Source organism: Ruegeria sp. CJ3, assembly GCF_056536725.1.
In genome coordinates, this window is the sequence record NZ_JBQFQE010000014.1 from 1 (window position 1) to 55,890 (window position 55,890).

Here is a 55,890-nt window from a genome sequence, read left to right on the forward strand (position 1 = left end):
AGTCCAAGATGTGATCATCGCCGTCACCAAGCGCATAACGATACGTGTCAGCACCCTCGCCACCGCGCAAATGATCATCACCAACTAGGCCTTCAATTGTGTTGGCCCCAGCATCACCATAAAGGAAGTCCGCATGGGCGGACCCAATGAGCCCCTCGATTTCGGTAAACGTTTCAAGGCCACCACTGATCTTGGCCTCACCAGTTGCCAATGATGCTATAACCCCAAGTGTCGAGTGCCGATACGAAGCAATGTCATGTCCGCTGCCACCATCAAAGGAATCGAAGCCACCGCCGCCATGAAGGACGTCATTGCCCGCTCCTCCAAACAACTGATCGTTACCTGAAACCGAAGTATCGGTAGACAAGTCACCATAGATAAAGTCGTCGCCGCCTTGCCCTCTGACGATATCATCACCAGCATGACCATAAAGAGCGTCGTCTTCATCCCCACCCTCAATTTCATTTTTATATATGTCGCCAATCAACTCGTCTGAAAAATTAGAGCCGCGAAGGTTCTCGATGTTCGTATAGCTATCTCCATCTGCATCTCCTGCAGACCCAGAACCCGCATGCAGATTTGCGGAAACCCCCCCGCCGGCGTGAGCAAACGTTGCCCAGTCGATACCTGAGCCACCATCTATTTCATCAGCACCATCACCACCTTCAATGACATCGTCGCCGGTACCTCCATTCAGATTGTCAGCACCCGCACCTCCATCAAGGTGGTCATCCCCGGATTCACCGTAAACTTCGTCGTTCCCAAGATACGTTTTGATAAGGTCGTTACCAGCGCCACCACGTACGGTGTCGTCACTTTCTGCTGTGTAGAATTCGTTGCTTATCTCATCCCCGACAAGGTCATAGGAATCCGAAAGTCCGAGCCTTTGAGCTTCAGCGATGGTTGCATACCATCCAGCGGCGAACGCGGAATCGGGGGCAACCGCCATGATCGCATTGATGGCTTCGGTGTTTTCCAAATAGGTGTGATAATCGTCAGCTATTTGTAGAGTTGATGCTATGAGCTGATACACCTCAAGCAGCGTCTTGCCATCAAATGTGCTGGAGTCACCATTGTTAGACTCGCGCTGAAGAAGTGCTTTGAGGTTTAAGTTTTCAAGAGCCCTAACCGCCGTCATTTTGCCATCGTTAAGCTTGGCGTTTGCCAGGTCCCTAACGTATGCATCCAGATAGATATCGTGAAAATCCGCGAATGTTCTGCCGTCGCGCCCGGCATTCTTGAGGGATTCCTCATAGTGCCCAAATGACCATTGGGCTAGTTCGCCATAGTTGTTTGATTGAGACATCAACGTGCTTACGAAGCCATTCATGGCGTCTACGTAGGCCTGAGCAATTGATTGCGACAGCTCTTCGTCGCCATCATCATCAGACCACGTTTCTCTCAATTCAAAAAAGCCTGTTTCGGCATTAAACCCTACGTTCGTCCAAGCTTGTGGGTCTTCATCAAAAATCAAATCAACTAGAAAGCCGACTGCCCAAGTTATCACCGCACCAACCGGACCTGCGAATGTACCAAGCGCTTGAAGAGCTCCAGTGACTTGAATAACCGCGCCTGCGATTGCAGACGCGATACTTCCTTCAATAGTTTCGAGTGGTGGCAAAACTTCCTTGATCACCGCTCCAAGTATCGAACTGGCCCACCCACCGGCACCCCAGAAACTATCTGGAAGTGTAGCAACTGCTACACTTTCGCTGACCTGTTCGTACAAGTCGCCTGCGCCCAGAAGATTTTCTACGAGATCGGTATCAATAAACCAATCTACACCATGAGTGACGATATTATTGACGCCGATACCAATGACGGATTCATAGATAGCGCCGGGAATTCCATCTGAGTCAATAAATTCAAAGATCTCGGCCATTATCAACTGGTTGATAACGTTCGTTACATTGTTAATCCCATTGACGATCAATTCACCGCCGAAATCTTCAAACACTCCAGTTGAAATAGTTTCGAAATGCTCGGCAAGGGAAAACGTGCCAAAATCGACATTCGCACGGTGTATTAGTGCGCCGAGCAGTTCACCGGTGTTTCCAAGTACCGTATCCAAAACAGTGTTTGTCGCGATAACTTCAAACTGGCTCGCATCTTCGTCTAGAATGGCTTGAGTTAGGAAAGGCGTGAGCGCCATTCCTATTGCCTGTCCTGTGAACTGTCCGGTCAAATAAATCGGTTGAGTGGGCTGCCCAATCGGATTTCCGTTTTCATCGACTTCTTGCCGCCAATAGAGAATGTGACCTTTGCCGTCCGAAGTCGTGACCTCTTCAATGGCCGTGTATTGACCATCTGTAACTCGAGCGGTTTTCTCGAATTCCGTGGTGCTACCACCTCTGCCGGAGACATGGACCACAGCGTAGTCCGGGAACCCGTCTCCATCCGTGTCTCGCGCATCGGTAATGAACGGTACCTCGGATGGATCAAGAAATGCGAAGATCGAGTCGTTGTGTACACGGATTCCGTCTGCGACGTAGTTATGATGTCCAGAGACTTCAAAGTTGTAAGTTTGCCAGCCAGTTTGAGCCGCCGCCAAGACATCTCCTACCGCATTCTGCTTGTGAACCAGCTCGAAGTCGTCAGCGGTAGATTCACTAAACCCGATCCGAGTGCCGGATACAGTGAGCACCTGGCCTGTTTCGGAGACAATTCGTGCATGGCCTCCACCCAAGCGCACCAGTCTTTCAATTTCAAGATAGTCGCCAGTTTCTGTTAAAAAACGATGGCCCGGCGTGACGTGGATAGGCGCACGATCATCCTCAAAATCAAGGCGCATCCACTCTTCCGTCGAATTGCGAAACAGGCGCGAGACAATGCCGGGTCTGCGGATGCCTTGTGCATCAAAAGAGAGAACAACATCAGAAGTACAAATGTCCTCAATCGCCTTTTGCGAACCATCCCACATCGAAATAGTGGTTCCAGCAGGGAAACACATTCTCGGATCGAGTGCGTATTTTTCTTGTGGTGAAATTTCATCACTAGAGGCGATAGCGGCGCGAAGGGTCTCTTCAAGAGTCTTGCCTTGATCCTCCGCGTGATAATCTAAAAGAGCGAGCAATTCCGAAATTTGACTTGGCTCGTATTTTGAAGCCTCCGCTGCTTCAAAGTTGCCAAGAGTACTAATGTAGTCCTTAACAATCTGTCCTAGTAGTAGACGTGTATCACTATCAAAGTTTTCAGCAATAACACTCGCCAATTCCTCCCATGCTGGCGGAGTGCTATCGTTTCGCCCGTTTATCCAACCCTTAATACCCTGTACGGACCCATTCAGGGTTTCAATGAATTCATTGTCAGAATATTGATCGGCGAACTCCAATGCCCCAAGAAGACCATCGATGTTATTGTAGAGATCATATGCACCCCAAAGGAGGCCAACGCCGAACAGTGACGCGACACCTTTTAGTGCGATGTCCAGAGCGATATCCCCTGCCAAGGATGCGAGGAAACCGTCTGGCAATTCCAAATTGGTATTGCTTAGGAATTCGATTGCTTGAGCGTTAGTATAGTCTTCGCCATATTCTTGTTTTAAGGCTGCGTCCGCTGCGCCAGTGAAGCCGACGGCCAACAACGCATATGCCCCACCTGTGACAATGCCGCCCTTTAATAGCTTCGCAGAAAGATCTGCAGCGTTTGTGACAATTGTAGCGTCAAAATATCCGAATTTTCCCGGTACTCTTAAGAAAGAGGATTCACCTTTCGCAAAGGACAACGCTTCATCTGTGTCAACGCCGTTATAAATTGCATTTACAGCATTTACGACATTGTTGCGCTGTAGACCCGAACCATCTACACCCTCAAGTCCGTTTACGATTGCGTCGGCGGCCTCATGAAGTTTTGCAACCCGGATTTCTTGATCCGCAACATCAACTTTATCAAACTCAAAACCATTTAATGGCGAATCTGAAGCCACTCGTATGTTCCAACCCTTGTCGTTCAACGAGGGAGATAATGACGAATTATATTCTGAACCCAGCTTATAAGCACTAGAGTTTTTGTAACTGTTATCGCCTTCTGTAGGCAGTAATTTCTCCAACTCGTCGAATACATCTACATCATGCCCGCCATTCAGTGTATTCAGCACACCGGGCGTCGCAAACTTGACTTTTAATTCATTTGTAAGACCGACTAAGTTGGCTGCTTTTTGACTAAGGCTTAAGTTGCTGTTGTAGATGTCGTCAAGCTGCTGTTCTATCCACTGAGAATATCCATTGTGCGGCCCGTTGTGTTGAGTAAAGATTCCATTCTCTACGGTGGGTAAACCCATAAGGTTTACGGCCTGATTGTCTTTTAAGAATCGGTCACCCAATTCTGCAATCAGTGAGTGCATTTCACCACCACCTTCCCCAAAAAATTGTTGCGGAATGATGTGATGACCTTGTAATGGGGTAGCCATTTTACAAATTTCTCAACTTTTTAGGGATTCTAGTGACGATCTTCGACGACGTCGCGGGGCCAAAAACTCCACTCGCTGATACCTATTTCCTCAAGTGCAATGCGACCCTCTTCGGTACACATCACTTCTCTGGTATACGCATCTCGCCAAATGGGTGTTTCCACGGCAGAACTGGCTTTGATTACTCGCCTACTACCGGAAGAAACATAACTTCCTTCAAACCTCTTCGCGCGATTTCGCCCTAGCACCAAATCAGACTTAGACAAATCAAATGACGGGCGCAGTGGCAGAAGAGTTGCAATAAAAAAATCACCTTCCCAAGGTGGGCAGTTTCGCCCCCGGTCCCAGACACGTTCGTGCCGTACGAAACTAAACAGACGATCATCAAACGAGTGCATTGCATCAACAAATGTTTGATCGACTACAGTGTCGATCCAAGGTTGGGTTTTGAGAACTCCAATCACGTGGGAACCACTAAGTGGCTCGCTGCTACCAGTACCAATCCAAAAGTCTTTTAGCTGGCCTTCGGTTTCCTTAGTCAAAGGGCCTGATGCTTGCCATGTGTTTGCGCCAACCGTGTAGTTAACGTCCTCCAAAGGTGCCCAACCTTCCCATGTATCATTCCTTTTCTGAATGTAAGGCCCTTCTCTCTCTGCCATCCAGCCGACCACTGAAGAAGTAGGACAACCGCTACTAACAATCCGGTAACACTTCATTCTGAATTCTCTGTTTTTGCAGCTAAGGATGCCCAAAACTGTTTAATAACTTCGTCGAGATCAGCAAACGGGGAAACGCATTCAACAATGACCAGGTTTTTTCCCGACCTCCACTCCTGTGGCTCCAACTTTCGATCGCCCGCCTCAAACCGCGCCTTGACCTCATCTGACACGGTGGCCCAACTCAGGAACGCGATCGGTTGCTTGCCCTTGGAATAGATTTTGAACTGCTGTAAAAAAATCGCTGGCGAGACCACTTCCTCAATGAAACTGATCTTCTTGTCCCGATGCTCTTTGCTAACCGTAAGCAGCCAAGCCGCTTGTCCCATTGCCGATGCAAATGTCGCGACATCGGGTAGTTTTTCTTTCATCTTAGTGCTGCCCCCTCACATTCACCAAGCGGCCTGCTAGCCTTTCTTTGAAACGCAACTTACTCTGAAAGTATTGATTTTCATCGGCTTAATCACACGACTACTGGAGCGACGATAACCTGAAGTTGATTTCTGTCAACACTTATTACACCATTTGATGTATCGAGCTTTTTCTTCTGAACAGCTAATTTGACTGCTATTGCTAGATGAGCCCGAACTCTATCAGTTTGATGACATCTTGAAACAGGTGGCACTAGTCCGGGGCTCTTCGTTGGCTTTCTCATCTTCCACTCCTCGGTGGTGACGATGAGCGACAAACACTCTCTTAGCAAATGACCCTATTTGGACCCATAAGGGCTGACGTCAGACAGAAGCTAAATACCACGAAACGACCGACACATTGCATCTTAGCTACGGGCGCCGGAATGGAGGGCCGAATTCTCGACGAGGTTCTTGACGGCGTCCAGACAAGGCATGCGTTGCTCAACCAACATCTCTACCCGCCAAAATCTCAAAACAACTCTTTCGACCCACGATCTCTTGGAGACAATGCTGAAACAGTTCAGATGATAACGCTTAGAGGTTTCTAAGCATGTTCATGTTTTCATGAACACATATCCGACGCCATGCACTGTCACCAGGATGGTCGGCGATTTGGGGTTTTGTTCAATCTTGTTGCGCAGCCGTCCGATCAGCACGTCGACCGTGCGATCATATGGTTGCCAGTCGCGGCCTGAGAGGCAGTCAAGAAGCTGATCACGCTGCAAAACCCGTTTGGGTCTCTGCGCCATAAAGTTGAGCAGTTCAAATTCACCGCGCGTCAAGTGCACATCGTTGCCATTAACATCCGCCAACCTGCGTGCGCCCCGGTCCAGGGACCAACCTTGGAACTCAATATTCTCCTCCTGACCCTGCTGCGGGACAGCCGGCATTGCGACGCGATGCAGTATATTTTTGGCGCGTACCAACAATTCCCGCAGGTTGATGGGCTTATGCAAATAGTCGTCAGCCCCGATTTCAAGCGCAACAATTCGGTCAACATCTTCTCCCCGTGCGCTGGCAACGATGACCGGCACGTCAGAATGGGTGCGCAGTTCACGTAGGAGGGTCAGGCCATCTTTTCCGGGTAGGCGGATATCCAACACCACCAGATCAATTACGTGGCGATTAAGCTCTCGCTCCATCTCATCACTGTCTTGAGCGCGGATGACCCGATATCCTTCAACTTCAAAGTAACCAGCCATAGCCTCAAGGCTGGTCGGATCGTCTTCGACGATCAGAATCTGCTTGGTGAGCATCTCAAGCCTCATCCCCAGTCGTTTACATAACGTTTACATAATTTTACCGACCGTTCAAAGCCCCAAAGAAAACCGTTTACAGGCCCCAACTAAAATCGAGTTCAGACGGAGGCTAAAAAGATGGTAAAACGACTTTGGCAGAAATTCTGGGGCCCGGCTGGAGCCGTGTCTTTTGGCTTCATCATGATCGGTGGCTTCTTTGCCGGGATCATCTTTTGGGGCGGTTTCAACACCGCGATGGAAGCGACAAATGAAATGGAGTTCTGCATTTCTTGTCACGAGATGCGGGACAACGTTTATGAAGAATACAAGGAATCCCCGCATTTTATGAATGCATCTGGCGTTGGCGCGGTGTGTTCCGACTGCCACGTCCCCAAGAAATGGGGGCCTAAGGTTCTTCGAAAGATCCAGGCATCACAGGAACTATACGGTCACTTTGTGACCAAGGTGATCGACACGCCCGAGAAGTTCGAGGCGCACCGCGCCGAGATGGCCCAAAGCGTCTGGTCCACGATGAAGGCAAACGATTCGCTGGAATGTCGCAACTGCCACGCGGTCGAACATATGGACTTTAAACTGCAGGATCCAAAAGCAGCCGAGTTGATGCAGGCTGGGTTCGAGCGAGGCGATACGTGCATCGACTGCCACAAAGGCATTGCGCACAAGCTACCTGACCTTTCTCAAGGATATCGTAAGAAGTTCGAAGACTTGAGTGCTGAAGCCGAGGATGGTGTGTCTGCGGACGACGTCTACCCGATCAAGACCGTTCCCTTGTATGAAACAGCTGCCGATGCCGCCGCTGGCGAAAACGCCATCGGTCAGGTTCTGGCCGCAACGCATATGCATGTGCAGGACCGCAGCAAAGGTATGCTGAACGTCCAGATCGAAGGTTGGCAGCAGGACGGTGTGGGGCAGGTTCTCTATGCCCTGCGCGGACAACGGATTTTCGAGGCAACTGTCAAAAAGGCAAAGGTCGATCTGGTGCAGGTACATGCAACCGAGACCGACCCTGATACCGACCTTGTTTGGCACGAAGTCAGCCTGAATGGCTGGGTTGCGCCGCAGGACCTGACCGATGATGTCGATGCGCTGTGGGACTATACATCCGAGATGTATACCGCCAGCTGCGGCACCTGCCATTCGAAACCTGACCCCGGTCACTCACTGGCGAACCAGTGGATTGGTTCTCTGAAGGCGATGAAGCGTTTCATCACGCTGGATAAGGAAGAATACCGCATCCTGCAGAAGTACCTTCAGCTGAACGCGAAGGATACCGGTGGGGCTGCCGAGCATGGCTGAGCAAGTTACACAGATGTCCAAGGGCACCGCATACCGCTGGCTGGCACAGTTTCTACTGTGTCCCCCGACCCGGGAAACGCTGGAAGCTTATCGGGCAGATGACGGGCAGCGCATTCTGGATCAACTTGAAGCACTGCCCGCCCTGGCCCCGGTTGCCGCATGGCTGCGGGACCAGGTGGCCGAGGGGCAGGACCTGGCGGATCTGCAGAAACGTATGACCCGCGCTTTCAGCCTGGCGTTTGAAATGGGCGGTCCGCGTGCTGTACCCCCGTATGCCTCGGTCTATCTCAGCGACTCGGGCCGTCTGTTTCAAAAGCCGACCCGCGACATGGTGGCGCTGCTGAACGAACTGGATATGGGTTTGCCTGCGGACGTCAACGAACCGGCCGACCATCTGGCCATTCAGCTACACATCTCGGCCGAACTGCTGGAGCGGGCGGAAGACGGACAAGAACTGCCACTGACCCCCTCAGACTTTCTGGACAGCCACGTTCTGACCTGGCTGCCGGACTTCGCCGAACGTTGCGAAAACCTGACCGAGCCCACCCCGATCGCGGATTTTGTCAAAGCTGCACTGGGGCTGTGCCGGGCTGAAATTGCGGCGGCCGACACATGAACTAGGCCAGTGTGGATGAGCTCGTTTACAGGGCGTTTACAAATAGTTACATCCGGTTAAACGTTCCCCAGAACTCCGTTCACATTGGTTTGTAAGACTCAAGACAATGGCAAAAGGACCACCCCTTTTGCGATGAATTTCAAAGCAATGGAGGAAGATGATGTCCATCCGCAATTCCAACACAATGACACGGCGCAGTCTGCTAAAGGGTGCAACAACCCTTGGCGCGTTCGGCGCATTTGCTCCGGCGCTGCTGCGGGCGGGTGCGGCCCATGCCGCAGGCGCGGGCGAAGTGTTGACCGGGTCGCACTGGGGCGCATTCCACGCCACCGTTGAAGACGGCGTCTGGACCCAGATTCGTCCCTGGGATCAAGACCCCCACCCCAGCGAGCAGCTGGAAGGTGTCTTGGACAGCGTCTACTCGCCCTCGCGCATCAAATACCCGATGGTCCGCAAGGCTTATCTGGAAGGCGGCCCCGGTGCCAAAACCGAAGATCGCGGCAACGAAGAATTCGTGCGCGTCAGCTGGGATGAAGCCCTTGAACTGGTCACCAACGAACTGAAGCGCGTCAGTGACACTTATGGCCCGACCGGCGTGTTCGCGGGCTCGTATGGCTGGAAAAGCTCGGGCAAGCTGCACAACTGTCAGAACCTGCTGCGCCGCGCCTTGAACGTGGGCCTAGAAGGTAAGTTCGTCAACAGCTCGGGCGACTATTCGACCGGCGCAAGCCAGATCATCATGCCACACGTAATGGGTACGCTTGAAGTCTACGAACAGCAGACCGTCTGGCCTGTCGTGGTCGAAAGCACCGACGTGCTGGTCTTCTGGGCGGCTGACCCGGTCAAAACCAACCAGATCGGCTGGACCGTGGCAGACCATGATGCCTATCCCTATTTCGAAGAGTTCCGGAAAACCGGTAAGAAGGTCATCGTGATCGACCCGATCCGGACCGAAACAGCCAAGTTCTTCGATGCCGAGTGGATCCCGATCCGCCCGCACACGGACGTCGCCATGATGCTGGGTATCGCACATGAACTCTATGCCCAGGGTATGCACGACCAGGACTTCCTGGACGAATACACCGCAGGCTTCGAAGACTTCCTGCCCTATCTGACCGGCGAAAGCGACGGTGTTGCCAAGACACCCGAATGGGCCGCCGAAATCTGCGAGGTTCCAGCCGATCAGATCAAGGAGCTGGCTAAGGTTTTCTCGGAAAACCGCACCATGCTGGGGTCCGGTTGGTCGATCCAGCGTCAGCACCACGGCGAGCAGTCGCACTGGATGTTGGTCACGCTGGCGTCGATGCTCGGTCAGATCGGCTTGCCGGGCGGTGGCTTCGGTCTCAGCTATCACTACGCCAACGGCGGTTCGCCCTCTGCGGACTCGGTCGTGTTGCCGGGTATCTCAGACGGTGGCGCAGCGGTCGAAGGCGCGGCATGGCTGACACAGGCAGGCGCAGCCTCGATCCCGGTCAGCCGGATCGTGGAAATGCTGGAACGTCCGGGCGAAGAGTTCGAGTTCAACGGCACCACAACTACTTTCCCCGAAGTGAAGATGGTCTACTGGACCGGCGGAAACCCGTTCTCACACCAGCAGGACCGGAACGCTATGGTTAAAGCCTGGCAGAATCTGGAAACGGTCGTTGTTCAGGACTTCCAATGGACTGCAACCGCACGGTTCGCCGACATCGTCCTGCCCGCCACTACATCCTATGAACGTAATGATATCGAACATATCGGGGACTACTCGCTCAAGGCGATCCTGGGCATGAAGAAGGTCATCGATCCGGTGTTTGAATCGCGCACCGACTTTGACATCTTCACCGATATTGCCACCCGCCTGGGTGCAGGTGACGCCTTCACCGAAGGCAAAGACGAGATGGCATGGATCGAAGGTTTCTATGAAGAAGCTGCCAAACAGGGCCCGGGCAAAGGCATCGAGGTGCCCAAGTTCGCTGACTTCTGGGAGACCGGTGTGGTTGTCTTCGACATCCCCGAAAGTGCCAAACAATTCGTGCGCTATGCCGACTACCGCGAAGACCCACTGCTTGAGCCGCTGGGTACCCCGACCGGTAAGATCGAAATCTTCTCGCGCAACATTGAGAAGATGGGATACGAGGATTGCGGCCCCCACCCCATGTGGATGGAACCTGAAGAACGCCTCGGTGGTAACGCGCCTTATCCGCTGCATATCGACTCGGGCCACCCCCAGTATCGCCTGCACTCGCAGCTGGCCGGTACCAAACTGCGTGAGAAATACACGGTTGGCGGACGCGAACCCTGCATGATCAACACGCAGGACGCGGCAGCACGCGGTATCGCCGACGGCGACATCGTGCGGGTGTTCAACGATCGCGGTCAGGTTCTGACCGGGGCGGTCGTGTCGGACGACATCCGTCCGAGCGTGATCCGCATCTTCGAGGGCGGCTGGTTTGATCCGGTCGGCGGCGGAGAAGCTGGTTCGCTGGATGCCTATGGCGACGTGAACTGCCTGACCGTCGGTCGCGGCACCTCGAGTCTGGCGCAGGGCAACTGCGGCCACACAGGCATGGCCGAGGTCGAGAAATACGCCGGCGATCTGCCCGAAGTGAACGTCTTTACCGCCCCGGCAGAGGGCTGATTCTGAGGCAACACCTGGCGCGCGCGGGCACCGCGCGCGCCTTTTTTCATGTTGGGTGCTGACATGCTGACAACTCGTCTTGTTCCAATACTTCTCATATTGGGCCTGCTGGACCCCGCCACAGCGCAAGAACAGCCTGACCAGCAATATCTTGACCAGATGAGCGAAATTCACGCCGCTCCGGACACCAAAGACCGCCCTGGTCGGGTTTTCGTGGCCACCCCCCTAACCGTTCTGGAACAGCGGGGGGATTGGGCGCAGGTATCTATCTCTGGCTGGACGCAGGCGGATGCCGAACGGGTCGTCTATGCCGCCCCGGGTATCCGGGTGATGACGGCAGCCTTGCCCAAAACCGCGGTGAAGGATTTGATATTCTCGGATCAGATCACCGATCCCGATACCGGCCAGGTCTGGACCCGGACAGAGTTGCGCGGCTGGTTGCATCAACCTGTCCTGCAGCCCGAACAGTCGCTGATCTGGGACCGGGCCGAGCCGCTATTCGCGAAACGATGCACCGCCTGCCATCAGCGCCGCATCCCGCATCACTACACCGCGAACCAGTGGACCAGCCACCTGAAGGTCATGGGGCCGCGCACTGGATTGCCTAAAGAGGATCAATTTCTGATCCGCACTTATCTACAACATCATGCCAAGGATAGCGACCGGCTGACTCAATCACCCTAAGCCTTCAGCGGACGTTGTTCCCGGGTTGGCTGAGTTCAGTTAACAAAAGACGCAAGGCATCGGTCACGCAAAGGCTTTCGGCCTCGACCTCCTGCATCTTTCGCCCGACCGCGTCGGCGTTGTCGGGCTGCTTGCTCAGCCGGTTCAGCTCTTTGGCCAGATCAACCAACCCCGCGGCGCCCACGAACCCGGCACCACCGGTCAACTGATGGGTCAGTTCGGCGACCTTTGGATAGTCCTTGGATGCCACTGACGCATTCATGGCCTCGATCAGCTCGGGGCAGCTGTTCAGAAACCGCTCGACAACCGCGCCTCCGCGTTCGGATCCCAGATCAGCAAACAACTGACGCACGTTTTCAGCAGCGATTGCGCTCTTGGCGGGTTTCGCTTCGGGCTGCGTGGGGGCCGTCGGCATCGAGTTGGACAGAACAGCACCCAGTTCGGATTTGGTGAAGGGTTTCTCCAAAAACCGGCTGATGCCGGATTTTCGCAGCATCTTCAGACTGTCCTGCGGCAGTGCCGCTGTCACCATCACAACGGGAATCCTGCGCCCTATGTGATCAGATATCTCGGCCACGCGGCGCGCGACATCAAGGCCGGTGTGAGTGCCCAGCTGAAAATCGGTGATGACGATGTCGAAATCGGGCTTTCCCAACGCGTCATTGGCCTGCGCGAAACTGTTTGCCACAACGACCTGATTGCCCAGTTCGCTGAGATACCCATCGATCACAGTTGCGTTCAGCGGGTCATCTTCGACCACCAGAATCCGGTGCCCGGTGGGTTTGCAGGGCTCTTTCCCTTCAAGTACGTCCATCGCAATGGCGAACCCGAAAATAGCGCCGCCTTGGGGGTTTGGCCTGTATGTCAGGCATCCGCCCAGAAAACTGACCAGTCGGTGGCTGATGGCCAGCCCCAGCCCCGTGCCGCCGGTGGATGCCTGCGCTTCGTTTTGCGCAATCTGCACAAATGGCTCGAACAGGGTTTCCACCGCCTCTTGGGGCACTCCGGGTCCGCCGTCGACAACGTCGAACTGGATGCGGGTCCGGGACGGCTTCTTTGCAGCCGTGCACGTGACATTCAGAGCAACCGGCGCGTCGCCCGCGTATTTGCGGGCGTTGGACAGAAGGTTCAGCAGAACCTGACGCAGCTTGTGCATGTCACCATGCAGATGGCGCGGAACGTCCTGCGCGATCCGAAGCTCAAAATGAACCGGATCCGAGGCATCGTCCAGCCAGACGATCTGAGCCACCGATTGACACAGCTCGTCCAGATCAAAGTCTTGATCAATCCGTTGCAAGGCCCCGTTTTCCGCTTTCGAAAGACCCAGCACATTCTCGATCAACGACGCCAGAACGGTGCCCGAGGTCTGGATGCTCTGAAGTTTTTCGTTGGCTTCGGCCCCCAATTCTTCTCCCAGCAGACGGGTCAGCCCTAGAATGCTGTTGATCGGGGTGCGTATCTCGTGACTGATCGTGTTCAGGAACAGGGTCTTTGCGCGATCTGCTTCGCGTGCGGCATCGATTGCTTTGAGATAATCGGTGATGTCCTGCATGATAATGACCCGACCGGCGAACTTTTCGCTGACATCCAGCATTTTCTGAACCGAGACATCAAAGCATCTTGTGCCATAAGGCGTATCCAGAACAACGGGCTTTAACGAAGTACCATCGGATTCCAATAGCTTTTTGATAACATCTGTCAGCGCTGTGGTTTGGATCTCGCTGTAATACCCCGCTCCCGACCGCATCTGCCCCAGCAATAGCCGGTTGGCCGCGACGTTGATATGCGTGGGATTGTTTCCGTTGTCCAAGAGGATTGCGGGTTCCGCGATGCTCTCAAATACGGTCAGGTATTTGTTCTTTTCGTTGCTAAGGGCTCGGTTGCGCGCCTGCAATTCTTCCAGACGGTCCGATGCTGTGGTGGCGTTCCAGACGTCCATCAGACCGGTTTCCATGGCATCGAATAGTTCAAGGATCAGCCCGCGCAGGTCTTCACGCTGATTATCGGGCGCAGATTTCTCGACCACTAGATCCAGGTAGGCGTTCCGGTACAGCTTCATCAGCCCAACGAAATCGACAACGCTAATTCCGCGGGATCGGTGTTTCAGACCCTGCTGAACACCAAACTCTGATGCATGCTTAAGCATGGTTTCATGCGAGAGACTGTCCGAATGCGCCGTTTCGATCAGATCAATCAGCGGTTCGCTGAGACCACAGATGGAAATCCGCCAGGCTTCTCGCAGAGTCGAGGAGAACTGCGTATAGTCTTTTTTCTGGGCGTAGTGGATCACACGGTCAGTCAGCCACTCTTCATGTGTTTTTATCAGGTTGGATACGTGCAGCATTGAAAGCCCCGATGGTCCTTTGGCTCTATTTTGTTGCCAAATCTACCGTCAAGCCTTTCAATTCACCATACGAAGGATGGTCACAGGGTTGTATCCGTTACTTCAAAGGGGGTGAGCTTGGTTGCTGCGCTTTGCAACGCTATGTGTGCCCCGACACCAAGCTAACCCTTTGCGGTGTTATTTTTCTTTTGTGATATCGTTTATCCACGTTGCTGCTGCCACCGCACGGGGTAACCCCAAGGGTCCGATTGCCAGCAATGCGACTTGATCAATATCTGTTATTGCAATCCCTTCGCTTATGGCCCGGCGCGTATGAGAGTGAACTGCTCCTTCCGAACCTGCCCCGATTGAGAGAGCCAGTTTCACCAGTCTTCGTTCGCGCTCGGTAAGCGACCCCGCATTTGCTGTCGCTGCGCCGATTTGAGCATACGCTTCCCATATGTCTGGGTGATTTTGGGCGAGTTTACCTGCGGCGCCTGGTAGGTCTTTGTTCATTTTTTTCTCCTCTTTGTTTGATTGTCTTTTTTAATCATGGATTTGCTCAATAACGAACTCACTTTATTGGGCGCTACGGAACTAGGGAGTTACCCTCTTTGGAGCGCCTGGCGATCTGAGTCGTTGTTGCAATGTCGGACGTGTACTGAGTCGGCAACAGAACTCAGACAATCGTTCTGGAGGCGAGCTCTGCTTTGAGGGCCAATAGACGTTCTGTGGTTTGATATCGCTCCTTCTATTAAAGCACTTGCAGCAAGGGAGACGAATCACGGGGCTGAAGCAGTGCGGGTCGCTTTAGCTGAGGCAGTGTTAAAAACAGCAGATGCTCTTGATTTTGATCCACGAGAATTTGTCGCCGGAGAAGATTTTCTTCAAGATACCCGCGAGCGGATCTTGAAAAAATTCAGCGATATGGACCGGATCGAGGGAACCTTCTCGGAAGCTCGATAGCCCTTGTGCTGCTTAGGTACGCCTTTTGTTTTCCTTTGCTGCCATCGATCTAAGAGTACCGAACGGTAGAAAAGTCCGCGATCTGTGAACTGGCATGACGGTTCGTTTTGCTTGTGCAGCGAATGGCCGGTTTGGCGGGCCGCGTTGCAGCATCCTCAAGGTCCGTCGAAGGTCTGGATTGGGCCGACAGTCACGACTGACTGCCAATTCAGAAAGCGGCACCAAATTCCTCTGTCAGCAACTGATTTGCAGCTCTGGGTCTACTTCGTGCTCAAGGAGTTATTGATTTGGGGGTGCCATATGGAATCGAACGTTCACCGCTTTTCTGGCCCAACTACGACCGTTGGGTCAGGTTCGTGTGACGTTCAACAAGCACCAAGTGGCGGACCGAGGAGGATTCGAACCCCCGACCCCTTGATTCGTAGTCAAGTACTCTATCCAGCTGAGCTATCGGTCCGCGTTGGTGAGGCGCTATGTAGACCCGGGGCTAGGTGCGTGCAAGGGGATTCTGCAAAAATCCGTCAAAAAGTCACCTCGCCGCGCGGGAGCCTTATTTCAAAGGTGGTTCCGTCCGGACCGGTGTCCTTCAGAATGAGGTCTCCACCATGTCCGCGGACCAGTTCCTGCGAAATCGCCAGGCCCAGGCCCGAGCCGCCCTTGCGGACCCCGCCCTGAAACGGGGTGAACAGATTCTCTCGAGCCTTGGGTGGCAAGCCCGGGCCAGTGTCACTGATCTCGATGCACCAGTCCGTCTCGGTCTCGGAGGCTGAAACCGAGACTCGTCCCGGCTTGCCCGACGCCACCAGCGCCTGCCTCGCGTTGCGCACAAGGTTCAGAATGACGCGGAACATCTGCTCGGGGTCGGCGCGCGCGATCAGGTCCTGCGGGATGTCGTTGACGATCTCGACGCAGGCATCGGCGATGGCAAGCTGTTCGCTGTCCACCACATCGGCGGCGACGTCATGCAGCGGCACCATCGTAAGGGTCGGGGCTGGCTCCTCGGCGCGGCCAAAGGCCAACGTGCTTTCGCACAAGGAAACTGCCCGGGTGATCGAATTCACCAGCTTGGGGGCCATGCGCGCCACCAGCGGGTCGTCACTGGCCTCGATCCGGTCGGTAAACAACTGCGCCGAGGTCAGGATGTTGCGCAGATCGTGGCTGACCTTGGCCACAGCGCCACCCAGTTGTGCCAAACGCTCGCGTTGTTTCAACGCCTGCGTCAGATCGACCTGCAGGGTCTGAAGCGCTTCTTCCGCCTCGCGCAGCTCGGTCACTTTGGAATTGGGTGAGATGATGCCGCGCGCATCCTCGGGTGCGCTGGCATAGCGCTGCATGTAGCCCACCACGCTTTTGATCGGGCGTACCAGCACCACGCGCACGGCCAGAAACAGGAAGGACGCGGTGATGATCGAGATCACGAAGGACAGTCCCAGAATACGCAGCCCATAGTCGGTCATCGCGCCCCGCAGCGGATCGCTGTCCATCGTGACCTCGATCAGCAAGCCCGCATCCTTGACCGGGGCGCCGATCACACGGATCACCTCATTTTCGGGGGTAAACAAGCGCATCGTGGCATCGCGGATCAGGACCCATGCACCAGCATCCCGCAGATCATAGGTCTTGGTGATCCGGTCTGGAATGGGCGAGGACAGCATCAGCTGCCGCACCTCGTCCCGACGTAGCACCACATTGTAGACACCGGCATTAGCCAGCAACTCGGCTTCAAGATCATCGGCCAGCATATCGTCAGCCAGCAAGGCAAGCGAGGCGATCTGGGCGCGCTCCAACCGGTTCAGCAGGAAATCTTCGCGAAAACGTGCGATTGAAGGCACGAAGATCAGAACTTCGGCCAACATCACGAAGACCGTGGTCAGGATCAGAAATCGGCCTGACAGCGAGTTCACTTTGCGCTCCTCCTTCGGTCAGGGAATCCAGCGCTGGACGAACCTGACCACTTTCTTAACCGTTTGATTCTCAAACAGCCTTGGCGAGAAATAGGCACCCGCCACCCGTTTGTTAAGCTCTCCGACCGTCGGATAGGGCGAAACCATCGCGGCGATCTGACCCATCTTGAGGTTATTGGCCAATGCCAGCGACCACAAGTTGATCAATTCGCCCGCCTGATGCCCTACGATTGTAGCGCCCACAGGTCGGCCTTTTATGACCATGACCTTAATGAAACCCTTCGTTTTGCGCTCGGAAATGGCGCGGTCGTTATGGTGATAGTCGAACCGGGCGATTTCCATCGCATCGCCATGGGTCTGGCGCGCCTGCGCCTCGGTCAGTCCCACCTGCGCCAGTTCGGGATCGGTATAAGTGGCCCAGGGGATATGTGCGGTCTTCGCCTTGGACGGCAGCCCGAACAGGGCGGAGCGGATGATGACCCCCGCCTGATAACCCGCCACATGGGTGAATTGCATCCCGCCCGCGACGTCCCCGATCGCATAGACCTTGCGGTTCGAGGTGCGCAGCGAGGCGTCCACCTTGATGCCCGTCCGTGTCCGGTCAATCCCGGCGGCCTCAAGGTTCAGGCGGTCGATGTTGGCCTTGCGCCCGACGGCCAGCAGCAGGTGCGAACCCGCATAGATCTCGCCATTTTCGGTGACAACCTCGACGGCGCCCGCATTGTCCCGGATTTGGGCCACCATGGCGTTCTCGTGGATCGCCACGCCTTCGTCCCGCAAGCTGTCCAACACGACGGCTGCGGCCTCGGGGTCATCCTTGCCCAGCGCGGTCATGCCTTCGATGACCGTGACCTTGCAACCCAGACGGATATGCGCCTGCGCCATCTCCATCCCGATGGGACCGCCGCCGATAATCAGCAGATGGTCGGGCTTGTCGCGCAGCTCAAATATGGTTTCGTTGGTGAAATAAGGCACCTGATCCAGCCCCGGCAGAGGCGGCACCAAGGGCGAAGACCCGGTGGCCACCACGATCCGCCGGGCGGTGATCCGGTGATCGCCGGCCTGCACCTGCGTGGGCGAGACAAAACTGCCATATTCGCGGATTACCTTGACGCCGAACCCTTCGAACCGCTCCTGACTGTCCATCGGTTCGATCTGGGCGATGACATCGTGGACGTGATCCTTGGCGGCGGCATAGTCCACCTGAGGCACCACGTCTGCCACGCCCAAAGCCACCGAATGCGCCTGCCCGTAAGCGGCTTTGCCGCTGGCGATCAGAGCCTTCGACGGGACACAGCCGAAATTCAGGCAGTCGCCGCCCATCTTGTGCCCTTCCAGCAGGATCACATCGGCGCCCATCTGGCTGGCTCCGGCGGCAACCGACAGGCCGCCCGACCCGGCGCCGATCACCAGGATATCGGTCTTGAGCTCTTGCATGAAATCAGCCGTCCTTTCGGCCACGCAGGGATTTGATGACAATCGGCAATGCGGCCAGCACACACAAGCCGATAATCGGGCCGATCACAAACGGCTCCCACAGCAGCGAGACATCCGGTGTTTCGCCCCGATCGAACACACCACCCAGACCCACGCCGATCCACGTATAGACGATGCCGCCCGGAATGATGCCCAGCGCCGTGGTGATCAGAAAGTTGCGGAACTTCACCCCAACAAGCGCAGGTACCAGATTAGCCACGAAGAACGGCACCACCGGCACCAGCCGCAGCAGGAACAGCACCGAGATCTCGTTCTCGCGCAGCCCGTCCTTCAGCTTGCCGATGGTCCCTTCCGAGGATTCCAGCCGCGCGGTCAGCGATTCTCCTAAACCCCAACGCGCCGCCAAAAAGATCGCGGACGCGCCGATGGTGGCTGCAAAGACGTTGAACACGGTTCCGGCGAACAGGCCGAACAAAAACCCTCCGGTCATCGAGGCAATGGCGGCACCGGGCAGCGAAAACGCCACGATAACGATGTAGATCACCACGAAGGCCCCGGCCATCGCCCAGTAATGCGTATCACGCCATGCCAAAAGCGACTCGCGGTTGTCGCGCAGGGTCTCGAATGTGAGGTAGTCGCCAAGCGTGAAGAACCCGACCGCCGCAGCCGTCAGAATCACAAGCAAGGGGATATGCCGCGCCACGCTGCTGCGCGGCACCTGGGATGTTTCACTCATCTGAGTTTCCGGCTTCTGTTCGTTCATTCTGCCCCAACATGCGTGTTACGGCGGCCGCGCAACAGGGGCCTCACGCGGCGTTGAACTTGATGACGAGGAATGTGAGCGTTTTCGGCGTGAAACCCGGTTTTTGAAACCTTTTGCCCCGTCAGGTTACAGAATTGTTGCAAATAGCGACAAAACCCCCACCTGGGGGTTTGACTTAACCCCGTCTTGCCAGTAGAGGACGGGCTTCGAACACTAGGGCCAGGCGAATCCGCGCCGCACCCACCGCTATTGATTGGAGACGGAGCGATGAAACGCACCTATCAGCCTTCGAACCTGGTTCGCAAACGCCGCCACGGTTTCCGCGCGCGCATGGCCACCAAAGCCGGCCGCAAAATCCTGAACGCGCGCCGCGCCCGTGGCCGCAAGTCGCTGAGCGCGTAAGCCTCTCGACCTTTCAGGTTATGAACATGACGCCGCCGGAGGCCCCTGAGGATGGTAGCAACCAACCGAGGGTCAAGCCCCCGGCGGCGTCCGTTTGCGCAGACGAAACTCTGACCGTGCTACAAAACCGGTCTGACTTTCTAAAGGCCGCGCGGGCGCGTCGGCAGGGCACGGCCTCGATGATGGTACAGGCCCGCAAGCGCAACCCGGACGAGGCATCGGGTATCCGCGTCGGTTTCACCTGCTCCAAGAAGGTCGGAAATGCCGTAGCCCGCAACCGCGCCAAGCGCCGCTTGCGCGAGGCCGCACGTGCGGTTTTGCCCCAGCAAGCCCGCGATGGGTGGGATTACGTGCTGATCGGCCGCTCGGAAGTCACCGCCGCACGCCCCTTTGACGCGTTGAAAGACGATCTGCGCTATGCCCTGCGCAAGCTGCATGGCGGCACATGACGTTGTTTGCCCATATCCTCGCCCTGCCCGTTCGGGCCTATCGGCTGATCTTCAGCCCCTGGGTCGGGTTCAACTGCCGCTATCAGCCCACATGCTCGGCCTATGCGCTGGAGGCACTGGAAAAGCACGGCCCCATCAAAGGCACATGGCTCGCTGCAAGACGTATCGGGCGCTGCCATCCCTGGGGGGGCGACGGCTATGATCCGGTGCCCGACGAATGACCCCGACCCTTGCCCGGCTCCCCCATCTGCGATAGGCCCCGCCCATGTTTGATGAAGCCGACGATATCCACCCGCTCTTTGCCGGCGCGCCCTCGACCACCGAGTTCAAGAAGCTGCGCAAGCGCATTGTCCGCCAGACCCGAGAGGCGATCGAGCAGTATGGCATGGTCGAACGCGGCGCGGGGAAAACGCCCCGCTGGCTGGTCTGCCTGTCTGGCGGCAAGGACAGCTATACCCTGCTGGCCGTGCTGTATGAGCTGAAATGGCGCGGCCTGCTGCCCGTCGATCTGCTGGCCTGCAATCTGGATCAGGGTCAGCCGGGCTTCCCCGCCACCGTTCTGCCCGAGTTCCTTTCGCGGATGGAGGTGCCTCACCGCATCGAATATCAGGACACCTATTCCGTCGTGATGGACAAGGTCCCGCAGGGCCGCACCTATTGCGCCCTGTGCTCGCGGCTGCGGCGCGGCAACCTCTATCGTATTGCGCGCGAGGAAGGGTGTTCTGCGGTCGTGCTGGGCCATCACCGCGACGACATCCTTGAGACTTTCTTCATGAACCTCTTCCATGGCGGCCGTCTGGCAACCATGCCGCCCAAGCTGGTGAATGAAGAAGGGGACCTGTTCGTCTATCGTCCGCTGGCCCATGTGGCCGAGGCCGATTGCGAGAAGTTCGCCCGCGCGATGAATTACCCCATCATCCCCTGCGATCTGTGCGGCAGTCAGGACGGCTTGCAACGCCAGCAAGTGAAGCAGATCCTCGACCAGTGGGAGAAGAACAGCCCCGGTCGGCGGCAGGTGATGTTCCGGGCACTGACCAATGCACGCCCCTCGCATCTGCTGGACCCGAAACTGTTCGATTTTGCCGGTCTTTCCCTCAATCCGATTCAAAGTGACGAGAATTCTGAGGAAATTCCGCGTCTGCGTTAACGTCTGACTCAGATTGGTTTCCTACGGTTGGCCTGCGCGACCCCTGCCCAAGCCGAAGGCCGTCAAAACCGATGCGGAATATTCTCTCTGTCGACCGAATTCTTGAAACGCTGCGGACCATGTTCACCGGCCCGCCGGCGCTTGCTTTTGTCCCCGCGGCCTGTCTGGCCGCCTTCTGGCTGGGCGGCGAGATGGCGTTGCTGACGACGGCGCTGGGCCTGCCGCTGATCTTCGCGGCCACCGGGCTATGGGGTGGGCGGTCCTATCGGGCCACGAACCAGGGCGCGCGGCCCAGCGGGCAGCTCGACAACCAAACCTTCCAGACGGAAATGCAGGTTCTGCACGACCGGACCGCCGCCAGCGGCCACAACGCCGCTTGCATCGCGGTAGCGCTGGACGATTATACAGATCTCTGCGATCTGCACGGGCAGGCGGCGGCCAACCATATCGCATTGCAGTTTGCCGACCGCATCCTAACGATCATCCGCAGCCATGACATCTTTACCCATCTGGACCAAAGCCGATTTCTGATTGGTCTGACGCCGTCGTCCCATCTGGATTTGGAAGCCTGCATTCAGATGTCGGGCCGTATTCAGGGCGCAATCGAGGAACCCGTGTTACTGAACGGGGCCAACGTCTACCTGTCCTGTTCCATCGGCTTCTGCCAGCGCTCGGATGTCAGGCAGGCCAACGCACAGGCCTGGATCGACGCAGCCTGCGACGCCCTGACCGAGGCGCAGCGCAGCGGACCCTCGACCATTCGCGCCTACTCGGCGGAAACCCGGCGTCGATCGCAGGTACGCACCAATCTGCGCCGGGAGTTCGAGGCGGCGCTGGATCACGGCCAGATCCGGCCCTGGTTTCAGCCCCAGGTGTCCACGGATACGGGCCAAATCACCGGGTTCGAGGCCCTGGCCCGCTGGGATCACCCCACCAAGGGCGTCCTCAGTCCGCAGGTGTTCCTGCCGTTTGCCGAACAGGCCGAGCTGATGGAGCGGCTGGGTCAGGTTATGCGCCACCACGCCTTCGACGCCATGCAATCGTGGCAGCAGGCGGGCCTGACCGTGCCCCGGATAGGCATCAATTTCTCGTCGAATGAACTACGCAACCCCGCCCTGATCGACCGCCTGAAGTGGGAGCTGGATCAGTTCAACCTCACCCCTGACCGGCTGGCGGTCGAGGTGCTGGAAACCGTGTTTTCGCGCCGCCCCGACGATGTGATCACCCGCAATGTAACCGGTCTGGCCGCGCTAGGATGTGCCATCGATCTGGATGATTTCGGCACCGGCCATGCCTCGATCGCGTCCATTAAGCGGTTCGATGTCTCGCGGATCAAGATCGACCGAACCTTTGTGGCCAAGGCCGACCGAGACCCGGGCCAGCAGCAGCTGGTCAGCGCCATCCTGACCATGGCGGAACGGCTGAATCTGGAAACGCTGGCCGAGGGGGTCGAAACCCCGGGCGAACACGCGTTGATGGCTCAGCTGGGCTGCAATCACGTGCAAGGCTTCGGAATTGCCCGGCCGATGCCGTTCGAACAGACCGGCGACTGGATTGCGACCCATCAGGCCCGGATCAGTGGCGCCCCCAAGATCGGGCGCAAGATGGGCGGAAAATGACAGGCTTCGCGCGACGAATCCCCTGTTGCACCGATTTGAGGGGCGATTCCGCTTGACCTTTGGGGCTGCACTCTGTTGAACCCAGCGGGTGTGTTTTACTGCTGAAGGTGGCTGTCCCCGATGGACGATCAGAACAAGAATCTCATCCTTGCAACTGTGCTCAGCTTTCTGGTGATCATCGTGTGGTTTGTGCTGTTCCCTCCACCGGAACAGACCCTGCCGCAGGACGAAGCCGGGATCGCAGCCCTTGAAGGCGACGAGGTGCAGACACCCAACGCCGCCGCCTCGGGCACCGTCGCCGAGGCGACCGCCACCGCAGAAGAGGCCGAGCCCGACGCTCAGGCCCCGCGCGTGCAGATCGACACGCCGCGCCTGAAGGGCAGCCTGTCCCTCTCGGGCGGCCGCATTGATGAGCTGTTCCTGAAAGATTACAAAGTATCCATCGACGAGGGTGCGCCCATCGTCGAACTGCTGTCTCCGGTTGGATCGGATTCGGCCTATTATGCGCTCTATGGCTGGGCGCCGGGCGCCGGGCTGGCGGGTGCGGATGTGCCTGGGCCGAATACGCTCTGGACGCTGGAACAGGGCGAGGCGCTGGGGGTCGACACGCCCGTCACGCTGGCCTGGGACAACGGGAACGGGCTGACCTTCCGCCGCACGATCTCGGTCGACCAGGATTATATGTTCACCGTCACCCAATCGGTTGAAAACGCCACCCAGTCCGAGGTGGGCATGGCCCCCTACGGCATCCTCGCCCGTCATGGCATCGGCGAAGATGGCGATCTGCCGGGGCTGAAGAACTTTTTCATCCTGCATGAGGGTGTGATCGGCATGGCCGACGGCACCCTGTCCGAGGTTGATTACGGCGACGTGCGCGATTTCGACATCGACCCCAACGAGCGCGCGCAGGCCGAGGTCTATCAGGTCAAGCAGGACGGCTGGATCGGGTTCACCGACCATTATTGGATGACCACGCTGATCCCCGAGCCCGGCTCGGCCTTTAAGGCGGCAGCCAAATATGACTCGCGCCGCAAGATCTATCAGACCGAAACCGTCCTGCCGACTCTGACCGTCGCCCCGGGCGAAACCGCCGAGGTCACCACCCGTCTATTTGCCGGTGCAAAGGAATGGGAAACCATCCGCGAGTATCAGGCCGAGGGGGTGCAGAAATTCATCGACAGCATCGACTGGGGCTGGTTCTTCTTCCTGACCAAGCCGATCTTCTGGCTGCTGCACAACATCAACGCCCTGATCGGCAATATGGGCTGGTCCATCATCGGCCTGACGCTGATCATCAAGGCGATCCTGTTCCCGCTGGCGTTCAAATCCTACGTCTCGATGGCGAAGATGAAGGAACTGCAGCCGCAGATGGAGGCCCTGAAAGAGGCTGCAGGCGACGACCGTCAGAAGATGCAGCAAGGCATGATGGAGCTGTATAAGAAGGAAAAGGTAAACCCGGCCGCGGGCTGTCTGCCGATCCTGATGCAGATCCCGATCTTCTTCTCGCTGTATAAGGTGATCTTTGTCACCATCGAACTGCGTCAAGCCCCATGGTTTGGCCCGTTCCGCGACCTCAGCGCACCGGACCCGACCTCGATCATGAACTTCTTCGGCTGGCTGCCTTGGGCCGGCCCCGAGCCCGGTACGCTGATGGCCACCATCTTGATCGGCATCCTGCCGCTGCTGCTGGGGATTTCGATGTGGCTGCAGCAGAAACTGAACCCGGCACCCACCGACGCGACGCAGGCGATGATCTTTGCCTGGATGCCGTGGGTGTTCATGTTCATGCTGGGCAGCTTTGCCAGCGGGCTGGTGGTCTACTGGATCGCGAACAACACGATCACCTTCACGCAACAGTATCTGATCATGCGCAGCCAGGGCTATACGCCGGACGTGTTCGGCAACATCAAGTCCGGCTTCAAGAAAACGCCAAAGACGGATGACAAATGAGCGGCGCGGTCACCAGCCTGTGGCGGCATCCGATCAAAAGTCACGGGCGTGAAAGCCTTGATCACGTCACCATGACCCCCGGGCAGACCATGCCCGGGGATCGCGTTTGGGCCGTTGCGCACGAGGCGTCCAAGGCCGACGGATCAAAATGGGTGCCCTGCCCCAATTTCAGTCGCGGCGCAAAGGCCCCGCAGCTGATGGCAATCTCAGCCGAACTGCAGGGCGACCGGGTCACGCTGCGACACCCCCAGCGCCCCGATCTGAGCTTTCAGCCGGACACCCAACAGGACGTCTTTCTGAACTGGGTCAAACCGCTGATGCCTGCGGATCGCGCGGCCTCGGCCCGTATCGTGCGGGTACCGGGGCGCGGCATGACCGACAGCGATTTTCCGTCGATCAGCCTGTGCAACATGGCCTCGCACCGGGCGGTCGAACAAAAGCTGGGGCGGGATCTATCCATCGCCCGCTGGCGCGGCAACATCTGGTTCGACGGCCTGCCCCTGTGGGACGAGTTCGACTGGATCGACCGCGATATCCGCATCGGCGAGGCGGTGTTCCGCGTCCGCGAACGCATCACCCGCTGCCTGGCCACCACCGCCAACCCCGAGACGGGCGAACGCGATGCCGACACACTGGGCGCGCTCAAGACATGGGATCATCAGGATTTCGGTGTCTATGCCGAAGTGCTGGAGGGCGGAGCTATCCGAACCGGTGACACGGTGCAGGTGCTATGACCGCACTTCCCTTTCCTTTGGCCGAAGACCCGGACACGCTGGCGCAAGAGACCGGGCGCAAGCTGTTTGCCGGCGAATCCACCTTCGTCAAAGGCGTCGTGGCCATGGACGGTCTGCCCGCGCCCGACCGGTTGGAGGTCTGCTTTGCAGGCCGCTCGAACGTGGGCAAATCCAGCCTGATCAACGCGCTGACCGGCACCAAGGGGCTGGCACGCGCCTCGAACACGCCGGGCCGCACGCAAGAGATCAACTTTTTCACCCAAGGCCCAGAGCTGTATCTGGTTGACCTGCCCGGCTATGGCTATGCCAATGCACCGGTGAAGGTGGTCGAGAAATGGCAGCGACTGCTGAAGAAGTACCTCAGCGGTCGTCAGACCCTGCGCCGCGCTTTTGTGCTGATTGACTCGCGCCATGGGGTGAAACCGGTGGATGCCGAGATCATGAAGCTGCTGGACACCAGTGCCGTGACCTTTCAGGTGGTGCTGACCAAGGCCGACAAGGTCAAGGCCAAAGAGCGTGAAAAAGTGCTGGATCAGGTACGCGGCGCGCTGTCGAAACACCCTGCGGCCTTCCCCGAAATCGTGTTGACCTCGTCCGAGAAGGGCGACGGCATTCCGACCCTGCGCTCGATCATCGCGCATCTGGAATAGCTTGGGTCTTGGCAGCGCCCCTCAAAGGTCCTAACACGGAATGCCAGAGGGACCTTAGCCATGAAGACACGTGAAATGAACCGGGACTGGATCGCCACCGCCGCCACCTTGAACAGCGCCTTGCCGTACCTGCAACGTTATGACGGCGCGATTGTGGTCATCAAGCTGGGCGGGCATGCCATGGGCAGCGACGAAGCGATGGAAAGCTTTGCCCGCGACGTGGTGCTTATGCGTCAGGTCGGCGTGAACCCGGTGATCGTGCATGGCGGCGGGCCGATGATCAACGCGATGCTGGACAAGCTGGACATCCAATCCGAGTTCGTGGGCGGCAAGCGCGTTACCGACAAACCCACCGTCGAGGTGGTCGAAATGGTGCTTTCGGGCCTTGTGAACAAGCGCATCGTGCAGGCGATCAACGGCCAGGGCGGCCGGGCCGTGGGCCTGTCGGGCAAGGATGCGAACTTGATGATCTGCGACCAGACCGACAGCTCGCTGGGGTTTGTGGGATCGCCTGCCGCGATGGATCCCAAGGTTCTGCATGACCTCTTTGCCCATGATGTCATCCCCGTCATCGCGCCGCTGGGCGCCGGGCGTGCAGGTGAGACGTTCAATGTGAACGGCGACACCGCGGCGGGTGCGATTGCATCGGCGTTGAAGGCGGATCGCCTGCTGCTGCTGACCGACGTCTCGGGCGTCAAGAACGCCGCCGGAGAGGTCGTGACCGAGCTCAAGGCCGGTCAGATCCGCGAGATGACATTGGAAGGCACCATCGCAGGTGGCATGATTCCCAAAACCGAAACCGCACTGGATGCCCTGCACAGCGGCGTACGGGCAGTCGTGATACTGGACGGGCGCGCACCCAATGCCGTTCTGTTGGAGCTGTTCACCGAACATGGTGCCGGATCGCTGATCCGTCCCGACTGACCCAGCAAGAGAGGAGACATGGCAGGACACGCCCCCTCCGACCCCGATACCTACGCACAGGTCGAACAAGCCGCGCAGCAGGCTGGGCTGGTCGTCATGGGCGCGTTGCACCCGCGCCGGAGCAACGCCAAAGGGCCCGAGGGCGGTACGCTGATCTTGCTTGGGGCAGGCCCGGCGTTCTGGCCTGTCCTGAAAGCCTCACCCGAGTGGTCCCACGCCGATCCGGTGGATCGCTGGTCATTGCGTGTAATCGGGCAAATAGCGCAGGAGTTCGGCGCGCAGCCGCATTTCCCATTCGGTGGCCCGCCCTATGCGCCCTTCATCGATTGGGCGCTGAAATCCGGACGTACATTCAGTAGCCCGGTTGGCGCGCTGGTGCATGATCAAGTTGGCATGATGATCTCATATCGCGGCGCACTGCATTTCGAGGCCGAGCTTGCCGTCCCCACGGCATCCGCCCCGTCGCCCTGCACCACCTGTCCGGCCCCGTGCACGACCGCCTGCCCGGTGGGGGCGCTGAACCCGGACAGTTTCTATGACGTCGCCGCCTGCCACGGCCATCTGGACACCACCGAGGGCCAGACCTGCATGACTGGCGGTTGTCTGGCACGCCTCGCCTGCCCGCTGAGTGCTGGCGCAGGGCGCGACGCCGAGCAATCGGCCCATCACATGAGGGCCTTTCACCTCTCATGACCCGCACCCTGATCCTGACCCGCCACGCGAAATCCAGCTGGGACAATCCGGCGCTGGCCGATCATGACCGCGCGCTGAACAAACGCGGGCGCAAATCGGCCCCGGCAGTGGGGGCGTGGCTGCGGGAAAATGGCTGGCTGCCGGATGAAGTCCTGTGTTCGACCTCGACCCGCACCCGAGAAACGTGGGATCGAATGGGGCTACAGGCCCGAAAGGTGAGTTTCGACAGCGCGCTCTATCACGCTGACCCTCAGGACATCATGGGCACCCTTTCAGGCGCATCAGGGGCCACCGTTCTGCTGCTCGGCCACAATCCCGGCATCGCCGAATTCGCCCAACGCATCGTCCGGCAAGCCCCCGATCACGCGCGGTTTGCCGACTACCCGACCTGCGCAACAACCGTGATCCGGTTCGATATCCCGAATTGGGCCAACCTTGCATGGCACAGCGGCGAGGTGCTTGGGTTCGTCATCCCGCGCGCGTTGCTGCAATAGAAAAAGGCGAGGGTTCCCCTCGCCTTGATCCGGTCATCGCAAGATGGGGTGAAACCCCATCCTACGTGTTTCAGTGCCCCAGAATCTGGCTGAGGAACAGCTTGGTCCGTTCGCTTTGCGGATTGTTGAAGAACTCTTCTGGTTCGTTCTGTTCTACGATCTGACCGGCATCCATAAAGATCACGCGGTTGGCAACCTGACGGGCAAAGCCCATCTCGTGCGTCACGCAGAGCATGGTCATACCTTCCTCGGCCAATTCGATCATGGTGTCGAGCACCTCTTTGATCATCTCGGGATCCAGCGCCGATGTCGGTTCATCGAACAGCATGATCCGCGGCATCATGCAAAGCGAGCGGGCAATCGCCACACGCTGCTGCTGACCACCCGAAAGCTGGCCAGGATATTTCAGCGCCTGATCCGGGATCTTCACCTTTTCCAGGAAATGCATCGCGCGCTCTTCAGCCTCTTTCTTGGGCGTCTTGCGCACCCAGATCGGGGCCAGCGTGCAGTTTTCCAGAATGGTCAGATGCGGGAACAGGTTGAAGTGCTGGAACACCATGCCAACCTCGGACCGGATCTTGTCGATGTTCTTGAGGTCATTCGACAGCTCGGTCCCGTCGACGACGATCTTGCCTTGCTGATGCTCCTCCAGCGCGTTCAGGCAGCGGATCAGGGTGGACTTACCGGAACCGGAAGGCCCCGCGATCACGATCCGCTCGCCCTCATTGACGGTCAGATTGATGTCGCGCAGAACGTGGAAGGACCCGTACCACTTGTTCATGTTGGTGATTTCGATAGCGACCTCTTCGCTCACATGCATTTTCGAGCGGTCGATTTCGCGGTCTAGTGCAAGTTCAGACATATGTTGAACTCCTTAGTGATGATCCGTGGCAAGGCGACGCTCGAGCCACTGGGAATATTGAGAGATGCCGTAGCAGACGACGAAGAACAGAAGCGCGGCAAAGCCCAGAAGCTCCCAATAGACGCCGTTCCATTCTGTCGACGCCAGGATGGGGCCCCGGATCATACCCACCAGATCGAACATCGAAATGACCGAAACCAGCGTGGTGTCCTTGAACAGGCCAACGGCCACGTTCACGATCCCGGGGATCGAGATCTTCAGAGCTTGCGGCAGGATGATCAGACGCATCGCCTGCGGGTAATCCAGACCCAGACTATCTGCTGCCTCGTACTGCCCACGCGGAAGAGCTGCCAGACCGCCGCGGATCACCTCGGCGATATAGGCGGCCGAGAACATGGTGATCATGATCACGACACGCAGGAACAGGTCGACTGTGCTTTCGGGTGGGAAGAAATACGACAGCATCACCGAAGCCACGAACAGCAGCGTGATCAAAGGCACGCCGCGGATGAATTCGATGAAGATAACGCAGACCCACTTGATCAGCGGCATGCTCGACTGACGACCCAAGGCCAACGCGATCCCCAGAGGGACCGACAATGACACACAGGTTAGCCCAAGCATCATGTTCAGCATGAAGCCACCCAGATCACGGCTTGGAACAGCTGTGAGCATGGCATCTTCGTTAGCATCTTCCGGGATCAAAGCCCCGCCGAGATTCCAGACGATCAGAGCCACCACAATCGCGCCGAAGAACCCTGCGGCAAAGCTGTTGCGGCCAAGCTTCTGGAACACGGCACCTGCGGCGACAAAGCCAGCCAACGCCACGAGAGGAACCAGAATGGTGCCACCCCAGATCAGCCAGAAAGCGATAAAGGGATAGAGCGCGGTGAATACCAGCAGTTTACGTGGCAGATCGAAGAACAGAACCGGCGCCAGCGCTACCAGCATCAGCACAAATGCCAGATTTGGGCGCCAGTAGGCCTCGTCCGGGTATTTGAAGCCATAGATCAGCTGTGGCCAGCGTTCCGTCAGAACCGCAAAACAGGCCCCGGTCTTGCCCGCGAGAATCTCACGGCATTCCGCCAGTGAGTTCGCGTTCCAAACCCCGTTCAGAATCCACGGCAACGTGTTCTTCAGAATGAGGTAGATCAGCACCAGCGAGGCGAGTGTCAGGATCGTGTTTGTCACGCCCGAGAACAGGTTCTCGCGCAGCCATTTGACAATGCCCGTCTCATTTGCGGGTGGCGGAGAGGGCGGGATGGTGCCATCGGCCACGAATGCGATCGGATTGGTTGTTTGATCGGCCATGGCTCAGCGCTCCTTCAACTTGACGGATGCGTTATAGACGTTCATCGCCATCGAGATCAGCAGCGAGGCTGTCAGATAGAACAGCATCAGCAACAGAACACATTCGATCGCACGTCCGGTCTGGTTCAGCGTGATACCACCCAGTGTCGCGGTGATATCTGCATAGCCCACCGCAATCGCCAGAGAGGAGTTCTTGGTGATGTTCAGATACTGCGAAATCAACGGTGGGATGATCACCCGCAGGGCCTGAGGCAGGATCACAAGGTTCATGATCCGACCGGGACGAAGCCCGAGCGCTGCGGCAGCCTCGGTCTGACCTTTGCTGATCGCCTGAATGCCTGCCCGCACGTTTTCAGCGATGAACGCGCCGGTATAGATCGACAACGCAAACCATAGTGCTATCAGCGGACCGCCGACCTTGATCCCACCGCTGAAGTTAAAACCCTTCAGTTCGGGGACATTCCAAGTCAGCCCCATCAGGAACATCAGGACGACAAGCGGGCCCAGCCAAACAGCCAATTTGGGCAAGAAGGTCTTCGGACGTTCGCCCGTTTCCTCTTGCTTATGCGTCGCTCGTTTTTCGATCTCTTTCGAGACGAACCACGACCCGACAAGCACTGCAAGAACTACGATCCAGTTCAGGAATGTCGAGCTGAAAAGCCCGTTGGCAAAGTCCGGGCGCGGAATATAAACACCGCGGTTGGTGAAAGCAAAAAGATCCAGAACCATGCTTGAGCTCGGATTGTCCCCCCGGAACTCGCGCGGGCCCGGCAGCACGGCCGTCATGATGGTAAAGATGATAATGATCCAGATCAGCACCGGAATGTTCCGGAAAATCTCGACATAAACTGCCATCAGTTTTGAAACGAGCCAGTTGTTCGACAGGCGCAGCACACCCGCGATCACGCCGAAAAACGTGGCAGTGATACAAGCGAGAAACGCCACCAGCAGAGTATTCAAAAGCCCCACAACAGCAGCGCGCGCATGCGACGACTGGCTGTCATAGTCGATCAGAACCTGGTTGATATCGTACCCGGCGGGATCGCCCAGAAAGGTATAGGAAATGTTAAGGCCAGCGGCCCTGAGGTTCTGGATCAGGTTATTGCCAAGATACCAGATGGAAAGCGCTATAACGACGGCCGCAATCACTTGGAATGTCAGTGAACGATAGCGGGTGTCGTTTATGAGCATAGACAACCGAAAGTCAGCTTTCGGCGGGTCAGTCATAGTTGACATATTTTGGGATCCCCGTGCTTTTCGGACGCTTCGTTACCGGCGAGGTTTTCCCCGCTCATGAGCTATCCGCAGCATTATGATGAGAAAGAGGGCGCGGGTTGCCCCGCGCCCTCCTCTTTGGATGTCTTAGCGGAACGGCGGCGAGTACAGCAGGCCGCCGTTGGTCCACTGACCGTTCAGGCCGCGTGCCAGACCGATCGGGGTCTCTTCGCCGATGTTCTTGGCAAAGATTTCGCCGTAGTTACCGTCAGCGGCGATTGCGCGCGCGGCCCAATCGGCGTCCAGACCCAGCATCTCACCCAGAGTACCTTCGACGCCCAGCAGGCGTTTGATTTCCGGGTTTGCGTCTGCGTTTCCGGCCATCTCCTCAAGGTTGACCGAAGTCACGCCCAGCTCTTCCGCCGAAATCAGCGCGTTCAGAGTCCAGCGGACAACGTCGCCCCACTCGTGATCGCCATGACGGACCAGCGGGCCCAGAGGCTCTTTCGAGATGATTTCGGGCAGGATGACGTGATCGCCCGGGTTCTCGAAGGTGGCGCGGGTGGCGGCAAGGCCCGATGCGTCGGTGGTGTAGACGTCACATGCGCCAGCCAGATACTGCTGCTGACCTTCCGCGTTGGTTTCAACCGGAACCGGCTCATAGCTGATGTTGTTCGAGCGGAAGAAATCCGCCAGGTTCAGTTCGGTCGTGGTGCCGGTCTGAACGCAGACGGTCGCGCCGTCCAGTTCCTTGGCCGAGCTTACGCCCAGTGCCTTGGGGGCCAGAAAGCCCTGACCGTCATAATAGTTCACACCGGTGAATTCGAACTTCAGGTCGACGTCGCGGCTGAAGGTCCAGGTGGTGTTACGAGCCAGCATGTCGATTTCGCCGGACGCCAGCGCGGTAAAGCGAGTCTTGCCGGTGGTCGGAACAAATTCGACGGCGCTTGCATCGCCCAGAACGGCGGCAGCAACAGCACGGCACAGCGAGACGTCAAAGCCCTGCCATTCGCCATTTGCGTCGGGTGCAGCAAAGCCGACCAGACCGGTGGTCACACCGCAGTTCAGCTTGCCGCGTGCTTTGACATCGTCAACAGTCCCCGCCGCAGCTGCGCCAGCAGCCAGGCCGGCAATCGTTGCCACGCCCAAGATTACGGATTTTTTCATTTTTACCTCTTCCTGATTTTCCATCCCTTACAGGGACGGTTCGATCCGGCACCTGCGCACCGGAAAGGTTACCCAAAAGGTGTCTCCCCTTTAGTGGCCCGAGTTTGGGCGTATTCATCAACAAACGTCAAGGGCCGGATCAGGGAAAACGATAGGTCAGGGCGCAGGAAAGTGCGGCCGGATTGCGATCCCGGCCCATCTGGTCTCAGTTAGAGAGGTCAAAGAAGCGTTTGGCGTGGAGAAAAGCCTGCTCTTTGGTGCGGGCGGCGGCCTCGGCTTCATCGTCCACGCCCCATTGCTCGATCTGCCAAAGCTCGTCCAGCCGGGAAATACGCCAGATTTCGCTGGCTTCGCGCCAATCCCGTGCCGCCGCAAAACCCAGTATCAATGAGCCGGACAGGCTGACCAGATCATGAAACGCCGCCATCTGAAACGGGGTGAGAGCATGAACCTGCGCCCGCAAGGCATCAAGCACCGTGGCATCCTGCGGCTGATGCACCACTCCGGCCCGGGGGGTCAGTCGCACACCCAGCGTCTCGGCGGCCCAGTCGAGCGCCGGATCCCAGGCCTCGGCCTGCCGGGTCTGCAATGTCTCGGGGTGGGTCGCGCGGTAACACAGCAAATCCGAATCGCCATAATCCGCCAGCATGTCGGCCACTTCGCCATGCTGATGCTGCACCTTATCCAGCGCCGCATTAGCGGAACGCGTGAAGGGCATGGTGGTCGGATCAACCTCTTTCTCTTGCGCATCCCATTCGGCAGCCACCGCCTCGGCCATGGCGCGGGTCGGCAGGATCAGAGCAACCTTGGCCGGGGTTTTTACCCTGCGGCCATCCAGTTCGACCGTATGGCCGCCTTCGGTTTCAACCACGGTACTGTCAGTCCAGAAGCGTTTGGGTTTCCAGTCGCTCATCTTAGTTGTCCCAGATCTTGGCCAGTGCGTCTGGCAAATGTTCAAACCCGTCGATCACCATACGCGCAGCCTGCAGCGCCGTGCGGTCGTGATAACCCCAGCTGACGCCGATCCCGGCGACCTGTGCAGCGGCGGCCATCTCCATATCGAAACTGGTATCGCCGATCATGACCGCCTGTTGTGGCCTGACCCCTGTCTCGGCCAGCGCAGTTTCGATCATCGATGGGTGCGGTTTCGAGGGGTGATGATCAGCCACCTGTCGGGTCACAAAATAGCGTTCAAGCGCATGCGCCTCGAGCAGCGCATCCAGCCCGCGCTGGGATTTGCCAGTGGCCACGCCCAGCAGAACCTCGCCCTGCCCGTGCAACGCCTCGATCGCCGCGCGTGCACCGGGATAAAGCGGCGATCTGGCCGCCCCCTGTTCCAGCCGTTGCGCATGGTAGGCCTGCTTGTATCCCTCAACCAACTGACCCTGCACCCCGTCCGGCTGATCCGGCGCAAGGCGGGCCATCGCATGAGGCAAGGACAGACCAACGATCGACAGAATGGCCGTGCGGTCCGGCACCTGCAGCGAAAGCGCCTGAAAGCACGCGGTCATAGCCGAAACGATGGCCCCCTGACTGTCGACCAGAGTGCCATCCACATCGAACAGAACCAGCCGCAGGGGGGCGCTCATCGCAGCTCCTCGAACGGGTCATCCGCGGCAAGGTCTTCGGTCCAGCCCAGCGTGTCCCAGCTGTGTTTCATGTGATCCGGCAGCGGGGCTTCAATTGATATCGGTTTGCGGGTCATCGGATGTTCAAAGGACAGCCTCCGCGCGTGCAGGTGCAGCTTTTTGCTGATGACGCCGCCCAACTGCGCGCCCCAGCCGTCGCCAAGATTTTCCTGCCCCGAGCCGCCGTATTTGCCATCGCCGATGATCGGATGGCCAATTGCCGCCATATGCGCCCGCAATTGATGGGTCCGGCCCGTGACGGGCTCCATCGCCACCCAGGCGGCACGGCCCGCAACGCGGTAGAGCGTGGCATAGAGCGTATGCGCGCGTTTTGCGCCGGGGGTTTCGTTGACCTCGCTGGGGTGCACGGCGATCATCTTCTCGCCTTCCCCCTGCTTGCCATGACCGGGGGCCTTGACCAGACCGGTCTTGATCTCGCCCAGATAGGGCGTCGGAACCCCAGCCACCAGTGCCCAATAGATCTTGCGTGTGTTGCGATGGCGGAAAGCAGCGGTCAGCCCTTTGGCCGCTTCTCGGGTCCGGGCCATCAGCAGAACGCCAGATGTGTCCTTGTCCAGACGATGCACAAGGCGCGGGTTCTCGTCATAGCCAAAGCGCAGCGCCTCGGACAGGCTGTCCACATGGCGGGTCTGACCGCTGCCACCCTGCACCGGCAGGCCATGGGGCTTGTTCAGCGCCAGAATATGGTCGTCGCGATAGATCACACAGGACTGGATCATCTTCGCATCCGCATCGGATACACGGTGCTTTACCTCGACCGGTTTGTGATCCGCGTCGGGCAGTGGGGGCACGCGTACGGACTGCCCGACCTCCAGCCGGGTCGAGGCTTTGACCCGCCCGCCGTCAACGCGCAGCTCACCCTTGCGGCACATCTTTTCGATGCGGCCCTGGCTGACATGCGGAAACAAGCGGCGCAGCCAGCGATCCAGCCGCTGGTCGCCGTCCCCATCCGCCACGGTGATCATCTGTACACCACTCATGCCATTGCCCCTTGTTCCGCACGGTTATCCCGCCCGAAATATGTCTGTGTTGATACCCTAGAAAACATGCGCGTCTGTCGCGCGCATCGGGCGCAGAGTCAAGCCAACCCTAGCCCGAGTTCCGCTGGGATCGCAGTTTGGCGAAATACTCCAGCCGCTTTTTCAGCTCACGTTCGAACCCGCGTTCGACAGGCTGATACAGATCGGGCCGCTTCATCCCATCGGGGAAATAGTTTTGGCCGGAAAACCCGTCCTCGGCATCATGATCGTAGGCATAGCCCGCCCCATAGCCCTGATCCTTCATCAGCGATGTCGGCGCGTTCAGGATGTGCTTCGGTGGGGGCTCACTGCCCGATTGCTTGGCCAGCTTCATCGCAGCCTTGAATCCGACATATGCCCCGTTCGATTTCGGGGCCAGCGCCAGATACACCACCGCCTGCGCCAGCGCCAATTCTCCCTCGGGCGAGCCCAATCGTTCGTATGTTTCCCACGATTGCAGGCAAATCGCCTGCGCCTGCGGGTCAGCCAGACCGATATCCTCGACCGCCATGCGGGTCAGACGGCGGGCCAGAAAGCGAGGGTCTTCCCCTCCGGTCAACATGCGCGCGAACCAATAGAGCGCCGCGTCCGGATCCGAGCCGCGCACCGATTTGTGCAGGGCCGAGATCAGGTTGTAATGCTCGTCCCCCGACTTGTCGTATTTCGAAGCGCGCCGCATCAGCCGTGTCGACAACGCCTCGGGCGTCAGCGGGTCTTTGACCTGCCATGCCGCAACCTGCTCGATCAGGTTCAGCAATGCCCGCCCATCGCCATCCGCCATCTCATGCAACGCATCCCGCGCAGCCCCGGACAGCGGCAGGGCGCGATCCAGCTCTTTCTCGGCACGCTGGGTCAGGTGTTCCAGATCCGCAAGACTGAGCCGCTCCAGCACCAGTACCTGCGACCGGCTGAGTACGGCCGCATTCAATTCAAACGAGGGATTTTCGGTCGTGGCCCCGACCAGAAGGATCGTCCCGTCCTCCATATGTGGTAGAAAGCCATCCTGCTGCGCCTTGTTGAAGCGGTGAATCTCATCCACGAACAGCAACGTCCCCTGCCCGTTCTGACGTCGAATCTTCGCCGCCTCGAACACCTTTTTCAGATCGGGAACGCCTGTAAAAATTGCGCTGATCTGGATGAAATGCAGGTCCGTCTCTTGCGCCAGCAACCGTGCGATGGTGGTCTTGCCCACACCCGGAGGCCCCCAGAAAATCAGGCTGGACAAGCTGCCCGAGGCCAGCATGACCCCCAAAGGTGCATCCGGACCCAGAACCTGCGTCTGCCCTATCACCTCGGACAGCGCCTGCGGCCGCAGCCGATCCGCCAGCGGGCGGTGCGGTGCGGCGGCGGATTCGGATGCCCCGGTATCAAACAGATCGGACACGGGTTACAACCGGAACCGAAGCGATACGGACCGCGCACCGCGCTGGATCTCGAATTGCAAACGGCGACCGGGGTCGGTCAACGCGTTGGTCACGTCAGCAGGTTCTGCGATCTCGGCCCCGTTGATACTGTTGATCACATCGCCAGCCCGCAGACCCGAGCGGCCACCGTACCGAGCCGCATCCACAACCACGACCCCAGTCACCGACAGGGGCAACCGCAGCCGCGTGATCACTGCGGGGTTGATGCGCGACACGGTCAGGCCGGGCATTACGGTATCGTCGTCCAGTGTGGTCTCATCTGCGGCGGGTGTTTCCGGAGCCCTGACCAGTGCAACACTGATATCATTGCTTTGGTCCCCACGCAGGCGTGTCAGGATCGAGGTCCCACCAACACCCGCGACAGACATGCGAAATTTCATCTCGGCGGGTGAGTTAACTTCGTCGCCGTCCACATGGGTCACCACATCCCCCACCCGCAGCCCGGCCTCTCCCAGCGGGCTGAGCGGGTGGATGTCGGAAATCACCACACCGATCGGGAACACCAATCCCAGCGACTCGGCGATATCCGCACTCATGTGCTGGCCGGATATCCCGGCCCATGGGCTGATGAAACCGTCATTCCCTGCCTGCGCTTGCCGCAAGAACTCGGCCACAAGATTGGCCGGTATGGCAAAGCCGATGCCGTTCGACCCGCCCGAGCGCGTCAGGATCGAGGTGTTGATGCCGATCAGATCGCCGTTCACATCGATCAGCGCACCGCCCGAATTCCCCGGATTGATCGCCGCGTCCGTCTGAATGAAGTATCCTCGCGCATTGCCGGTCGCTGTCCCGGTGCGCGCCAGACCTGAAATGATGCCCGACGACACGGTCTGCCCTACGCCAAACGGATTGCCGATGGCCAGCGCCAGCTCTCCGACCTCAACATGATCCGAGTCGCGCAGCATCAGGAACGGCAGGTCTTCGGCCTCTTCCAGCCGCAGGATCGCAATGTCGCTTTCCTTGTCGCCCAGAACCACCTGCGCCGAGTATTCACGCCTGTCGGTGGTCACAACCCGGATTTCGGTGGCCGTCCCGACAACGTGGTAGTTCGAGACCACATAGCCGTCGCCCGACAGGATCACCCCCGACCCCAGCGAGTTCTGCACCCGTTGGCGTGGTTCATTAAACCCCCGGCCAAAGAAATCCTGAAAGAACGGATCCGAAAACAGCGGATTGGCCCGTCCTTCGCGCACGATCTTGGCATAGATGTTTACCACTGCGGGCGAAGCTTGCTTGACGACAGGGGCAAAGCCAAGGCTGATTTCGGCCTTCGATGTCGGCACCTTTGTTTCGGCGTGACCAACGGTGGCAACAAACAGAAGAGACAGGGTCAGAAGGGTACGGATCATGGAGGCTCCGGTGACTGTGCCCGCCAAGATATGCTGACCCAAAGCCATGATTGCAAGCGGGCTTTGACCCAAAAGAAAAACCTCCGCCCGGTTGCCCGAACGGAGGTTTGTGATCGGTCAGGGACCTGATCTTATTCTTCTGCGGCCTCTTCGGCGGCAACGCGGGCTTTGTCAGCCGCACCTTTGGCGTCGATGTCGCGGTCAACGAATTCGATGATCGCCATCGGGGCCATGTCACCATAGCGGAAACCGGCTTTCAGAATGCGGACATAACCGCCCTGACGCTCGGCATAGCGGGGGCCCAGAACTTCGAACAGCTTGGCGACGTCTTTGTCTTCTTTCAGCTGCGAGGCTGCCTGACGGCGGGCGTGCAGGTCGCCGCGCTTGCCCAGAGTGACCAGCTTTTCGATGATCGGGCGCAGTTCTTTTGCCTTGGGCAAAGTTGTTTTGATCTGCTCATGTTCGATGAGCGAGCCAGCCATGTTCGCAAACAGAGCCTTGCGGTGCTCATGAGTACGGTTCAGGCGGCGATAACCACGTGCGTGACGCATTTTCTAGTTCCTTCTTTCGCGTTTTGCTTTGTCTGGCCGGCGATGCGTGTCACCGGCTCTCCTTGGGGCGGAAGTGCCCATTTAGTCCCCGGCAACCCGGGCATTTGGGAAGACGCGCTTAGAACGCGTCTTCGAATTTCTTCGCCAGATCTTCGATGTTGTCGGGCGGCCAGTCCTCGACATCCATGCCGAGGTGCAGACCCATGCCGGACAGCACTTCTTTGATCTCGTTCAGCGACTTGCGGCCGAAGTTCGGGGTGCGCAGCATCTCGGCTTCGGTCTTCTGGATCAGATCGCCGATGTAAACGATGTTGTCGTTCTTCAGGCAGTTTGCCGAACGGACCGACAATTCCAGCTCGTCGACTTTCTTCAGCAGCAGCGGGTTGAACTCCAGACCATCGTCTTCGTCCTGACGGCCAGCCGATTCCGGCTCGTCGAAGTTGACGAAGATCGACAGCTGATCCTGCAGGATACGCGCGGCGAATGCCAGTGCATCCTCGGGCGTGATCGAACCGTCGGTGTCGATCTTCAGAGTCAGCTTGTCATAGTCCAGAACCTGACCTTCACGGGTCGGCTGAACGTCATAGGCAACCTTTTTGACCGGCGAATAGATCGCATCAATCGGGATCAGGCCGATGGGTGCGTCTTCGGGCTTGTTCTTCTCAGCCGAGACATAGCCCTTGCCAGTGTTGACGGTCAGTTCCATGAACAGGTCTGCGCCATCGTCGAGGTGACAGATGACGTGATCGCGGTTCAAAACCTCGATACCGGCGCTTTCGCTGATGTCGCCTGCAGTGACAACTGCGGGGCCTTTGGCATTGATCGACAGGCGCTTGGGGCCTTCGACTTCCATGCGCAGCGACACGCCTTTGAGGTTCAGGATGATGTCGGTTACGTCTTCACGCACGCCCGCGACCGAGGAGAACTCGTGCAGGACGTTGTCGATTTGAACGCTGGTGATGGCCGCACCTTGCAGCGAGCTCATCAGAACGCGACGCAGCGCGTTGCCCAGAGTCAGACCAAAGCCACGCTCCAGCGGTTCTGCAACCAGGGTTGCCTGACGTGCCGGATCGTTGCCCGGCTTGCCGTCAAGCTGGGTCGGCTTGATCAATTCTGCCCAATTCTTATGGATCATGTAATCCCTCCATTCCTGTCCGCGCCCCATGACCAACAAGGTGCAGACGCCCGAGGTTCAAAATGACGTGCTGGGGCCGTGCAAAAACACAGCCCCAGCCTAATTCAAAATCGCTTAGACGCGACGACGCTTCGGCGGACGGCAGCCGTTGTGAGCGATCGGTGTCACGTCGCGGATCGACGTGATGTTGAAGCCCACTGCAGCCAGCGCACGCAGAGCCGATTCACGACCCGATCCGGGGCCCTGAACTTCGACTTCCAGCGTCTTGACGCCATGTTCCTGCGCCTTCTTGCCTGCATCTTCTGCAGCCATCTGAGCCGCATAAGGTGTCGATTTCCGCGATCCTTTGAAGCCCATGGTGCCGGCAGACGACCATGCGATGGCGTTGCCCTGTACGTCCGAGATCAGGATCTTGGTGTTGTTGAAGGTCGAGTTCACATGGGCAACGCCCGATGCGATGTTCTTACGCTCTTTGCGTTTAACGCGAGTCTTGTCACGTGCCATCGGTCAGACCCTCCCTTATTTCTTCTTACCGGCAATGGCCTTTGCGGGGCCTTTGCGGGTACGAGCATTGGTGTGGGTACGCTGACCGCGAACCGGCAGGTTGCGGCGGTGACGCAGACCGCGGTAGCAGCCCAGATCCATCAGGCGCTTGACGTTCATCTGAACTTCACGACGCAGATCACCTTCGACGGTGAAGTTCGCATCGATGTGCTCGCGGATGGCCAGAACTTCGGCGTCGGACAGTTCGTTGACGCGACGATACGCTTCGATGCCCACGGCTTCGCAGATCGCTTTGGCCGAGGTGTTTCCGATACCGGTGATATATGTGAGGGCGATTGGTACCCGCTTTGCAGTCGGGATGTTTACGCCGGCAATACGTGCCACGTGTCACTTTCCTTTTTGTTGCGGTTCCGTAGCTCCGGAACCTTTTTTCACAACACCTGACCGTGGCAGTGACGCCAGAGGGTCCAGTATTATTCGAGGTGGTCGGGGCGGTTAGGACGAATCCCTCACGCGATCTTGATTCCCTTTAGGGATGGGGGTCGATATGGGCTTTTGGCGCTGGCGTCAAGCCCATACTCAATCTGGCCAGCAAACCTTCTCTCTGACGTATTGATCGAAGATAAAGTGCTTGCTGGTTTGGTCGTTGCAAAAGTCCATGTGAGTATTAAGGCTACCCATGCTCATCACAGCGAAACCGCCCAACAAGAGTCCTCCGACAAGGCCGGCAACAAGCCCAGCCAAGAACGCAGCAGAAGCTTTGTTGTAGTCATTCCAGAACACAAAATACCTGACGTTTAGCCTAGAACGGCCTCGATCGACGCCGTTACCTCTTTGATATCCGCCAGCCCATTCACCGGGCGCAGATCGCCTTTGGCGTAGTAATAGCCAATCAGCGGCGAGGTCTTCTTGTAGTATTCCATCAGGCGCGTACGAAGGCTGTCTTCGTTATCGTCGGCGCGACGGACGAAGTCATTTTCCTTGCCGCAATTGGTGCATTTTCCATCGGCTGGAATGGGCTTGGTGTGGTCATTGTAGACCTCGCCGCAGCCCGCGCAGGTTGACCGTGCGGTGATCCGGTCGACCAGTGCGTCGTCATCCACACGCATCTCGATCACCGTATGCAGTGACTGACCCAGCTTGGTCAGCAGTGCCGACAGGGCATCGGCCTGCGCCAGGGTGCGAGGGAAGCCGTCAAAGATGAAACCTGCGCCTTTTTCAGTGGTCAGCTTCTCTTCGATCAGGCCGATCACGATTTCATCCGTGACCAGTTGCCCCTTTGCCATCACCTCGGCCACGCGGTTGCCCATCTCGGTGCCGCTGGTCTTGGCGGCGCGCAGCATGTCTCCGGTGCTGAGCTGCACCATGCCGCGGGTGTCAACCAGATGCCGCGCCTGCGTACCTTTGCCTGCCCCCGGGGGGCCGAGAAGAATGATGTTCATCGACGGGTCGGTGCCTTTCTGCCGCGTTTCTTGCTTTTGCCGCGCAACTGGGACTTTTCAATCAGCCCCTCATACTGGTGCGCCAGCAGGTGGCTCTGGACCTGTTGGATCGTGTCCATGGTCACCGAGACGATAATCAGCACGGACGTGCCGCCGAAATAGAACGGGATGGCAAACTGACCGCGCAGGATTTCCGGCAGCAGGCAGACGGCGGCCAGATAGGCCGAACCCAGGACCAGCACGCGGTTGACCACATATTCCAGATACTCGGCGGTTTTCTTGCCCGGGCGGATACCGGGGACAAAACCGTTCTGCTTTTTCAGGTTGTCCGCCACATCGTCCGGCTTGAACGACACGTTGAACGTATAGAAATAGGCAAAGAACACGATCATTGAGGCGAAGAACAGCAGGTACAGCGGCTGTCCGGGTCCAAAGTTGGCCAGCAGCCACGACATGATCGGGCCGTTGGTGGCCCCCGACGAGAAGGTCGAGATCGTCACCGGCAGCAGCAGCAGCGAGCTGGCAAAGATCGCCGGGATCACGCCCGCTGGGTTCACTTTGACCGGCAGGTGGCTGGAGCCACCTTCATAGACTTTCATACCGGCCTGACGGCGCGGGTATTGGATGTGGATCTTGCGCAGTGCACGTTCCATGAAGACCACAAAGGTGATCACGGCGATGACCATGATGATCACGCCCACGATCACGGCGGGGCTGATGGCACCGCTGCGTCCGCTGGCAAAGAACTGGGCCAGCGCGGCCGGAACCTCGGCGATGATACCGACGAAGATGATCAGTGAGATCCCGTTGCCGATGCCGCGTGCGGTGATCTGCTCACCCAGCCACATCAGGAACATGGTACCGCCGACCAGAGTGATCATGGTCGACATACGGAAGAACAGGCCCGGATCGGTCGCCAGATCGCCCGATTCCAGCGACACGGCTAGACCATAGGCCTGAACGGTGGCCAGCGCCACGGTGCCGAAACGGGTGTATTGGTTGATCTTCTTGCGCCCCTGCTCGCCCTCTTTCTTGAGCTGTTCGAGCGCGGGAACCATGGATGTCAGCAGCTGCACGATGATCGAAGCCGAGATGTAGGGCATGATGCCGAGGGCAAAGATACCCATCCGCCCCAACGCCCCGCCGGTGAACATCGAAACCATGCCGCCGATGCCTTGCCCCGCTTGCTCCATGAACTCGCGCAGTGCCTGACCGTCAATGCCCGGCACCGGAATGAAGGTGCCCAGACGATAGACGATCAGCAAGGCCAGCGTGAACAGGATGCGGTTGCGCAGATCGGTGGCTTTACCAAGGGCAGACCAGCTTGTGTTGGCTGCCATTTGTTCTGCTGCTGATACCATAAATCGGTCTCTCTTATGCAAACACCGCCCGGAACCGTTTTCCGGCTCGGGCGGCGTCTTGGAAAACTCTGAGGTCTATGTAAGCGGGTCTTGGCCCGCTCACAAGCGCTTACTCTGCCGCAGCAGCTTTTGTGACCGTCAGTGAACCGCCCGCTTTCTCAACTGCCTCAACAGCAGATTTCGAAGCACCAGTGACTTCCAGGTTCACTTTGGCGGTAATTTCACCTTTGGCCAGAACGCGGACACCGTCCAGCTTGCGGCGGACCAGACCGGACGCAACCAGGGCGTCTTCGGTGATCGCAGCCTTGGCGTCCAGCCTGCCGGCGTCGACGAATTTCTGGATCAGGCCCAGGTTGATAACGGCGAATGCCTTGCGGTTCGGCTTGTTGAAGCCACGCTTGGGCAGGCGCTGGTACAACGGCATCTGGCCGCCTTCATAGCCATTGATGGCCACACCCGAACGGGATTTCTGGCCTTTGATACCACGGCCACCCATTTTACCCTTGCCCGAGCCGGGACCACGGCCAACGCGGGTCCGTTTCGGTGCAGCGCCGGGATTGTCGCGCAGTTCATTCAGTTTCATATCGCTTCTCCTTCGCCGGAAATGACCCCGAAGCGTGATGGTCAGACACGGCATTTCTTGGTTTTGATTCTCGTGGCGCGGTGCCACCGGAGCCCGATACAGCGTTCTGGCCCCAGTTGCAAGTTTTGTCTGGCCAGCAGCGCCACCCCCTTCCCAGCAACGCAAAAGAGACGCCCCGGGGGCGCCTCTTTTCTCACCAGGCAAACGGGTTCGTCTTACGACCCGTAAACATGCTCGCGTGCGATGTCGGCGATGTCGCAGCGGCGGATGCCGATATCGTTGAGTTCGCGGTCGTTGAGGCCCTGCAGTTCGGCATAGGTGCGGCTGTATTGCGCCCGCAGAGCATTGGTCTCTTTGATCCGTGCAACAAGGTTTGCAAACCGTTCGCTCAGAGAGAAACCGCCATGTGTCAGTGTAGCTGTATGTGCCATATCTTAGATCCTTTCTGTGCCAGGGCGCATTCCCCGGCGCTTCCATTGAGTTCCTTCTTGGACAAGGTTCAGATAGACCTTAGTGATAACGCTAACAATATGGATTTGGGTCTAGCCGCTATGCGAACAGCGCAACGCCCGGAGACGCAGAGTCCCCGGGGTACTGGCAGATCTGACATCCGACGCAGGCTTACTTTCTGATCTGGCCGATATATCGCTGCTTTTGCTGGTTCACCAAGACCAGCTGACCGTTGTTGACCACATAGAGGTCGAACCGGGGCTGGTCATATCCGATGCAGCGCACCCCATTATCGTAGAACTTGTAGGCGGCGGCTTTCCAGGTCTGCCCGCCTCGTTTGTAGGAGTAAGAACCGTTGGCGGAATAGGTCTCAACGTCTTTTCCGGAATAGACGACCTTGCGCCCGGCAATGTTCTTTTGCAGCCATGCTGCATTCACCTTCTGATCCCCATCGGAAAAATAACTATTGAATTCTTTGGGGGCTTTGGCCGGGCACTGTGCATAAGCAGCAGCAGAAATGAAAGTCGCACACATCGCGGTCAGTAAAATCTTCATCGTTCACATCCATTCAAATAATAGAAGATAACGATACCGCAGCCTGACCGAATGGCAATAAAAAAGCCCCCGACATCGTCGGAGGCTTTTGCAATCTATAAAGAGCGGTCTTAGCCGCGCTCTTCGATAATCTCAACCAGATGCGGGATCTTGTTGACCATGCCGCGGACCGAAGGAGTGTCTTCCAGTTCACGGGTTTTGTGCATCTTGTTCAGGCCCAGACCGATCAGGGTTGCGCGCTGTTCGGCGGGGCGGCGGATCGGCGAGCCGATCTGCTTGACGACGATGGTTTTTGCCATAACTCGCTCTCCTTACGCTTCGGCTTCGGCCGGTGCTTCGTCCCGCTTAGGCAGGATGTCAGCAACCTTTTTGCCACGACGCTGTGCAACCGAACGCGGGCTCTGCTCTTTCTGCAGGCCGTTGATGGTGGCGCGGATCATGTTGTACGGGTTCTGCGAGCCCAGCGACTTAGACACAACGTCCTTAACGCCCAGCATTTCGAACACAGCACGCATCGGACCACCGGCGATGATACCAGTACCTTCAGGCGCGGTGCGCATAACCACTTTACCGGCGCCGTGACGGCCTTCGATGTCGTGGTGCAGGGTCCGACCTTCGCGCAGTTGCACGCGGATCATCTGACGCTTGGCTTGTTCGGTCGCCTTGCGGATGGCCTCGGGTACTTCTTTCGCTTTACCCTTGCCAAAGCCCACGCGGCCTTTCTGATCGCCGACAACCACCAGAGCGGCGAAGCCAAAGCGCTTACCACCTTTTACGGTTTTCGACACACGGTTGATCGCAACCAGACGATCTGCGAATTCCGGTGCTTCATCGCGGTCACGACCACGGCCCCGGCGGTTTTCACGTTCTGCCATTTGGCATCCCTTTTCTCATGTGGCGCATTCGGCGCCGTTTAGTTCAATCCAAGTGAGCCCCGACTAACGCCGAGGCCCCCGGATCATCGGGGCGGATCGAAACCCGCCCGCAAGTCTTAGATCTTCAGACCACCTTCACGCGCGGCGTCGGCAACTGCCTTCACCTTGCCGTGGAACAGGAAGCCGCCACGATCGAAATAGGCCTCTTCGACGCCTGCCTTCTTGGCACGCTCGGCGATGGCCGCGCCCACTTTGGTGGCCGCTTCGACGTTGTTCTTGCCAACAACACCCAGATCTTTTTCCAGGGTCGAGGCTGCAGCCAGGGTCACGCCACGAACGTCGTCGATCAGCTGAACGCTGATGTTCTTGTTCGAACGGTGGACCGACAGGCGTACACGGCCCGCGTTGACTTTGCGAAGTTTGTTCCGAACGCGCAGGCGGCGCTTCAGAAACAGGGTTCTTTTGCTGTTTGCCATTGTCTGCGTCCTTACTTCTTCTTGCCTTCCTTGCGGAAGATGAACTCGCCCTTATAGCGGATGCCCTTGCCTTTATACGGCTCGGGACGGCGCCATTCGCGGATCTTGGCCGCGACTTCGCCCACCTGCTGCTGGTCGATACCTTCCACAACGATTTCGGTCTGCTTCGGTGCGGTGATGGTGACACCTTCCGGAGCGGTGAAATCAACATCGTGGCTGTAACCCAGGTTCAGCTTCAGGGTGTTGCCCTGCATCTGAGCCCGGTAACCAACACCCTGGATCTCCAGCTCTTTTTTGAAGCCTTCGGTCACACCAGTTACCAGGTTGGCAACCATGGTGCGGCTCATGCCCCACTGCTGGCGGGCACGCTTGGACATGCCACGAGGGTTGATTTGCACGACATTGTCTTCGACCGACAGCGTGACGTCATCGGTTGCGGTGAAGCTGCGGGTGCCTTTCGGACCCTTCACTTCGATGGTCTGACCCGACACAGAGGCGGAAACGCCGCTGGGCAGCTCGACCGGTTTTTTACCAATACGAGACATTGCAGACCTCCTTAGAAGACGGTGCAGAGCACTTCGCCGCCAACATTGTTGGAGCGAGCGTTTGCGTCCGACATCACACCTTTCGGAGTGCTGACAATCGACACACCCAGACCCTGACGGACCTGCGGGATGTCATTGACGCCCATGTAGACGCGACGACCGGGCTTCGAGACCCGCTTCAACTCGCGAATAACAGGGGTGCCTTCGTAGTATTTCAGGCTGATTTCGATGGCCGGATGACCGTTTTCACCGGTCGTCGCTTCGTAGCCACGGATGTAACCTTCGTCCGCCAGCACGTCCAGAACCCAGCCGCGCAGTTTGGATGCGGGGGTGGAAACGGTGGACTTGCCGCGCATTTGCGCGTTGCGGATACGGGTGAGCATATCGCCGATAGGATCGTTCATATCTATGTCTCCCTTACCAGCTCGATTTCACCATGCCGGGGATCTGACCAGCAGAACCCAGCTCGCGCAGCGCGATACGGCTGACCTTCAGCTTACGGTAGTAAGCGTGGGGACGACCGGTCAGCTGACAGCGGTTGTGCAGACGGGTAGCCGAGCTGTTGCGCGGCAGTTTCGCCAGTTTCAGACGCGCTTTGAAACGCTCTTCCATCGGGCGGCTCTCGTCATTCGCGATTTCTTTCAGCTCGGCACGCTTTGCGGCATATTTGGCCACCAGGCGTTCGCGCTTCTTCTCGCGTTCGATCATTGCTTTTTTAGCCATGTCTCAATCCTCCCGGCGCTTACGCGTTGAACGGCATGTTGAATGCTTTCAACAATGCCTTTGCTTCAGCGTCGGTGTTCGCTGTGGTGGTGATTACGATGTCCAGGCCCCAGACCTCGTCGACCTTGTCGAAGTCGATCTCGGGGAACACGATGTGTTCTTTCATGCCCATGGCAAAGTTGCCACGACCATCAAAAGAAGGCTTCACACCGCGGAAGTCACGGATACGCGGCATCGCGATGGTGATCAGACGGTCCAGGAATTCGTACATCCGGTCACCGCGCAGGGTCACTTTCGCACCCAGCGGCATGTCTTCACGGACGCGGAAGCCCGCGATCGACTTTTTCGCCAGGGTCGCAACAGCCTTTTGGCCTGCAATCGCGGTCAGATCCTCGACAGCCGCCTTGGCTTTCTTCGAGTCTTTGACAGCTTCTGCACCACAGCCGATGTTCAGAACGATTTTTTCCAGCTTGGGCAACTGCATGTCGTTCTTGTACCCGAACTCTTCTTTCAGAGCGGCACGGATGGTTTCAGCGTACTGAGCTTTCAGACGCGGGGTGTAGTTTGCGGTATCAAGCATCGATCACGTCCCCCGTGGTCTTGGCGAAGCGCACCTTCTTGTCGCCTTCCATGCGGAAGCCAACGCGGGTTGCTTTGCCGTTCTTGTCCAGCAGAGCCAGGTTCGACAGCTCGATCGGGTTTGCCTGAGGCAGGCGGCCACCCTGGCTGTTCTGGGTCTGGCGGGTGTGGCGGATGGCGATGTTGATGCCATCGACAACAGCTTTACCGGCTTTGGGGTCAACCGAGGTAATGGTTCCCTCTTTGCCCTTGTCCTTGCCGGCCAGCACGACGACCTTGTCGCCTTTGCGGAGTTTAGCAGCCATGATTACAGCACCTCCGGAGCCAGCGAGATGATTTTCATGAAGTTCTTGCCGCGCAGTTCGCGAACAACGGGGCCAAAGATACGGGTACCTACGGGCTCGTTGTTGTTGTTCAGGATGACGGCGGCGTTGCGATCGAAACGGATCGCGGTGCCGTCTTCGCGACGGACTTCTTTGGCGGTGCGTACGACGACGGCCTTACGGACGTCCCCTTTCTTTACGCGGCCGCGCGGGATGGCTTCCTTCACCGAGACGACAATGATGTCGCCGACGGAGGCGTATTTACGCTTGGAACCACCCAGGACCTTGATGCACTGAACTCGGCGTGCGCCGGAGTTGTCAGCGACATCCAGATTGGTCTGCATCTGGATCATGTGGTTTCTCCCGACCTGTGGGGGCTGGTCTCGTTAGATCCCCCAGGGTTTCGACAAATGGAAAAATCCCGGAAGCTTACGCTTCCAGAACTTCCCAACGTTTCGTCTTCGATTTCGGTGCGCATTCGATGATGCGAACGGTGTCACCGACCTTGAAGGCGTTCTTTTCGTCATGAGCCCGGTATTTCTTGGACTTACGAACGGTTTTGTGCAGCAGCGGGTGCTTGAAGCGGCGTTCAACCGAAACGGTCACGGTCTGCTCGTTGGCGTCGCTGGTTACGGTGCCGGACAGGATACGCTTGGGCATCTGATTTACTCCTCGGATGCCGCAGCAGCGGCCTTTTGGTTCAGAATGGTTTTGACACGGGCAGCATTGCGGCGGGCCGCTTTGATACCAGCAGTGTTTTCCAGCTGACCGGTTGCCTGTTGAAAGCGCAGGTTAAAGCTTTCTTTCTTCAGGTTGGCCAGTTCCTCGCGGAGCTGGTCCGGGGTCTTGTCACGCAGTTCTTGGGCGTTCATCGCCTTTTTCCTTTGCTCAAAACACCAGAAGGCCCCGTGCACGGGTCACCTTTGACCTGGTGGATGAATGATAGACATACGAATCGCCCGACAACGCCGGGAGACCGCAGGATGCCGCCGTATAAGGGTTTGGCGGGTGGGTGGCAAGAGGAAGTTTGGAGGATCGCTGGCTAAGTCGACGCGTCTCGAACTGATCAACGCGCACATGCCTCAAAGGCGACCCACGAGACATATATAGTTGCACACGATATCGCCGCCCAAATGGCGCCCTCAAATCTCGGCAGGTGGTGTAGATGTGATCGCCAAACGACTGCGAGGAGGCTCTCTTTGAGCTTCCAGCCTGAGCGATGCAATGTGATCAAATAAAGAAGGAGAAACCCACCCCAAAAAACTGGCGTGCCAGCGCTCACAGCATCGCCTATGCAGAGGTTATTCCCACTTGTAGTTGAAGCTGACACTAATCCGCTCATCCTCAGCCATGTTCATCGGCACCTCGTGGCGCAGCCAGCTTTCCCATAGCAGGACGTCTCCCACCTGCGGCTTCATATAGATGAACGGCTGCAAATCCCGCCGTCCACCCTTCAGCCGCGTCGGCGCGGCCATCATTCGGCCTGAGCGGGGGTCTTCCAGTTTCAGCGCACTCGCCCCTTCGGGCATCGCCACATAGGTCGTACCCGAGATCACGCTGTGCGGGTGTAGGTGGCTGGAATGCATTCCGCCTTCGGGCAGGATGTTGATCCACAGGTCCTCCAACTTCAGCTCGCCCTCGCCCAGATCGAATTCCAGATCTTTGGCGAAGGCCGCGACGTGCTGGTCCAACGCGGCGACCAAATCGGCGAAGATCGGGAACCGCCAGGGCAGATCGGTCAGCGAGGCATAGCTGGTATAACCGGGATAGCCGTTTTCCTCGCACCAGTCCTGCCCGGCCTCATCATCCTGAGCGATGACAAGGCAGGAGCTTTCCAACTCGCCCGCATCGATCTTGGGGTCGAACTCGGACAAAGCTGCGCGATAAAGACGGGTAACGAAGAGTGATTCAATCTGTGCCATGGGCCGGGCATACCTCAGCCCTTTCGGCAAGACCAGACGCTTAGGTCTTGATGGGCCCTTTGCCACAGCGCGGGATCGGGCGACCGCCATCGGCATAAGCAAGGCACAGCACGATCTCATCCGGTTTCGGCGCGTCCGGAATGTTCAGCGTCATCGTGTCGAAATGATCGAATGACCACGGATTGTCCTTGTGCCCCAGCGGCAGATCAATTGCACAGCCCGGCGCGCCCAGCTTGGCGTTCGAAGGGATCACCGCCTCACCTCCGCCCGCTGCCGCGCGCATGGGTGCGCCGAGCTTGGGATGGATCACCGCCCCGCCCTGCTCAAGGTCGCCGTTCATGCCGATGATTGCTGCCTTGCCATATGACACCGGCGCACCGTCCAGTTGCGAGACCGCATCAGCCGCAAGGTCAGGCCCCAGAAGGGCTCCGATCTCGAACAGCTCTGAAAGGTCATCCGCATGACGCCCGGCCAATGGGTTCTGTATCACCGCCAAGGCAGCGACCCGGCTGACAGGATCACAAGGTTGGCCCAACTGATCAGTGGTTATGATTTCCTTGACGAACATCTTCTTGCGTAGCTGCACCATAGGGCCCTCCCATTCCTGCAGGTTAACGTAGGGGCGGCGCAGTGAGACGTCGACTGTTTTGACCGGCTGGCAGATTACAAGAGGTCGACCCAAAAGAAAAACCCCCGCCGGTGTCCCGACGGGGGCTTCAAATCGTAGGGTGGGGTTTTACCCCGCCGCCTTACCAGTCTTCGCGAACCACGACGCGGGTCTTGATCGGCAGCTTCATCGCAGCCAGGCGCAGGGCCTCGCGGGCGATGTCGTCATTGACGCCGTCGATCTCGAACATCACGCGGCCAGGCTTGACTTTGCATGCCCAGCGGTCGACCGAACCCTTACCTTTACCCATACGAACTTCGATCGGCTTAGCCGTGACCGGAGTGTCGGGGAAGATGCGGATCCAGACACGGCCCTGACGCTTCATGTGACGCGTCATGGCACGACGTGCAGCTTCGATCTGGCGTGCAGTTACACGCTCAGGCTCAAGAGCTTTCAGGCCGTAGGTGCCAAAGTTCAGATCAGAGCCGCCTTTGGCGAGACCCTTAATCCGGCCTTTGTGCATCTTGCGGAATTTAGTACGCTTTGGTTGAAGCATATCTTTCCCTCCTTAGCGACGACCGCCACCAGCACCACGAGGTGCAGGGCCGTCCTGGAGTTCCTGTGCTTTACGGTCACGTGCCTGCGGATCGTGCTCCATGATCTCACCTTTGAAGATCCAGACCTTGATCCCGATGATCCCGTAGGGGGTCATCGCTTCGGCATGTGCGTAATCGATGTCGGCGCGCAGGGTGTGCAGAGGCACGCGGCCTTCGCGGTACCACTCGGTCCGTGCGATTTCGGCGCCGCCCAGACGACCAGCGACGTTCACCCGGATACCCAAGGCGCCCATGCGCATGGCGTTCTGAACCGAGCGCTTCATTGCGCGACGGAACGAAACACGACGTTCCAGCTGCTGAGCGATGGACTCGGCAACCAGCTGCGCGTCAAGCTCGGGCTTGCGCACTTCGACGATGTTCAGGTGCAGTTCGCTGTCGGTCATACGCGCAAGCTTTTTGCGCAGAACTTCGATGTCTGCACCTTTCTTGCCGATGATGACACCCGGACGTGCTGTGTGGATCGTAACGCGGCACTTCTTGTGCGGACGTTCGATGATCACGCGGGCAACACCGGCCTGCTTGCACTCTTTGTTGATGAACTCACGGATCTTGAGGTCTTCCAGCAGAAGATCACCGTAGTCCTTGGTGTCGGCGTACCAGCGGCTGTCCCAGGTGCGGTTGACCTGCAGGCGCATGCCGATCGGATTTACTTTATGACCCATTAGGCTTGCTCCTCAACTTGACGCACCTTGATGGTGATCTCCGAGAACGGCTTCATGATCTTGCCGAAACGGCCACGGGCACGCGGACGACCGCGCTTCATGACCAGGTTCTTGCCAACCCAGGCTTCGGCGACGATCAGCTCGTCAACGTCCAGGTTGTGGTTGTTTTCGGCATTCGCGATTGCGGACTGCAGGCACTTCTTGACGTCCTGCGCGACACGCTTGTTCGAGAAAGTCAGGTCGGTCAGAGCCTTCTCAACTTTCTTACCGCGGATCATTTGCGCAACCAGGTTCAGTTTCTGCGGGCTGGTACGGAGCATGCGGGTTTTCGCCATTGCTTCGTTTTCAGCCACGCGGCGGGGGTTCTTTTCCTTGCCCATGACTTACTTCCGCTTCGCTTTTTTGTCAGCGGCGTGGCCATAATAGGTCCGGGTCGGCGAATATTCACCGAACTTCTGACCGATCATGTCTTCCGAGACGTTGACGGGGATATGCTTCTGGCCGTTGTACACACCAAATGTCAGACCCACGAACTGGGGCAGAATGGTGGAACGACGCGACCAGATTTTGATGACTTCGTTGCGGCCCGACTCGCGCGCTGCTTCGGCTTTTTTCAGCACGTAAGCATCGACGAAAGGACCCTTCCAAACAGAGCGAGACATGGATTAACGTCCCTTCTTCTTGGCGTGCCGCGAGCGGATGATCAGCTTCTGGGACGCTTTGTTCTTGTTGCGGGTACGCTTACCCTTGGTGTCCTTACCCCACGGAGTAACCGGTGTACGGCCACCCGAGGTACGACCTTCACCACCACCGTGCGGGTGATCGATCGGGTTCATTGCAACACCACGAACCGACGGACGAACGCCCTTGTGGCGCATACGACCGGCTTTGCCGAGGTTTTGGTTGGAGTTGTCGGGGTTGGACACGGCACCAACGGTGGCCATGCATTCCTGACGAACCATGCGCAGCTCGCCCGAGCTCAGACGGATCTGAGCGTAGCCGCCATCGCGACCAACGAATTGAGCGTAAGTACCGGCCGCACGTGCGATCTGACCGCCTTTGCCAGGCTTCATCTCGATGTTGTGGACGATGGTACCGATGGGCATGCCCGAGAACGGCATTGCGTTGCCCGGCTTGATGTCGGCCTTGGCGGATGCCACGACTTTGTCACCAACAGCCAGACGCTGCGGAGCCAGGATATATGCCTGCTCGCCGTCTTCGTATTTTACCAGTGCGATGAATGCGGTCCGGTTCGGGTCATATTCGATCCGCTCGACGGTTGCCGCGACATCAAATTTGTTCCGTTTGAAGTCAACGATCCGGTAGAGACGCTTTGCGCCACCGCCGCGGCGGCGTGAAGTGATCCGTCCGGTGTTGTTCCGGCCGCCCGATTTGGTCAAACCCTCTGTGAGAGACTTGACCGGACGTCCTTTCCAAAGCTCCGAACGGTCGATCAGCACCAGCCCGCGCTGGCCCGGCGTCGTCGGCTTGTACGACTTGAGTGCCATGCTTTCTGTCTTCCGTTTAGCAAGTGCAGGGGGTTCCCTGCTATGTGATAGGCCCCCGTAGGTGCCAAGGGTATAGGGCCCCGAAGGTCCCCGGTTACAAATATCAGAGGCCCCGGAACGAATCCGAGGCCGCAAGATTGGGAGCGTTTAGCAGTGTTGGGAGTGGGTGTCTATAGGCGAAGTTCTAATCCCGGGGCTCTAGTTTCTCTATTGAGCTGTCCACCGAAGGAATTTCCTTGTCTAACGCCGAATTGCCATCTTCCGAAAACGAAGCGTCATCACTCACGCTTTTCTTTCTCTCCGCTTCCCACTCCTTCACGTAGTCATCGTAATGGCTAGGCGTTGGTTGTTCTCCCTCGGCATGGGTTAGCTTTAGAACCGGCATTTCAATTTTGTTGAGCTCGATAAATTTCTCTAAATATTCCTTCAAAACCTTGCAATCGTCTACAACCGCAGGCCGCTGCAACAGCTCTGCTTCCAGTCTTTGAAGCTCTCGCTCTCCGGGATTTCGAACTGTATTGATCGAAATGATTGGGTACGGTTCGCCATTCAGAACACCCTTAAATGACTGTGTTTCATGGAACCTGAAGTCTGCGTCAAAACCCGTTGCGTCTGGGTTTCCCTTGGCCTTCGCCAATAGGAAAGCCAGAGCAGGAGAAATGGTAAACGTATTTACGGTGGAATTGCGCGAAATGCGAAAACCACCGTCAATTCCTTTACCCAAGAAATCAAAGCCTGCGGGATTGTTATCGACCTTCCTTTCGAACCCCTCGGTCCTAAGCTCATTCAAGCCAGCATAAGGATCTTCGGACTCACCTTTCCCAATGCCGATGCTACAGTTAGGGCTGGGGAACGCCGCAATCCAGCCATTTCCTTTTGTGTTGAGACCCTCGTAGGCCGCCACCTTTTCACCAAAAGCGTGAAGTGTCTGAGAAAATGCCGTCACATATGCACCCAAATGCGTGACACTCTCTACGCGGTTAACGAAGAGGATTTCGTCCCCGATTGTCTTCCAGATTTGCGGCAGGCATTCTTTCTCCTCTGCACCGATCCCGTCGATTTCGCCACAAACTTCGGTGAAGTGCTCTGAGTACAAACTCGGAAACTGATCATAAAAAAGCTGGAACGCTTTAAGCCATCGGAAACTGTTATTCTTTGACTTGAAGGCCGTAGACCCGGTTAGGTCTACGGACAAAAAGAGGCGAACCCGATAATCGGGAACAGATAGTTCTTCCATTGCGTTTCTCGGTTAGGAAATTTTTAGATTATCCGCACGAATTTTTGCAGCGTGCAGACTCACCCCACACACCGATGCCGCATTTGAAGCTCCACCAGAGCGATAAGCTTCCGTAAACTCCTCAGAAGGCATCAAGAACGCTGCGGCGAACCAATTTGCTTCCCATTCAGCTCTCTGCTGATCTTGATCACTTTGGTCTACATAACGAGTTGCACGCATAACCGCGTTTTCGTTGACCTTCTTAATTGCTCCAAAATGTAGGAGAAGATGGCCCAACTCGTGTGCAATCGTAAACCGATCACGCTTCAAAGAAGTGTGGCGTGAAACATATATCTCGAAATCATTGACTGCTCGCGCGACGATCGAACCACTATCTTCGTCGCCGAACCCACTTGTTCCCACGACAAGCTTGCCACCGCTTTTCTGAACAAGCTCCTCAATACTATCTCCCGGGCCAAAACCGATCTTTTTGGCCAAGTCCTCTGCATATTTTTCGACACCTGCTTTGGAAGCACCCAGCGCCTTGGGAGCGTAAAAATTATCTTTCAAAATACCCTCCATTTGCAAACGTTAGACATTTGCAGAGCAAATTTAGCACGTAAAATAGAGCCGAAACAAGTTAATATAGCATTATATTGCCCTGCGTCACTTTATCCACCCAACATGATGTGCCTGTATGTAATTTAGGTCGCACTACCCACAAAAAAACCCCCGCTTTCGCGGGGGGGCTTTATCTCTCTGGAAAGACGGGTTCGATCAGAGACCGGTGGAC

General features: G+C 57.7%; 62 protein-coding genes, 1 tRNA gene and 1 pseudogene (1 of these 64 only partly in view). 15 read left to right on the forward strand and 49 right to left on the reverse strand.

The genetic code is table 11. The features are described 5' to 3' along the window. From ACR0J1_RS18560 to ACR0J1_RS18575, 4 genes are all read right to left on the reverse strand, one after another. On the reverse strand, positions 1–4,408 hold a 4,408-nt coding region (locus tag ACR0J1_RS18560), incomplete at its 3' end, for an AHH domain-containing protein (RefSeq protein WP_480734218.1). A 29-nt stretch (positions 4,409–4,437) separates the two neighbouring features. After that, positions 4,438–5,067 carry a hypothetical protein gene (locus tag ACR0J1_RS18565; RefSeq protein ID WP_480734562.1) on the reverse strand — a complete coding sequence of 210 codons (630 nt, stop codon included), beginning with the start codon at positions 5,065–5,067 and terminating at the stop codon, positions 4,438–4,440. Between the two features lie 53 nt (positions 5,068–5,120). Then, positions 5,121–5,495 carry a toxin-activating lysine-acyltransferase gene (locus ACR0J1_RS18570; RefSeq protein ID WP_480734216.1) on the reverse strand — a complete coding sequence of 125 codons (375 nt, stop codon included), beginning with the start codon at positions 5,493–5,495 and terminating at the stop codon, positions 5,121–5,123. 596 nt (positions 5,496–6,091) lie between these two features. Continuing rightward, a complete protein-coding gene (locus ACR0J1_RS18575) occupies positions 6,092–6,793 on the reverse strand; it encodes a response regulator (RefSeq protein WP_480734215.1) in 702 nt (233 codons plus the stop codon). 120 nt (positions 6,794–6,913) lie between these two features. Between ACR0J1_RS18575 and ACR0J1_RS18580 the strand changes: the two genes are divergently transcribed. The 4 genes from ACR0J1_RS18580 to ACR0J1_RS18595 all read left to right on the forward strand — a co-directional run bounded on the left by ACR0J1_RS18580 (position 6,914) and on the right by ACR0J1_RS18595 (position 12,012). Further along, the gene (locus ACR0J1_RS18580) at positions 6,914–8,092 is read left to right on the forward strand and encodes a NapC/NirT family cytochrome c (RefSeq protein WP_480734214.1); all 1,179 of its coding nucleotides are present in this window, start codon (positions 6,914–6,916) and stop codon (positions 8,090–8,092) included. Then, positions 8,085–8,708 (forward strand): TorD/DmsD family molecular chaperone, encoded by a 624-nt coding sequence (locus ACR0J1_RS18585; protein WP_480734213.1) that lies wholly within the window; start codon positions 8,085–8,087, stop codon positions 8,706–8,708. The genes ACR0J1_RS18580 and ACR0J1_RS18585 overlap by 8 nt, the downstream gene beginning before the upstream one ends. Positions 8,709–8,868: 160 nt before the next feature. Beyond that, positions 8,869–11,328, forward strand: a complete 2,460-nt coding sequence (torA, locus tag ACR0J1_RS18590) for a trimethylamine-N-oxide reductase TorA (RefSeq protein WP_480734212.1) — start codon at positions 8,869–8,871, stop codon at positions 11,326–11,328. A gap of 63 nt (positions 11,329–11,391) precedes the next feature. Beyond that, on the forward strand, positions 11,392–12,012 hold the full coding sequence (locus tag ACR0J1_RS18595; RefSeq protein WP_480734211.1) for a hypothetical protein: 621 nt from the start codon (positions 11,392–11,394) through the stop codon (positions 12,010–12,012). A 4-nt stretch (positions 12,013–12,016) separates the two neighbouring features. Here ACR0J1_RS18595 and ACR0J1_RS18600 read toward each other — a convergent pair whose 3' ends face one another. From ACR0J1_RS18600 to ACR0J1_RS18625, 6 genes are all read right to left on the reverse strand, one after another. Continuing rightward, positions 12,017–14,356 carry an ATP-binding protein gene (locus ACR0J1_RS18600; protein WP_480734210.1) on the reverse strand — a complete coding sequence of 780 codons (2,340 nt, stop codon included), beginning with the start codon at positions 14,354–14,356 and terminating at the stop codon, positions 12,017–12,019. A 177-nt stretch (positions 14,357–14,533) separates the two neighbouring features. Continuing rightward, the gene (locus tag ACR0J1_RS18605) at positions 14,534–14,851 is read right to left on the reverse strand and encodes a carboxymuconolactone decarboxylase family protein (RefSeq protein WP_480734209.1); all 318 of its coding nucleotides are present in this window, start codon (positions 14,849–14,851) and stop codon (positions 14,534–14,536) included. 830 nt (positions 14,852–15,681) lie between these two features. Further along, positions 15,682–15,758 (reverse strand) — tRNA-Arg (locus ACR0J1_RS18610). A gap of 64 nt (positions 15,759–15,822) precedes the next feature. Further along, positions 15,823–17,205, reverse strand: coding sequence for an ATP-binding protein (locus ACR0J1_RS18615; RefSeq protein WP_480734207.1), 1,383 nt, complete (start codon positions 17,203–17,205; stop codon positions 15,823–15,825). A gap of 18 nt (positions 17,206–17,223) precedes the next feature. Then, on the reverse strand, positions 17,224–18,642 hold the full coding sequence (locus tag ACR0J1_RS18620; RefSeq protein WP_480734206.1) for a dihydrolipoyl dehydrogenase family protein: 1,419 nt from the start codon (positions 18,640–18,642) through the stop codon (positions 17,224–17,226). 4 nt (positions 18,643–18,646) lie between these two features. Further along, positions 18,647–19,378, reverse strand: coding sequence for a TVP38/TMEM64 family protein (locus tag ACR0J1_RS18625; protein ID WP_480532576.1), 732 nt, complete (start codon positions 19,376–19,378; stop codon positions 18,647–18,649). Between the two features lie 294 nt (positions 19,379–19,672). Here ACR0J1_RS18625 and rpmH point away from each other — a divergent pair, with 294 nt between their 5' ends. The 11 genes from rpmH to ACR0J1_RS18680 all read left to right on the forward strand — a co-directional run bounded on the left by rpmH (position 19,673) and on the right by ACR0J1_RS18680 (position 28,467). Then, a complete protein-coding gene (rpmH, locus tag ACR0J1_RS18630) occupies positions 19,673–19,807 on the forward strand; it encodes a 50S ribosomal protein L34 (RefSeq protein WP_005980833.1) in 135 nt (44 codons plus the stop codon). A gap of 26 nt (positions 19,808–19,833) precedes the next feature. Continuing rightward, a complete protein-coding gene (gene rnpA / locus ACR0J1_RS18635) occupies positions 19,834–20,256 on the forward strand; it encodes a ribonuclease P protein component (RefSeq protein WP_480734205.1) in 423 nt (140 codons plus the stop codon). After that, on the forward strand, positions 20,253–20,477 hold the full coding sequence (yidD, locus tag ACR0J1_RS18640) for a membrane protein insertion efficiency factor YidD (protein ID WP_480532580.1): 225 nt from the start codon (positions 20,253–20,255) through the stop codon (positions 20,475–20,477). Before rnpA ends, yidD begins: the two co-directional genes overlap by 4 nt. 44 nt (positions 20,478–20,521) lie before the next feature. Then, positions 20,522–21,403, forward strand: a complete 882-nt coding sequence (gene ttcA / locus ACR0J1_RS18645) for a tRNA 2-thiocytidine(32) synthetase TtcA (RefSeq protein ID WP_480734204.1) — start codon at positions 20,522–20,524, stop codon at positions 21,401–21,403. A gap of 71 nt (positions 21,404–21,474) precedes the next feature. Next, the gene (locus ACR0J1_RS18650) at positions 21,475–23,022 is read left to right on the forward strand and encodes a putative bifunctional diguanylate cyclase/phosphodiesterase (RefSeq protein WP_480734203.1); all 1,548 of its coding nucleotides are present in this window, start codon (positions 21,475–21,477) and stop codon (positions 23,020–23,022) included. 120 nt (positions 23,023–23,142) lie between these two features. After that, entirely contained in the window at positions 23,143–24,972 is a 1,830-nt protein-coding gene (gene yidC / locus ACR0J1_RS18655) for a membrane protein insertase YidC (RefSeq protein ID WP_480734202.1), read from the forward strand. Continuing rightward, positions 24,969–25,706, forward strand: a complete 738-nt coding sequence (locus ACR0J1_RS18660; RefSeq protein ID WP_480734201.1) for an MOSC domain-containing protein — start codon at positions 24,969–24,971, stop codon at positions 25,704–25,706. The genes yidC and ACR0J1_RS18660 overlap by 4 nt, the downstream gene beginning before the upstream one ends. Next, on the forward strand, positions 25,703–26,356 hold the full coding sequence (gene yihA, locus ACR0J1_RS18665; protein WP_480734200.1) for a ribosome biogenesis GTP-binding protein YihA/YsxC: 654 nt from the start codon (positions 25,703–25,705) through the stop codon (positions 26,354–26,356). Before ACR0J1_RS18660 ends, yihA begins: the two co-directional genes overlap by 4 nt. Before the next feature lie 60 nt (positions 26,357–26,416). Next, on the forward strand, positions 26,417–27,280 hold the full coding sequence (argB, locus tag ACR0J1_RS18670) for an acetylglutamate kinase (RefSeq protein ID WP_480734199.1): 864 nt from the start codon (positions 26,417–26,419) through the stop codon (positions 27,278–27,280). 18 nt (positions 27,281–27,298) lie between these two features. Continuing rightward, complete coding sequence (locus ACR0J1_RS18675) at positions 27,299–27,973, forward strand: ferredoxin (protein ID WP_480734198.1); 675 nt, start codon at positions 27,299–27,301, stop codon at positions 27,971–27,973. Continuing rightward, positions 27,970–28,467, forward strand: a complete 498-nt coding sequence (locus ACR0J1_RS18680; protein WP_480734197.1) for a SixA phosphatase family protein — start codon at positions 27,970–27,972, stop codon at positions 28,465–28,467. The genes ACR0J1_RS18675 and ACR0J1_RS18680 overlap by 4 nt, the downstream gene beginning before the upstream one ends. Before the next feature lie 70 nt (positions 28,468–28,537). Here ACR0J1_RS18680 and ACR0J1_RS18685 read toward each other — a convergent pair whose 3' ends face one another. From ACR0J1_RS18685 to ACR0J1_RS18875, 39 genes and pseudogenes are all read right to left on the reverse strand, one after another. After that, a complete protein-coding gene (locus ACR0J1_RS18685) occupies positions 28,538–29,329 on the reverse strand; it encodes an amino acid ABC transporter ATP-binding protein (RefSeq protein ID WP_480734196.1) in 792 nt (263 codons plus the stop codon). A 12-nt stretch (positions 29,330–29,341) separates the two neighbouring features. Further along, entirely contained in the window at positions 29,342–30,640 is a 1,299-nt protein-coding gene (locus tag ACR0J1_RS18690) for an amino acid ABC transporter permease (RefSeq protein ID WP_480734195.1), read from the reverse strand. A gap of 3 nt (positions 30,641–30,643) precedes the next feature. Further along, positions 30,644–31,876 (reverse strand): amino acid ABC transporter permease, encoded by a 1,233-nt coding sequence (locus ACR0J1_RS18695; protein WP_480734194.1) that lies wholly within the window; start codon positions 31,874–31,876, stop codon positions 30,644–30,646. Positions 31,877–32,002: 126 nt separating this feature from the next. Beyond that, a complete protein-coding gene (locus tag ACR0J1_RS18700; RefSeq protein ID WP_480734193.1) occupies positions 32,003–33,022 on the reverse strand; it encodes an amino acid ABC transporter substrate-binding protein in 1,020 nt (339 codons plus the stop codon). A 205-nt stretch (positions 33,023–33,227) separates the two neighbouring features. Beyond that, positions 33,228–33,935 carry an ATP12 family chaperone protein gene (locus ACR0J1_RS18705; RefSeq protein WP_480734192.1) on the reverse strand — a complete coding sequence of 236 codons (708 nt, stop codon included), beginning with the start codon at positions 33,933–33,935 and terminating at the stop codon, positions 33,228–33,230. A 1-nt stretch (position 33,936) separates the two neighbouring features. Beyond that, a complete protein-coding gene (locus ACR0J1_RS18710; RefSeq protein ID WP_480734191.1) occupies positions 33,937–34,611 on the reverse strand; it encodes an HAD-IA family hydrolase in 675 nt (224 codons plus the stop codon). Next, a complete protein-coding gene (locus ACR0J1_RS18715; RefSeq protein ID WP_480734190.1) occupies positions 34,608–35,651 on the reverse strand; it encodes an RluA family pseudouridine synthase in 1,044 nt (347 codons plus the stop codon). Before ACR0J1_RS18715 ends, ACR0J1_RS18710 begins: the two co-directional genes overlap by 4 nt. A 109-nt stretch (positions 35,652–35,760) precedes the next feature. Continuing rightward, positions 35,761–37,074 carry a replication-associated recombination protein A gene (locus ACR0J1_RS18720; RefSeq protein WP_480734189.1) on the reverse strand — a complete coding sequence of 438 codons (1,314 nt, stop codon included), beginning with the start codon at positions 37,072–37,074 and terminating at the stop codon, positions 35,761–35,763. Positions 37,075–37,077: 3 nt separating this feature from the next. Further along, entirely contained in the window at positions 37,078–38,463 is a 1,386-nt protein-coding gene (locus tag ACR0J1_RS18725; RefSeq protein WP_480734188.1) for a trypsin-like peptidase domain-containing protein, read from the reverse strand. 131 nt (positions 38,464–38,594) lie between these two features. Continuing rightward, positions 38,595–39,014: a 50S ribosomal protein L17 gene (gene rplQ, locus ACR0J1_RS18730; RefSeq protein WP_480734187.1), complete on the reverse strand. Its 420-nt coding sequence runs from the start codon at positions 39,012–39,014 to the stop codon at positions 38,595–38,597. Between the two features lie 118 nt (positions 39,015–39,132). After that, positions 39,133–40,149 (reverse strand): DNA-directed RNA polymerase subunit alpha, encoded by a 1,017-nt coding sequence (locus ACR0J1_RS18735; RefSeq protein ID WP_010437127.1) that lies wholly within the window; start codon positions 40,147–40,149, stop codon positions 39,133–39,135. A gap of 114 nt (positions 40,150–40,263) precedes the next feature. Further along, positions 40,264–40,653, reverse strand: a complete 390-nt coding sequence (gene rpsK, locus ACR0J1_RS18740; RefSeq protein WP_093965380.1) for a 30S ribosomal protein S11 — start codon at positions 40,651–40,653, stop codon at positions 40,264–40,266. A gap of 15 nt (positions 40,654–40,668) precedes the next feature. After that, a complete protein-coding gene (gene rpsM / locus ACR0J1_RS18745; protein ID WP_480734186.1) occupies positions 40,669–41,037 on the reverse strand; it encodes a 30S ribosomal protein S13 in 369 nt (122 codons plus the stop codon). A 413-nt stretch (positions 41,038–41,450) separates the two neighbouring features. After that, positions 41,451–42,095 (reverse strand): adenylate kinase, encoded by a 645-nt coding sequence (locus ACR0J1_RS18750; protein WP_480734185.1) that lies wholly within the window; start codon positions 42,093–42,095, stop codon positions 41,451–41,453. Beyond that, on the reverse strand, positions 42,092–43,456 hold the full coding sequence (secY, locus tag ACR0J1_RS18755) for a preprotein translocase subunit SecY (protein WP_480734184.1): 1,365 nt from the start codon (positions 43,454–43,456) through the stop codon (positions 42,092–42,094). Before secY ends, ACR0J1_RS18750 begins: the two co-directional genes overlap by 4 nt. Positions 43,457–43,565: 109 nt before the next feature. Beyond that, positions 43,566–44,039 (reverse strand): 50S ribosomal protein L15, encoded by a 474-nt coding sequence (gene rplO / locus ACR0J1_RS18760; RefSeq protein ID WP_480734183.1) that lies wholly within the window; start codon positions 44,037–44,039, stop codon positions 43,566–43,568. A gap of 215 nt (positions 44,040–44,254) precedes the next feature. Next, the gene (locus tag ACR0J1_RS18765) at positions 44,255–44,470 is read right to left on the reverse strand and encodes a DUF1127 domain-containing protein (RefSeq protein ID WP_480734182.1); all 216 of its coding nucleotides are present in this window, start codon (positions 44,468–44,470) and stop codon (positions 44,255–44,257) included. A 190-nt stretch (positions 44,471–44,660) separates the two neighbouring features. Next, positions 44,661–45,044, reverse strand: a complete 384-nt coding sequence (locus tag ACR0J1_RS18770; protein WP_480734181.1) for a hypothetical protein — start codon at positions 45,042–45,044, stop codon at positions 44,661–44,663. 110 nt (positions 45,045–45,154) lie between these two features. Beyond that, positions 45,155–45,343: a 50S ribosomal protein L30 gene (gene rpmD, locus ACR0J1_RS18775; RefSeq protein WP_008757946.1), complete on the reverse strand. Its 189-nt coding sequence runs from the start codon at positions 45,341–45,343 to the stop codon at positions 45,155–45,157. Between the two features lie 12 nt (positions 45,344–45,355). Then, positions 45,356–45,919 carry a 30S ribosomal protein S5 gene (gene rpsE / locus ACR0J1_RS18780; protein WP_480734180.1) on the reverse strand — a complete coding sequence of 188 codons (564 nt, stop codon included), beginning with the start codon at positions 45,917–45,919 and terminating at the stop codon, positions 45,356–45,358. A 116-nt stretch (positions 45,920–46,035) separates the two neighbouring features. Continuing rightward, positions 46,036–46,395: a 50S ribosomal protein L18 gene (gene rplR / locus ACR0J1_RS18785; RefSeq protein WP_170356678.1), complete on the reverse strand. Its 360-nt coding sequence runs from the start codon at positions 46,393–46,395 to the stop codon at positions 46,036–46,038. Positions 46,396–46,406: 11 nt separating this feature from the next. After that, positions 46,407–46,940 carry a 50S ribosomal protein L6 gene (rplF, locus tag ACR0J1_RS18790; protein WP_170440485.1) on the reverse strand — a complete coding sequence of 178 codons (534 nt, stop codon included), beginning with the start codon at positions 46,938–46,940 and terminating at the stop codon, positions 46,407–46,409. An 11-nt stretch (positions 46,941–46,951) separates the two neighbouring features. Then, on the reverse strand, positions 46,952–47,344 hold the full coding sequence (gene rpsH, locus ACR0J1_RS18795) for a 30S ribosomal protein S8 (protein ID WP_010437099.1): 393 nt from the start codon (positions 47,342–47,344) through the stop codon (positions 46,952–46,954). Positions 47,345–47,357: 13 nt separating this feature from the next. Beyond that, on the reverse strand, positions 47,358–47,663 hold the full coding sequence (rpsN, locus tag ACR0J1_RS18800; RefSeq protein WP_068340744.1) for a 30S ribosomal protein S14: 306 nt from the start codon (positions 47,661–47,663) through the stop codon (positions 47,358–47,360). A 19-nt stretch (positions 47,664–47,682) separates the two neighbouring features. Continuing rightward, entirely contained in the window at positions 47,683–48,243 is a 561-nt protein-coding gene (gene rplE, locus ACR0J1_RS18805; protein WP_480734179.1) for a 50S ribosomal protein L5, read from the reverse strand. Beyond that, a complete protein-coding gene (gene rplX, locus ACR0J1_RS18810) occupies positions 48,236–48,547 on the reverse strand; it encodes a 50S ribosomal protein L24 (RefSeq protein WP_170440482.1) in 312 nt (103 codons plus the stop codon). Before rplX ends, rplE begins: the two co-directional genes overlap by 8 nt. Before the next feature lie 2 nt (positions 48,548–48,549). Further along, complete coding sequence (rplN, locus tag ACR0J1_RS18815; protein WP_008757934.1) at positions 48,550–48,918, reverse strand: 50S ribosomal protein L14; 369 nt, start codon at positions 48,916–48,918, stop codon at positions 48,550–48,552. A 76-nt stretch (positions 48,919–48,994) separates the two neighbouring features. Continuing rightward, positions 48,995–49,225 (reverse strand): 30S ribosomal protein S17, encoded by a 231-nt coding sequence (gene rpsQ, locus ACR0J1_RS18820; RefSeq protein ID WP_085823139.1) that lies wholly within the window; start codon positions 49,223–49,225, stop codon positions 48,995–48,997. A gap of 5 nt (positions 49,226–49,230) precedes the next feature. After that, entirely contained in the window at positions 49,231–49,437 is a 207-nt protein-coding gene (gene rpmC / locus ACR0J1_RS18825; RefSeq protein WP_039538276.1) for a 50S ribosomal protein L29, read from the reverse strand. Positions 49,438–49,866: 429 nt separating this feature from the next. After that, positions 49,867–50,487, reverse strand: a complete 621-nt coding sequence (locus ACR0J1_RS18830) for a 2OG-Fe(II) oxygenase family protein (protein ID WP_480734178.1) — start codon at positions 50,485–50,487, stop codon at positions 49,867–49,869. A gap of 40 nt (positions 50,488–50,527) precedes the next feature. Continuing rightward, the gene (locus ACR0J1_RS18835; protein ID WP_480734176.1) at positions 50,528–51,076 is read right to left on the reverse strand and encodes an amino acid synthesis family protein; all 549 of its coding nucleotides are present in this window, start codon (positions 51,074–51,076) and stop codon (positions 50,528–50,530) included. Between the two features lie 160 nt (positions 51,077–51,236). Next, positions 51,237–51,650 carry a 50S ribosomal protein L16 gene (gene rplP / locus ACR0J1_RS18840; protein WP_058283513.1) on the reverse strand — a complete coding sequence of 138 codons (414 nt, stop codon included), beginning with the start codon at positions 51,648–51,650 and terminating at the stop codon, positions 51,237–51,239. 12 nt (positions 51,651–51,662) lie between these two features. Next, a complete protein-coding gene (rpsC, locus tag ACR0J1_RS18845; RefSeq protein ID WP_008758042.1) occupies positions 51,663–52,373 on the reverse strand; it encodes a 30S ribosomal protein S3 in 711 nt (236 codons plus the stop codon). Next, a complete protein-coding gene (gene rplV, locus ACR0J1_RS18850; RefSeq protein ID WP_039538267.1) occupies positions 52,373–52,753 on the reverse strand; it encodes a 50S ribosomal protein L22 in 381 nt (126 codons plus the stop codon). Before rplV ends, rpsC begins: the two co-directional genes overlap by 1 nt. Positions 52,754–52,756: 3 nt before the next feature. Further along, positions 52,757–53,035 carry a 30S ribosomal protein S19 gene (rpsS, locus tag ACR0J1_RS18855; protein ID WP_005980699.1) on the reverse strand — a complete coding sequence of 93 codons (279 nt, stop codon included), beginning with the start codon at positions 53,033–53,035 and terminating at the stop codon, positions 52,757–52,759. A 3-nt stretch (positions 53,036–53,038) separates the two neighbouring features. Then, complete coding sequence (gene rplB, locus ACR0J1_RS18860) at positions 53,039–53,881, reverse strand: 50S ribosomal protein L2 (RefSeq protein WP_008757664.1); 843 nt, start codon at positions 53,879–53,881, stop codon at positions 53,039–53,041. Positions 53,882–54,065: 184 nt separating this feature from the next. Beyond that, on the reverse strand, positions 54,066–55,118 hold the full coding sequence (locus ACR0J1_RS18865; protein WP_480734175.1) for a hypothetical protein: 1,053 nt from the start codon (positions 55,116–55,118) through the stop codon (positions 54,066–54,068). Positions 55,119–55,130: 12 nt separating this feature from the next. Next, positions 55,131–55,667, reverse strand: a complete 537-nt coding sequence (locus tag ACR0J1_RS18870; RefSeq protein ID WP_480734174.1) for an ImmA/IrrE family metallo-endopeptidase — start codon at positions 55,665–55,667, stop codon at positions 55,131–55,133. A gap of 207 nt (positions 55,668–55,874) precedes the next feature. Next, positions 55,875–55,890: pseudogene (locus ACR0J1_RS18875) on the reverse strand (50S ribosomal protein L23) (its annotated part continues 104 nt past the right edge of the window); the annotation flags it as partial.

Bases quoted from the DNA above. Each gene is read 5' to 3' on its own strand.
- ACR0J1_RS18710 (WP_480734191.1), bottom strand. From the start codon at position 34,611: ATGAGCGCCCCCCTGCGGCTGGTTCTGTTCGATGTGGATGGCACTCTG.
- rpmH (WP_005980833.1), top strand. From the start codon at position 19,673: ATGAAACGCACCTATCAGCCTTCGAACCTGGTTCGCAAACGCCGCCAC.
- rpsN (WP_068340744.1), bottom strand. From the start codon at position 47,663: ATGGCTAAAAAAGCAATGATCGAACGCGAGAAGAAGCGCGAACGCCTG.
- ACR0J1_RS18725 (WP_480734188.1), bottom strand. From the start codon at position 38,463: ATGATCCGTACCCTTCTGACCCTGTCTCTTCTGTTTGTTGCCACCGTT.
- rpsC (WP_008758042.1), bottom strand. From the start codon at position 52,373: ATGGGTCATAAAGTAAATCCGATCGGCATGCGCCTGCAGGTCAACCGC.
- rpsK (WP_093965380.1), bottom strand. From the start codon at position 40,653: ATGGCACGTGACAAGACTCGCGTTAAACGCAAAGAGCGTAAGAACATC.
- ACR0J1_RS18585 (WP_480734213.1), top strand. From the start codon at position 8,085: ATGGCTGAGCAAGTTACACAGATGTCCAAGGGCACCGCATACCGCTGG.
- ACR0J1_RS18660 (WP_480734201.1), top strand. From the start codon at position 24,969: ATGAGCGGCGCGGTCACCAGCCTGTGGCGGCATCCGATCAAAAGTCAC.
- yidD (WP_480532580.1), top strand. From the start codon at position 20,253: ATGACGTTGTTTGCCCATATCCTCGCCCTGCCCGTTCGGGCCTATCGG.
- ACR0J1_RS18765 (WP_480734182.1), bottom strand. From the start codon at position 44,470: ATGGCACATACAGCTACACTGACACATGGCGGTTTCTCTCTGAGCGAA.
- ACR0J1_RS18680 (WP_480734197.1), top strand. From the start codon at position 27,970: ATGACCCGCACCCTGATCCTGACCCGCCACGCGAAATCCAGCTGGGAC.
- ACR0J1_RS18750 (WP_480734185.1), bottom strand. From the start codon at position 42,095: ATGAACATCATTCTTCTCGGCCCCCCGGGGGCAGGCAAAGGTACGCAG.
- ACR0J1_RS18580 (WP_480734214.1), top strand. From the start codon at position 6,914: ATGGTAAAACGACTTTGGCAGAAATTCTGGGGCCCGGCTGGAGCCGTG.
- ACR0J1_RS18620 (WP_480734206.1), bottom strand. From the start codon at position 18,642: ATGCAAGAGCTCAAGACCGATATCCTGGTGATCGGCGCCGGGTCGGGC.
- ACR0J1_RS18830 (WP_480734178.1), bottom strand. From the start codon at position 50,487: ATGGCACAGATTGAATCACTCTTCGTTACCCGTCTTTATCGCGCAGCT.
- ACR0J1_RS18690 (WP_480734195.1), bottom strand. From the start codon at position 30,640: ATGGCCGATCAAACAACCAATCCGATCGCATTCGTGGCCGATGGCACC.
- ACR0J1_RS18770 (WP_480734181.1), bottom strand. From the start codon at position 45,044: ATGAAGATTTTACTGACCGCGATGTGTGCGACTTTCATTTCTGCTGCT.
- ACR0J1_RS18835 (WP_480734176.1), bottom strand. From the start codon at position 51,076: ATGGTGCAGCTACGCAAGAAGATGTTCGTCAAGGAAATCATAACCACT.
- rpsQ (WP_085823139.1), bottom strand. From the start codon at position 49,225: ATGCCCAAGCGTATCCTGTCCGGCACCGTAACCAGCGACGCCAACGAG.
- ACR0J1_RS18600 (WP_480734210.1), bottom strand. From the start codon at position 14,356: ATGCTGCACGTATCCAACCTGATAAAAACACATGAAGAGTGGCTGACT.
- ACR0J1_RS18575 (WP_480734215.1), bottom strand. From the start codon at position 6,793: ATGCTCACCAAGCAGATTCTGATCGTCGAAGACGATCCGACCAGCCTT.
- rplF (WP_170440485.1), bottom strand. From the start codon at position 46,940: ATGTCTCGTATTGGTAAAAAACCGGTCGAGCTGCCCAGCGGCGTTTCC.
- rplR (WP_170356678.1), bottom strand. From the start codon at position 46,395: ATGGCAAACAGCAAAAGAACCCTGTTTCTGAAGCGCCGCCTGCGCGTT.
- ACR0J1_RS18865 (WP_480734175.1), bottom strand. From the start codon at position 55,118: ATGGAAGAACTATCTGTTCCCGATTATCGGGTTCGCCTCTTTTTGTCC.
- ACR0J1_RS18595 (WP_480734211.1), top strand. From the start codon at position 11,392: ATGCTGACAACTCGTCTTGTTCCAATACTTCTCATATTGGGCCTGCTG.
- ACR0J1_RS18705 (WP_480734192.1), bottom strand. From the start codon at position 33,935: ATGAGCGACTGGAAACCCAAACGCTTCTGGACTGACAGTACCGTGGTT.
- rplE (WP_480734179.1), bottom strand. From the start codon at position 48,243: ATGCTTGATACCGCAAACTACACCCCGCGTCTGAAAGCTCAGTACGCT.
- rplB (WP_008757664.1), bottom strand. From the start codon at position 53,881: ATGGCACTCAAGTCGTACAAGCCGACGACGCCGGGCCAGCGCGGGCTG.
- ACR0J1_RS18695 (WP_480734194.1), bottom strand. From the start codon at position 31,876: ATGTCAACTATGACTGACCCGCCGAAAGCTGACTTTCGGTTGTCTATG.
- argB (WP_480734199.1), top strand. From the start codon at position 26,417: ATGAAGACACGTGAAATGAACCGGGACTGGATCGCCACCGCCGCCACC.
- secY (WP_480734184.1), bottom strand. From the start codon at position 43,456: ATGGTATCAGCAGCAGAACAAATGGCAGCCAACACAAGCTGGTCTGCC.
- yihA (WP_480734200.1), top strand. From the start codon at position 25,703: ATGACCGCACTTCCCTTTCCTTTGGCCGAAGACCCGGACACGCTGGCG.
- rplQ (WP_480734187.1), bottom strand. From the start codon at position 39,014: ATGCGTCACGCACGTGGTTATCGCCGCCTGAACCGTACTCATGAGCAC.
- ACR0J1_RS18625 (WP_480532576.1), bottom strand. From the start codon at position 19,378: ATGAGTGAAACATCCCAGGTGCCGCGCAGCAGCGTGGCGCGGCATATC.
- rpmD (WP_008757946.1), bottom strand. From the start codon at position 45,343: ATGGCAAAAACCATCGTCGTCAAGCAGATCGGCTCGCCGATCCGCCGC.
- yidC (WP_480734202.1), top strand. From the start codon at position 23,143: ATGGACGATCAGAACAAGAATCTCATCCTTGCAACTGTGCTCAGCTTT.
- ACR0J1_RS18565 (WP_480734562.1), bottom strand. From the start codon at position 5,067: ATGGCAGAGAGAGAAGGGCCTTACATTCAGAAAAGGAATGATACATGG.
- rplX (WP_170440482.1), bottom strand. From the start codon at position 48,547: ATGGCTGCTAAACTCCGCAAAGGCGACAAGGTCGTCGTGCTGGCCGGC.
- ACR0J1_RS18675 (WP_480734198.1), top strand. From the start codon at position 27,299: ATGGCAGGACACGCCCCCTCCGACCCCGATACCTACGCACAGGTCGAA.
- ACR0J1_RS18650 (WP_480734203.1), top strand. From the start codon at position 21,475: ATGCGGAATATTCTCTCTGTCGACCGAATTCTTGAAACGCTGCGGACC.
- rpsH (WP_010437099.1), bottom strand. From the start codon at position 47,344: ATGAACGATCCTATCGGCGATATGCTCACCCGTATCCGCAACGCGCAA.
- ttcA (WP_480734204.1), top strand. From the start codon at position 20,522: ATGTTTGATGAAGCCGACGATATCCACCCGCTCTTTGCCGGCGCGCCC.
- ACR0J1_RS18685 (WP_480734196.1), bottom strand. From the start codon at position 29,329: ATGTCTGAACTTGCACTAGACCGCGAAATCGACCGCTCGAAAATGCAT.
- rpsS (WP_005980699.1), bottom strand. From the start codon at position 53,035: ATGTCTCGCTCTGTTTGGAAGGGTCCTTTCGTCGATGCTTACGTGCTG.
- rplV (WP_039538267.1), bottom strand. From the start codon at position 52,753: ATGGGCAAGGAAAAGAACCCCCGCCGCGTGGCTGAAAACGAAGCAATG.
- rpmC (WP_039538276.1), bottom strand. From the start codon at position 49,437: ATGAACGCCCAAGAACTGCGTGACAAGACCCCGGACCAGCTCCGCGAG.
- ACR0J1_RS18700 (WP_480734193.1), bottom strand. From the start codon at position 33,022: ATGAAAAAATCCGTAATCTTGGGCGTGGCAACGATTGCCGGCCTGGCT.
- rplP (WP_058283513.1), bottom strand. From the start codon at position 51,650: ATGCTTCAACCAAAGCGTACTAAATTCCGCAAGATGCACAAAGGCCGG.
- rplO (WP_480734183.1), bottom strand. From the start codon at position 44,039: ATGAAACTGAATGAACTGCGCGACAATCCCGGCGCTGCACCGAAACGG.
- rpsE (WP_480734180.1), bottom strand. From the start codon at position 45,919: ATGGCAGAACGTGAAAACCGCCGGGGCCGTGGTCGTGACCGCGATGAA.
- rnpA (WP_480734205.1), top strand. From the start codon at position 19,834: ATGACGCCGCCGGAGGCCCCTGAGGATGGTAGCAACCAACCGAGGGTC.
- ACR0J1_RS18570 (WP_480734216.1), bottom strand. From the start codon at position 5,495: ATGAAAGAAAAACTACCCGATGTCGCGACATTTGCATCGGCAATGGGA.
- ACR0J1_RS18605 (WP_480734209.1), bottom strand. From the start codon at position 14,851: ATGAACAAAGACCTACCAGGCGCCGCAGGTAAACTCGCCCAAAATCAC.
- torA (WP_480734212.1), top strand. From the start codon at position 8,869: ATGTCCATCCGCAATTCCAACACAATGACACGGCGCAGTCTGCTAAAG.
- rplN (WP_008757934.1), bottom strand. From the start codon at position 48,918: ATGATCCAGATGCAGACCAATCTGGATGTCGCTGACAACTCCGGCGCA.
- ACR0J1_RS18735 (WP_010437127.1), bottom strand. From the start codon at position 40,149: ATGATCCATAAGAATTGGGCAGAATTGATCAAGCCGACCCAGCTTGAC.
- ACR0J1_RS18715 (WP_480734190.1), bottom strand. From the start codon at position 35,651: ATGAGTGGTGTACAGATGATCACCGTGGCGGATGGGGACGGCGACCAG.